Genomic DNA, 40,786 nt, shown 5'->3' on the forward strand with positions numbered 1-40,786 from the left:
AGCTACGTTTCATTGAACTGATGCAAACGGGTGAGATGGATGAGCTGTTTCAACGACATCATGTCTCCGGTGTGGCGATTCGCAATCAGCTTATCGCCAACGGCTGGCTGCTGAAGGCTCGAGCCAGTAACGATGGCCCCGCTCAGGTGTTTATTCACCCAGATTACCAAGGTGAAATTGGTTTGATCATGCCGTACGAGAAGGATTTTTGCCAAAGTTGCAATCGTCTACGAGTCTCGGCAATCGGAAAATTGCACTTATGTCTGTTTGGCGAAGAGGGGGTGGTTCTGCGAAATTTGCTCCAAAGTGATAGCCAACAAGCGGCGCTGACGTCGCGTATTCAGCAAGCACTTCAAACCAAATCCGTCAGTCACTTTCTTCATGATGGAAACTCAGGTGCTACACCTCATTTAGCCTCTATCGGTGGATAGCCACGTCAGAGTGACGAAAGCGAAATTGTGATCACGGGGGGACACTCGTGATGGAAAAAATAACAACGTAAATTATGTGAAAGGTGAACAAATGGGTCACGCAGAAAGCAAATTTCAACCGGCGACAATCGCGGTGTTAACCGTGTCGGATACCCGTAACGAAGAAAACGATACCTCGGGACGCTACTTGGTCGAGCAAGCTCAAGAGGCAGGACACCAAGTGGTTGATAAACAAATTGTGATTGATGACATGTATAAGATTCGTGCCATCGTCTCTCAGTGGATTGCGGATGAGTCAATCCAAGCGGTGATGATCACCGGCGGTACGGGGTTTACTTCTCGCGATAGTACGCCTGAAGCACTGAAGCCTCTGTTTGATAAAGAAGTGGAAGGGTTTGGCGAGCTATTTCGCATGGTCTCTTTTGAAGAAATCGGCACTTCAACGATTCAGTCACGTGCCATTGCTGGCTTTGCCAATCACACCGTGATTTTTGCCATGCCGGGTTCGACAGGCGCGTGTCGCACAGGCTGGACTAAGATCATCAAGCAGCAGTTGGATGCCAGCCATCGTCCTTGTAACTTTATGCCTCACTTATCGGTATAAGGGGATCGCATGAGTGAACTGACTCACATCAATGCTTCGGGTGAAGCGAATATGGTCGATGTGTCGAGCAAAGCAGACACAGTGCGCGAGGCGCGCGCTGAAGCTTTTGTTCACATGGCGCCAGAGACGCTGCAACTGATTCTCTCTGGAGAGCATCACAAAGGTGACGTGTTTGCCACCGCTCGTATTGCCGGTATTCAAGCCGCGAAAAAAACCTGGGACTTGATTCCGTTATGCCACCCGCTGCTCCTGTCCAAAGTGGAAGTACAGTTGGAAGCGCTGACCGAAAAGAGTCAGGTGCGCATCGAGTCGGTGTGCAAGCTCGCCGGCAAAACCGGTGTGGAGATGGAAGCATTGACCGCGGCTTCAGTGGCGGCGCTGACCATCTACGACATGTGTAAAGCGGTGCAAAAAGACATAGTGATCGGTTCGGTGCGGCTTTTGGAGAAAACGGGCGGAAAATCCGGGCATTTCAAGGTGGATTATGATTAACGTATTGTTTTTTGCGCAAACGCGCGAGTTGGTTGGCGTTGATACATTAACGCTCCCTGACCAATTTGACACCGTAGAGTCATTGCGTGCGCATCTTGCGCAGCAAGAGGGCAAATGGTCTCTCGCACTCGAAGCGGGTAAACTGCTCGCAGCGGTGAATCAAGCAATTGTGCCGCTTACCCATCCGCTGAAAGATGGCGATGAAGTGGCCTTTTTCCCGCCAGTAACAGGGGGCTAACGATGACGGTGCGTATCTCTGTTCAAGCGGATGATTTTGATGTCGGTGAGGAGTATGGTCAGTTGGCGCAAGACGCCAGTATTGGCGCAGTGGTGACCTTTGTCGGCAAGGTTAGGGACATGAACTTGGGCGACCAAGTGACCGGTCTTACCCTTGAACATTACCCAGGAATGACGGAGTCATCGCTGCAAAAGATTTGCGACAGCGCATTGGCGCGTTGGCCGCTGGATTGTGTGCGTGTGATCCATCGTATTGGCGATCTTGATATTGGCGATCAAATTGTGTTTGTCGGTGTAACGAGTGCGCATCGCAAAGCCGCGTTTGAAGCGTGCGAATTTGTGATGGACTACCTCAAGACACAAGCGCCGTTTTGGAAAAAAGAGCGCACGACAACCGATACGCGTTGGGTGGAATCGCGTGAGTCCGATGCGCAAGCCGCACAGCGCTGGCAACAACCTTAGTTGATGCCTTGCTCTACCACTGATTGATTTGATGAATCGTACCCCGGCGCTGTTTTTTGGCAAAGAACAGCGCTTTGTCAGCTGGAAGTACTTGGTACTGGTCCAGCCCGGCAATGATCTTGGTTCATGGTGACGCGTCGTATCGCGTCCACCCCACGCCTCCACATAGACGCCCGTTTTGCTGATTAAAAAGGTCGGCTCAGGCAAAGAGGCAAACACCGTATGCATCAACGCGGGGGTCACTTTCATCAATTCAGTCAACGTTGAGTTCACGGGCTCATACCTCTCCATCGCTATCACTAATTACAGTTTAGTCATTAAGTTGAGGGTCGGTGGAAAAATGCGCAGCGCCATTTGTGAAATCAAGAAATTAGACGACAATATATAGTATGACCCGCCCAGAGCACGGACAAGGAGACGCAGATGGAATCATTAAAGGTCAGAGACTATATGACGTTACAAGCGGTGACATTTACCCCCAATATGTCGTTGAGTGCGGCGCTTGAAAAGGTGATGAACTCAAATTATCTCGGTGGGCCCGTGATTGACGAGAGCAAAAAAGTGATTGGTTTTCTCTCGGGCCAAGACCTGTTGGATAAGCTCATCAAGGTGAGTTACTACTGCCAAGATACCCATATCGTATCGGACTGTATGAGCAAGGAGGTACTTTCAGTGACTCCTGAGACCTCTATTATCGAGTTAGCGGATATGATGAAGGTCGGTAAACCTAAGGTCTACCCTGTCATTGATAATGGTCGATTGGTTGGGATCATCACGAGAAGAGATGTATTACGCGCGATCGGTAAAACCATCAACGATTGCTTTAAGCATCCGGTTTAATTTACGTCTCGCCGTTTATTTCGCTCTCGGAGGCATCGCTGTCGACCTCGGGGTGATGGCCGTAGCGATGAGAAAACGTGAGATCAAACGGCGATTTTATGTGCAAAATTGACGATATTGCGCATTAAAGTGTGATGCAAAACGGTTTGTTGTGAAATTGAATGTTTTGTTGCTCTATTATATGTGATCTAAATCACTCTATATTGCTGCTGACTTGGTTAGAGTAGCCGGGTACCTAAACAAATGTAAGAACAGGCCGCCACCCATTCGATGAGCCTGTCACTATAAGGAGCCTCCCCTATGTCTCAAGCTGTTTTCCACCTTGGTGTTACGAAAGATGATCTTGCTGGTGCGACACTCGCGATCATCCCTGGCGATCCTGCACGTGTGCAAAAAATTGCTGAAGAGATGGATAATCCCGTCTTTCTCGCCAGTCACCGCGAATACACGCTGTACCGCGCTGAATTAGAGGGCAAGCCTGTTGTTGTGTGTTCAACCGGTATTGGTGGCCCATCGACTTCTATTGCGGTTGAAGAGTTAGCGCAGTGTGGTGTGCGTACCTTCCTACGTGTTGGTACCACTGGTGCAATCCAACCGCATGTGAATGTTGGCGATATGATTGTTTCAACCGGCTCTGTGCGTCTCGATGGTGCCAGTCTGCATTTCGCGCCTATGGAGTTCCCAGCGGTGGCTGATTTTGATGTGGCAACAGCGATGAAAGCGGCGGTAGAAGAGACAGGTGCAACGGTTCACATGGGTGTCACGGCTTCCAGTGATACCTTCTACCCTGGTCAAGAGCGTTACGATACCTTCTCAGGTCGCGTGGTGAAACGTTTCCAAGGCTCGATGAAAGAGTGGCAAGATATGGGCGTACTGAACTTCGAGATGGAGTCAGCGACCTTATTGACGATGTGTGCAAGCTCTGGCCTAAAAGCAGGTTGTGTGGCAGGTGTCATCATCAACCGAACTCAAAAAGAGATCCCTGATCACTCTACGCTAAAAGAAACCGAAGCACGCTCGATTAAAGTTGTCGTCGAAGCGGCGCGCAAAATGCTCTAAGTAACAATGTTCTAAGTTAAAATGATCTAAGTATCAGAGTCTTTAGCGCATATTCGCGTTAAGCAAACAATGATGAAAACGGCCAGGTCTTATCACCTGGCCGTTTTATTTATTTACAATAGATTGGCAACAATAGATTTTGCTAAAACGTGTATCGCTAGCAGTTCACGCTATCGCTACTCGAGGAAGTGGCAGATAGAGTGTTTCCGTCATGTCCGATAACACTTGGTCATAGACTTGCGAGATGACCGCAGACACGTCACTGGTCAGTTCATACAAGGCTTCTTCTGTCCAATCTAGCTCCTCGCTAATGGCGATTTCAGTCAGGTCACGCATCGCGGCACTGCTGGCTGGCGAGGCAACACTCAATGGACTGATAATCGACAGTTGGTTAAGTTTACGACGTGTTTTGTCGCAATAGTATTTAACGCGCAAGCGACCATCAATAGTATCGATTTCTGGAATGCACAAACGCAGTTGAGTCAGCACTTCCATACTGTCGAGGATTTGTTGCCAGTTCATGTGGTACTCATCACTGAGATCTTCACGCTCAGACTCAATCAACCATGCAATCGCGACTTCATCCATCAAGAACATGCAGTGACGAATGGTTTTACCGTGGATGACTTGGTTGCGAATCACGGTTCTGTCTTGCCACTCTTTATGCATGCCTTTGAGTTTTAATTGGAAAATTCGGTACATGGGTTTGTTGTCAAAGGGTGCATTGGCCACCAAGCCATTGGTGATATCGACCATTTGATCGTAGAGCGCTTCAATTTCTTCCAGCTCACTATCCGTCACCTCCTTGGTTAACGCCAAGTGGGTCGCGCTACGATGTTTGCGGCTAAGCAACATCACCTGTCGCAGCAAGATCAGTGTTTCAAACTTGCGCTCTAAAGTGCTTTGACGCTTTTTAGAGAAGTAAAGCATGACAGCCAATACGGCTATCGATAGAACCACTGAGATCAACACAAACATAACGTACTCCTTGTACTCGCCTACTACTAAGTGGGTAGAGCAGGAACAGTGCCAACTTATAAGTTGTTTAAATACAGTAGGTTACATTCTTGAGGGCGAAGGGGTTGAACGGTTTTGGTGCAAAGTAAGCCCTAATATTGTGATTGAGGGCACAAAAAATCCCCGCGGACGGTGTCACGCGGGGATGAGTGATACGAGCCTGGTGATTACATCACGCGCATACCTGGCTGTGCGCCTTCATGAGGCTCAAGAATCCATAGCTCGCTGCCACCAGGACCTGCTGCTAGGATCATGCCTTCCGACATACCAAATTTCATCTTACGCGGCTTAAGGTTCGCAACCATCACGGTGAGTTTGCCTTCAAGCTCTTCGGGTTTGTAAGCAGACTTAATACCAGAGAAGACTTGACGAGTTTCACCGCCGATATCGAGCTGGAACTTAAGCAGTTTGTTGGCTTTTGGCACTTCTTCGCAAGAGATGATACGAGCGATACGCATGTCCACTGCGGCGAATGCATCAAATTCAATCTCATCGGCGATAGGATCTTTATCCAGCTCAGTTTGGCTCGCTTGGTGCTTCGCCGCTTCTGCTGCTTCCTTCGCTGCCACTTCGGCTGCCGCGTCTTCTTTAGACGCTTCCACCATCGCTTCCACTTTCTTCGGATCAATGCGATTGAACAGCGCTTTGAACTTAGTGATTTCGTGATCGGTCAGCGGTGACGCGACCCCTTCCCATGTCAGCTCTTCGTTTAGGAAGGCTTCAGTGCGTGCAGCGAGCGCAGGCATCACAGGTTTTAGGTACGTCATCAATACGCGGAATAGGTTGATACCTACAGAGCAGATGTCTTGCAGCTCTTGGTCTTTACCTTCTTCTTTCGCAATCACCCACGGCGCTTTCTCATCGACGTATTGGTTTGCTTTGTCAGCAAGGGCCGTGATTTCGCGGATTGCGCGACCAAATTCACGACTCTCATAAAGCTCTGCGATGCGAGAAGCCGCTGCCGCGAACTCGTTGTATAGTTCTGGCTCTGCAAACTGTGCTGAAAGCTTGCCGTCAAAGCGCTTACTGATGAAGCCTGCGTTACGTGATGCTAGGTTAACAATCTTGTTCACGACGTCAGCGTTCACGCGCTGAGTGAAGTCGTCAAGGTTGAGGTCGAGGTCATCGATGCGGCTGTTGAGCTTCGCTGCGTAGTAGTAACGTAGGCACTCTGGATCTAGGTGATCTAGGTAAGTAGCTGCTTTGATGAAGGTGCCTTTAGACTTAGACATCTTCGCGCCGTTAACCGTTACGTAGCCGTGGACGAATACGTTGTCTGGTTTGCGGAAACCGCTGCCTTCAAGCATCGCTGGCCAAAACAGAGAGTGGAAGTAAACAATGTCTTTACCAATAAAGTGATAAAGCTCAGTTGTGCTGTCTTTTTTCCAGTACTCGTCGAAGTCGAGATCATCACGCTTGTCACACAGGTTTTTGAACGAGCCCATGTAGCCAATTGGCGCATCTAGCCAAACATAAAAGAACTTGTCTTTTTCACCTGGGATCTCGAAGCCAAAGTAAGGGGCGTCACGTGAAATATCCCACTGCTGCAGGCCTGACTCAAACCATTCTTGCATCTTGTTGGCGGTTTCAGCTTGAAGAGAACCAGAACGTGTCCACTCTTTCAGCATGCTTTCGAACTGAGGCAAGTCGAAGAAGAAGTGCTCAGAATCTTTCATGATGGGCGTCGCGCCTGAGACCGCTGATTTAGGATCAATCAGTTCCGTTGGGCTGTAGGTTTCGCCACAGTTGTCACAGTTATCACCGTACTGGTCTTCGGATTTACACTTCGGACAGGTCCCTTTTACGAAACGGTCCGGAAGGAACATCTCTTTCTCAGGGTCAAACAGTTGAGAAATGGTACGGCTAGAAATAAAGCCGTTTTTCTTTAGCTCTAAGTAGATGTGTGACGCTAGCTCACGGTTCTCTTCTGAGTGTGTGCTGTGGTAGTTATCAAAGCTAATATCGAAGCCAGCGAAGTCTTTTTGGTGCTCTTCACTTACGGCAGCGATCATCTCTTCTGGTGTCATCCCCATCTGTTGTGCTTTTAGCATGATTGGCGTGCCGTGAGCATCGTCAGCACAGATGAAGTTTACAGTGTTGCCACGTAGGCGTTGGTAGCGTACCCAGATATCGGCTTGAATGTGCTCAAGCATGTGACCTAGGTGAATCGAACCGTTAGCGTACGGAAGGGCACAAGTTACCAGCAGTTTCCTTGGATCAAGGGTTCTTGGATCGTTTGCCATACTTAATATTCGCTTCTTAAGGTGTAGGAAAAAATAGACGGTAATACTACCTTATCCCACCAGTGACTCCAAGGTATCTAGTTGCTCAAACACCCAGTTTTTTCAGGGTTCTGTCAGGACCTCGGGAGTGATAGCATGTGCGGTGCTATCCTTCTGTACAAAGAGCGTGTGTTTTCTGCGCGCCCTCTGCCAGTTCAGTGGGTCTTATAACAAGGAGCATTCATGCAGCAGTTTACTTCCAAGCAAGCGCTATGCGACTGGCTTAATCAGTTTCAACATCCACAGCTTGTGGCCGATTGGGCCTCAACGCCACATCTCGTTCATGTCGCCGCCGACCAATGTCAGATTCGACTGCCGTTTTCTTCGCGCTCTTTGCCTAGTGAACTCACTACTTGGATTGAAGGTCAGATAGAGCGCGGTCAAATCCAGCGTTTCCCGTATTCTATCCAAATCGATGTGAAACCGCTCAGCACTCATGTGAGCGCGGAAGTGAAAGGCGTGAAAAATATCCTTGCCGTAACCTCAGCCAAAGGCGGTGTGGGAAAATCAACAACGTCGGTCAACTTGGCGTTGGCGCTGGCCGCAACAGGTGCCAACGTCGGTTTGTTGGATGCGGATATTTATGGGCCATCGGTGCCGATGATGATTGGTCAGCAAGACGCTAAGCCACAAGTGAGAGACAACAAGTGGATGCAACCTATCAAGGCGCACGGCATCGTGACGCAATCTATCGGTTATCTGGTCTCCAAAGACGAAGCCGCGATTTGGCGTGGGCCGATGGCCTCTAAGGCGTTAGCTCAGCTGTTGAATGAGACCGAATGGCCAGATTTGGACTATTTAGTGGTCGATATGCCGCCGGGTACGGGGGATATTCAACTGACGCTGGCGCAGCAAATCCCTGTCACCAGTGCTTTGATTGTCACCACACCGCAAGATTTAGCGCTCGCCGATGCACGTAAAGGTGCGGCGATGTTCAATAAAGTAGAGGTGCCGGTTGTCGGCTTGGTCGAGAACATGAGCTACCATATCTGTTCTCATTGTGGTGAGCGTGAGCACATCTTTGGCGCAGGCGGCGCAGAGAAAATGGCACAAGAATATGGGTTGGATCTGCTCGCTCAAGTGCCGCTGCATATAGCGATGCGTGAAGACATCGATCAAGGCGTGCCTACGGTGGCGGCAAGGCTAGACTCAGAACACAGTCAAATCTACCTTACCCTTGCCGAAGCGATCACTGCGCGCATGTATTGGCAAGGTGAAGAGCGCCCTGCGGCAATCCAATTCACCATGGTCGAGTAACCCTCACTCGGTGTAATCGATTGCTTGCGTTTTTCTCCCTTCAAATGCGGTTTTGTTGCGAAGTGTGACTAGCAACAAACCGCGCTTCTCCCTATAATCAGGCGGTTTAACCAATTTACACTGATATGCATGCGTCTATTTGCACACTTGCTAATATTAGTGAATATGACACCAATTCAAACATCGAGTGCAAGAATAATGTCTGAGAATAATCAATGTGTGATCGTCGGTATTGCTGGCGCGTCTGCTTCTGGGAAAAGTTTAATCGCAAGTACGATTTACCGTGAGTTGCGTGAGAAGGTGGGCGATCATCAAATTGGTGTGATTACGGAAGATAGCTACTACAACGATCAAAGCCACCTTAGCATGGAAGAGCGTGTAAAAACCAATTATGACCACCCAAGTGCGCTAGATCATGACTTGCTTTGTGACCATCTAGAACAGTTGATCCGCGGTGAAGCGGTGGAAGTCCCTGAGTACAGTTACACTGAGCATACCCGCTTAGATAAAACCACCACGTTAACCCCAAAGAAAGTCATCATCCTTGAAGGCATTCTGCTCCTGACTGACCCGCGTCTGCGCGATTTGATGCATGCGACGGTCTTTATGGACACGCCGCTTGATATCTGTTTGCTGCGCCGCGTGAAGCGTGATGTGGAAGAGCGTGGTCGTACGATGGATTCCGTTTTGAAGCAATATCAGAAAACGGTTCGCCCGATGTTTATGCAGTTCATTGAGCCTTCTAAACAATATGCGGACATCATTGTGCCTCGTGGCGGTAAAAACCGTATCGCCATTGATGTGTTAAAAGCGCACATTGCAAAACTTTTGAAAGCATAATCCCAGCGGGGTTTATTTTTTTAGTGAGAAGTGGCACTTTAAGTGCCACTTTCTTTTTATGGCGACAAGTATTTGTTCAATCACGACTTATACTTGGGGAAGACCTAAAATTGTCTCTTACTTAGCAAGGATAATGCTGATGAAGAAGTTACTCATAGCCATAGCGGTCGTCGTTGTGGTCCTCCTTGGCGGGGTGGTTGCATTGGTAACCCTCGTCAATCCCAACCAATTTAAACCCCTGATTGTCGAACAGGCCAAAAAGCACACCGGCTTAGATCTGGTCATTGAGGGGGATATCAGTTGGCAGTTTTTCCCATCGATTGGTTTTGAGCTCGGTAAAACTGAACTGAGAAACCCAGCCGGGTTTGATAAACAAAATCTGTTTAAAGTCGATTCAGTGGGTATTGATGTCTCGGTCATGCCGCTATTTAGCCAGCAGCTCAACATTGGAAAACTTCGCCTCGATGGTGCAGAGTTCGCACTGATCACGCGCAAAGATGGCTCGACCAATTTGGATGCTTTGACTCAATCGTCATCTTCATCGCAACCGGCGACTCAAACCCAGAGTACGGCAGGGGACGTAGCAAGCTCAACCAGCAGCGAGCCGTCGTCCACCGAAACAGAAACTGGGGCCGCTTGGAGCATCAATCTCGCTGGCGTGAGCGTCAGTAATGCCGCTATTGAGATCCAAGACCTGCGCACAGGTAGTTTTACGAAACTGTTCGATGTGGCATTTAACTTGTCTGAGTTTGCCTTCGAACAATGGAGCTCGGTGACGTTTGCAGCGAAAGGTCAAAACAACCAGCAAGTGTTTGAAACCAAGGGTGACCTTGAGCTCAAATTAGCCCCCGGGTTGCGTGATTATGCGCTGCGCAATATCAACCTAGATAGCCGTTTTAGTGACCCAAGCACCCAAATGGAATCCATTAAGCTGGCGTTAGAGACGTTTCAGTTTGATGCGGTGAATCCGTTGACTTTCGAGATCAAAGGCCAAGCCGCTGATATGGACATCGATATGACGGGCGCGGCCAAACTGAGCGTTGATAAAGCGATGACGCTAGTGCAAGTGAATCAATTCACGCTCGACGGTCAGTTGCAAGGCGAGAGCCTACCTCAATCCCCTATGGCTATTGGCTTGTTATCGGACATACGTTTTGATCTCACTAAGAGTCATCTGAGCCTTGTGCTGAGTAAACTGACTGCCAATGCATTGCAATTTGATGGCAAAGCCGACGTCACCTTGGCCGAAATCGCGAAAGTGCGCTTTGCGCTTCACAGTCCAAACATCGACTTGGATGAATTTCTTGGACTAGGCGAAGCCAGCTCAAATCAAGGCGAACCTTCCGACTCATCTCAATCGACGTCAAGTTCTTCACCGCAATCAGGCACGTCACAAGCGGGGACGTCAGCTGCGAAACAACCGAGTGCAGAAGTAGAACCTGACTTGTCAGCGTTGGCCAATTTGGACGTGAAGGGTGACATCACCATCGATAAGTTCAAGGCCAACAACGCCAAGATGGAGAAGGTGAGCACAAGCTTCTCGATTGACCGAGGTGTGGTTGATTTGAGCGCTTTTACCGCCAACCTCTACCAGGGTAGCGTCACAGCTACAGGACGATTGGATGCGCGTAAGAGCCCTGCGACCTACAGTGCCAAAAAGCAGATTCGCGGCGTGAAAGTGCAGCCTTTGCTGGTGGATGTGGCCAACACTGATCAGTTGGAAGGCACAGGTAACATTGATGTTGACGTTAAAGGTAGCAGTTTGACTCCAAGTGGTATTCAGCAAAACCTTGTTGGCACGATAGGAATAAGTTTCACCGATGGTGCGGTCAATGGGATCAACGTTGCGCAGTTGATTCGTGAAAACTACGCCAAGATCAAAGGTCAAAAAGTGGAAGCCGCAACGGGTGTTAAGAAAACCGACTTTAGTGCGATGAAAGCTACGTTAGTCCTTAACAAAGGCAATGTTTCGACCAACGATCTCACCATGCAATCCCCTCTGCTACGAATCCGTGGTCAAGGCGGAGCGAACTACATCAAGCAGACAGTGAACTTTACCGTGAGCACCTCAGTGGTTGGTTCTTTGGAAGGCCAAGGTGGTAAAGATATCGATGAGCTGAAGGATGTCACGATTCCAATTAACATCTCCGGTTCGTGGGATGCGCCTAAGTTCAAGTTAGTTTTTGATGATGTACTGAAGCAAAAAGCGCAGAAAGAGATTGACCGTGGCTTAGAGAAGTTAGACGGGAAAATCAAAGACGAAAAAACCAAGGAAGCCGTTAACAGTTTGATCAAAGGTTTGTTCAACTAACCTCACAGCGCACCACAGCAACAAACAAAAAGCCTAGCTCGCGATTGTCGCTATGAGCTAGGCTTTTTTAAATCCCAGTAATGGGAAAATCGTGTTACCAATCCACCCCTTTGAGGGCTTTGACACCGGATTCAAAGGCGTGCTTGATGTTTTTCACTTCTGAGACGGTATCGGCCATCTCAATCAAACTGCGATGGGCACCACGCCCGGTGATGATCACCGATTGCATTGCTGGGCGTTGCTCGAGTGCCTCGATCACTTCATCGAGTTCAATATACCCATAGCTCACCATGTAGGTGAGTTCGTCAAACAGAATCACATCCAGTGATTCGTCTTTGAGCATGCGCTGGCACTCTTTCCACACCACTTGAGCCGCTTCGGTATCAGTAGTTTTGTTTTGCGTTTCCCATGTAAAGCCTGTCGCCATCACTTGAAACTCGACGCCGAGTTTTTCCAGCAGGTTGCGTTCGCCGTTCTCCCAGGTTCCCTTGATAAACTGCGCGACAGCACACTGTTTACCATGACCGACCGCGCGAGCAATTGTGCCAAACCCTGAGGTGGATTTGCCTTTGCCGTTGCCCGTGATGATGAGCAACAAGCCTTTCTCTTCTTGTGCCGCTGCAATTTTCTTATCAACTTGTTCTTTGACTTTCTGTTGACGCTGTTGGTGTTTTTGCTCTTTGTGAGAAGGTGCTTGGTCTGACATATCGTTACCTTGTGATCATTCCTTTGCTCGCCATCATAGCGGACAACGCAAAGGGAAAAAACCGTCATCGACTGTGGTTACTCTCTCGCGTGATATCACATTTTGAGAGGGAGAAGTTTCATCCTGCTGGGATAGATTTCATGCCGCCAATCTAAAAAGTGTCGCTGTTCAAGATATGGATAACAAATTGAATTTACGAATGTTGTACCCCTTAGCCACGGTGTATAACCAAAATGTGTTTTGAGAAGGAGGCACAGAGATGATACACCCGACTTGGCAACGATACGCGATGGCCGCAGCCCTGAGTTTTATCGCACTTAACACACAAGCTGACGTGTCCAATCAAGATACCTTGGTTCAGTCTGGGCGGTTAAATACGACGTCTGTTCCACTCTATGGCGCAGAAGTATACAGCCATGACAAGGTCACCTTTGGCAAGTTCGTAATGAGGTTGAAGTTGGTCTCTGCGACCGGCGTCGTCTCGTCTTTTTTCACCTATGATAATGAATCTTGGCAAGGCGGCATTCCTTGGCGTGAGATAGATATCGAGGCGATCGGCAAAGCGCCCAACCAACTGCAAACCAATCTCATCACAGGCGCCCTTGGCGAGCGGATTCACTCCGAACATCTCCATCCCGTGCCACTGAATACCTTTCAGGAATATACGCTCATCTGGACTCCAGATGAAATCACTTGGTTGGTCAATGGTGAGGTGTTGCATCGCGTATTAGCCAAGGACTCGCAACAGGTGATAGACATGCGAGACAGCCCGCAAAGTTACCGCATGAACCTTTGGGTCTCTGAAGCGGCGGATTGGGTGGGTAAGTTTCAGCCTGAGCAACTGCCACTCACCCAGCAAGTGGACTGGATGGAGTACTACCGCTATCAAGATGGGCAATTTGAGAAGGTGTGGCGTGATGATTTTGATCGTTTCGATCACACGCGCTGGGGAGCAGGGGATTGGTCCTTTGAATCGAATCTGGTTACCTTTCATCCCGATAACGCGTTTGTCGACAATGGTCTGTTGCACCTTCGCTTATCCAGTGGCGAGTAGTTGAGGCGCCGACAAGCGGTATTCTTACCCTTTGTCTTGATGTGAGAGTTGAACCCGCCTAGCGTCTCAACTAGAATCCACGTTTTGATTACTACTATTAGGTCACAAGTATGAGCGATACCAACGCCAAACCTGAGTTACCGGATCACCTATCAGGCAACCCACGCAGCCCACATCACATCGCTGAGTGTTTTGAACACCAAATCGGCATTCGCCTAAATGGCAAAGAGCGCACCGATGTGGAAGAGTACTGCATCAGCGAAGGCTGGGTAAAAATCCCATCACCGAAAGCAAAAGATCGCTGGGGTCAACCGATGCTGATTAAACTCAAAGGCGAGGTTGAGGCTTACTACAAGTAAACCGCCCCTATGAGAATTCGAAAGAGTGAAGCCCGTGCTTCACTCTTTTTTTATCTGCGCGTATGGTTTTGGAATCGACGGCGTGTTTTCCTAATGAGAGAAAACGCCGGCACATTGGTCAACTGAAAAGGAAATCCATCATGAACAGTACTCAGTGTTCCTCCATCCTTGTCGTCTGCATGGGCAATATCTGTCGCTCTCCGACGGGCGAAGCGGTGCTCAGAGCGAAAGCAAAAGAGCTAGGCGTTGAAGTGGAGATAGACTCGGCAGGAACCATCGGTTACCACCAAGGTCATGCGCCGGACCCACGTGCCCAGGCGGCAGGAAAAAAGCGGGGATATTCGTTTAAAGGGATTCGAGCACGGCAAGTAGAGCCCAATGATTTTGCTCGCTTTGATCTCATTTTGGCGGCAGATAGGGACAACTTAGCCGATCTTCAAGCGCAGTGCCCACGTGAGCATCAACATAAGCTCAAACTGTTTCTCAGTGACATTGATGCAGACGTGGATGAAATACCTGACCCATATTATGGCGGAGATGAAGGGTTCGAGAATGTGCTCGATCTGATTGAGCAGGCGAGCGAGGCCATTTTGCAACGCTAAGCGGCCATTACGCGTCCACTGAAGTAATCATTGGCGACGATATACTCGGTATTGCGGATCAGCTCGTCGTGAATCTCCGACCAATGAACATCGTCAACATCATAGCTGGGCACGACACCGCCAACGCGAATGTTGAAAGGCGTTAGCTCTTTAGCCCAGCTTTGGGTAAATCCGGCCACCATGGAGGTGGCGTTGTCGAAGCCAGATAAATCTCGATAATCCGCATGGGCGATAACGTTGACGATTACCCCGTTTTTCTTTTCCGTCCTCATTCGCTCTGCGGTAGCTTGGCCGAAGCTAAATAGCGTCGCTGCCATGTGGGAAAGCTGCTGAGTAAAAATCTCGCGGCCACTCTGTTCAAGAATGGTCGGCATCGCATGGCTAGTGATGGCGTTGATCAACACATCGGGTGAATGCCCTAGCGTGTCGTCCATGTAGTGAAACAGATCGTGAATGGCATCGACACTGTAATCGACAATCGCACAGGAGTAGATTTTAGTGGAGATCTGCTGACAGCTTTGCACTGTTTGTTGCAAGCGAGCGGAGTTTTTGTCGCACAGAACCAAGGTGGCACCTAGCGATGCGAAATGAGACGCGAGCGTACCACCAAGCTGAGAGCCTGCAGAAGTAATTAATATTACTGCATTTTTTATATCCATCGCTCGCCTTCCTTCTCGTCACACTTGACTACTTTGTTCATATAGCATGGTAGATTAACTGTTACTTATATGTGAATAACTTCAAATAAGTTGTGCGCATCTTTGAGCAGAGCGTGTTTCTTTGCGGTGTTTCACACTCTCTAGTTGAACGGGTGAATATGTATACAAAATGAGACAACGAGAATGTGATCCTGCGTCAATAGCAAAGATGTTAACCCATTAAGTTTGTAGGGAAATTTGGAACTGACGTTGAGCGTGGATCAGCTGATTGTAGAGATCGGCCGGTATTAGCTCACGCGGTGTTTGTTCTGCCAGTTGACGCCTCTGGTGACCAGAAAGGTTGTGATAGACCTCTTCAGGAAGGTCATGTGTCTCTTCGGGTAAATACGTCAAGGTTTCCGGTGTTAGGTAGTGGGACAACTTAGCACTGGCGAGACTACTGGAGTGAAACAGCGCCGCTTGTTGCGCGGAAACTGCGTATGAGCTTTGATCCGAACGCAGAGTTTGCGGAGACGGCAACTCAAATCGACGGCGCAGGGCCGCTTGACTGCTGTCAATCGTATCGATTTTTTCCACTGGTGTTGTGTCGCGGACATCGTCAGAGAACAAAGAGAGAATCAGCGCAAAATCGGCACGGCGACCTTCGTGCACCGCATGATTAATGCCAGTGCCAAACTGAAGCTCGTTGATGACGCTCGCTTTGTCTAAGGTATGAATCGGGGTGTGCATATGTCCTCGCTTGATGTCTATGTAGCGGCGAGGGGACAAAAAGCTTGAGAGCAGGTATGAAAAAAGCCAGCTGACTGCTGGCTTTTTAGGCGACTAAATTCCAATCCTTTCGGGGGAAGGGATTATTTTGCTAGGTTTTCTGCAACGAAGTCCCAGTTAACCAGTGCCCAGAAACCGTTCATGTAATCTGGACGAACGTTACGGTAGTCGATGTAGTACGCGTGTTCCCATAGGTCAACCGTCAGTAGTGGCGTGGTGCCTTCTTCTGTTAGTGGCGTCGCTGCGTTTGACGTGTTCACGATATCTAGTGAGCCGTCAGCTTTTTTCACAAGCCATGTCCAAGAAGAACCGAAGTTGTTGATTGCCGCATCAGTAAACTTCGCTTTGAATGCGTCGAACGAACCAAAGGCTGCGTTGATGGCATCGGCTACTGCGCCTGTTGGTTCACCACCCGCGTTTGGAGCAAGACAGTGCCAGTAGAAGGTGTGGTTCCAGATCTGTGCAGCGTTGTTAAAGATGCCGCCAGAAGATGTCTTGATGATCTCTTCGAGTGTTTTGCCTTCGAACTCAGTACCTGGGATTAGGCCGTTGAGCTTAACCACGTAAGTGTTGTGGTGCTTGCCGTGGTGGAAATCTAGGGTTTCTGCTGAGATGTGTGGTTCTAGTGCGTCTTTCGCGTAAGGAAGAGCGGGTAGTTCAAATGCCATTGCTCGATTCTCCATTGATTTGAAAGGGTTAGCCCTTTCGATTGCTTCCAGTGTTATTTATTATTCACAGCTTGCACGCGGCTTGCTGTGGTCAATGTGCTGACTTGCGTTCTAGTTTAGCAAGTTTTTACTTTATTAAAAGAGTTATTCGGATCCGATCACTGCAAAATTCTCGTCAAGCGCCCGTCGGATTTTGCAAGACACCGCATTGTGCAAACAGTGTCGCATTCAAGCCCAAATTTGTGCAAGGATTAAATCCCTTCTTATTGTAGGCTTTTTATTCTGCGCTAATGGTTTAGAATGTCCAGAATATTTGCAGTAACTCCATTAAGAGGAAGCAATGGAAACTATCGATAAAATCAAACAGCAAATCGCAGAAAACACGATCCTTCTTTACATGAAAGGTTCCCCGAAACTACCAAGCTGCGGTTTCTCATCTCAAGCAGCGCAAGCTTTGATGGCTTGTGGCGAAAAATTCGCTTACGTAGACATTCTACAAAATCCAGACATCCGTGCAGAACTGCCAGCGTATGCGCAGTGGCCAACGTTCCCACAATTGTGGGTAGAAGGTGAGCTGATCGGTGGATGTGACATCATCATTGAGATGTTCCAAAAAGGCGAATTGCAGCCACTGATTAAAGAAGCCGCGGCGCGAGCAGGCAGCGACGAAGAATAATACTGGTTATATTTACAGTTTTTCTTGATTTGTAAGGGCGACATTGGTTAATGTTGCCCTTATTTTTTGCCATTTGACTCGCGTCTAAACTCCCTATGTCCCGTCTGTTTATTGCTGAAAAACCCAGTCTAGGCCGAGCGATCGCGGCCGCGCTGCCTGGCCCAAAGAAAAATGAGTCAGGCTATATTCGTTGCGGCAATGGCGATGTAGTGACCTGGTGTATTGGCCACCTGTTAGAGCAGGTCGAGCCAGACAGTTATGACGAGCGCTACAAAAAGTGGAATCTCGCTGACTTGCCTATTGTCCCGTCACAGTGGCAACTCAGACCGAGAAAGTCCGCCAGCAAGCAGCTCACAGTGGTCCGTAAGTTACTGAAAGAGGCGCAGCAGATCGTCCACGCTGGGGATCCAGACAGAGAAGGCCAATTACTGGTGGATGAAGTGATTGAATACTGTCGCGTCCCCCAAGGTAAGAGGACGTCGATGCAACGTCTGCTGATCAGTGACTTGAACTTACCAGCCGTTAAACGTGCGCTTAGCCAAATGCGCAGCAACCGTGACTTTATCCCCCTTTCTGTTTCCGCGCTGGCGCGTTCACGCGCCGACTGGTTGTATGGAATGAATATGTCGCGGGCCTACACCTTGTTGGGGCAAAAAGCGGGCTATCAGGGCGTTTTATCCGTTGGGCGCGTTCAGACTCCGGTACTCGGCCTAGTGGTGCGCCGAGATGAAGAGATTGAGCAGTTTGTACCTAAAGATTATTTTACGTTGCATGCGTTGATTCCCTATCAGCAGGGGGATCAGGCGTTTGATATTCGCGCGAGATGGAAGCCGAGTGAAGCCTGTCAGCCTTGGCTCGATGAAGAAGGCCGAGTATTGAGCCGCAAGCTGGTTGAGAACGTTGCAAGCCGTATTGCCAATCAGCCCGCGACAGTGGTGGAGTCCGAACAAAAGCAGACTAAACAGTCGGCGCCGCTTCCTTATTCGCTCTCTGCCCTGCAAATTGACGCCGCCAAGCGTTTTGGTATGAGCGCACAACAAGTGCTTGATACCTGCCAATCTTTGTACGAAAAACATAAGCTCATCACCTACCCACGCTCAGATTGCCGCTACCTGCCGCTTGAGCACTACTCGCAGGCGCGTTCGGTCTCTGATGCGATTGCCAATAACGCCAAGGATCTGTCCACGGCGGTGGAGGAGGCGAATCTCTCCTTGAAGTCCAAAGCATGGAATGACAGCAAGGTGGATGCGCACCACGCGATTATTCCGACGCCTAAAAAAGCGTCAGTCAATGCGCTCTCTGCAAGTGAAATGAAAATCTATCAGCAGATTGCTCGCCAATATCTGATGCAGTTTTACCCTGCAGCCGTGTATGCCGAAGCCAAGTTGGTGTTTGAGATCGCCGGAGGTGCGTTTGTCGCCAAAGGTCGACAATTGGTCTTAGCGGGGTGGAAGGCACTGATGGGTAAAGTGGATGATGACGATCAAGGCGTTGAGACGGTGCCACCGCTGGCGAAAGGAGAAGTGCTGACCTGCCGAGAGGGAGAGATCAAGGAGAGAAAAACAGAGCCGCCGAAACATTTTACCGAAGCCACGCTCCTGCAAGCGATGACAGGCATCGGCCGATTCGTTGAAGACAAAGCATTAAAAGCCATCTTAAAAGAGACCGACGGGTTAGGTACCGAAGCCACTCGAGCCGGTATTTTGGATACGCTATTTAAGCGTCAACTCCTCACCCGCCAAGGCAAAGCCATATTGAGCTCCGCCGCCGGGCGCGGGCTAATTCACGCCTTACCAAGCGAATCCACCTACCCTGACATGACCGCCCATTGGGAGCACCAGTTGCAAGGTATGGCCGAGCGAAATCAAGCCTACCAACCTTTCATGCAAGCACTCCAACAGAGCATCGACGGATTGATGCAGCAGGTCAAATTTGGTGACGTGCCGCCATCGCTGCGTCATTTACCTAAGGTTGAGCGTCCGGCCTACAAAAAGAGACGTTCTTTTAAAGGCAAATCACCAAGAGCGAAGAAAAGCCGTTGAGCGAGAATGAAATCTTTCATAATGTCGAAAGTTTTCATTCGAGTTGTTTTTTGTTCGCCTGTTTGTCGACTCGTTTTCGTGACAAATTTCGCCAAATCTCATGAAATGAAACCGATTTCATCCTCGCCTAACCTGAAAAACAACGTCATAACTCTATGAAAGTCTTGTTTTAATTTTTAAATCTCTTGAATAGAACAGTTTCATGACGCTTATTTCAATAATCGGATGTGAAGTCGGCAAATATTTTCAAAGGTTTCATTGCTTATTATTTCCCTGAATTAAAACAAACCTAAATTAAATAGGGATATAACATGAAACATTTTAGAGTTTTACCAATAACTTTAGCGGTGGCTTCCACTCTCGCTTCTGCCTCTGTCCTTGCTGCGGAAACCGATATTTCGGCATTAGAGCAACGTATTCAAGAATTAGAGTCTAAGCTGGTTGAAATTGACTACGTCAATGACCAACAACAAGCTGTGTTGACCCCAGATACGCAAGTGCCTCAAGGCATTATCTTCTCAGGTTACGCACGTTATGGCGCGCACCACTCGTCAGGCGACAACCGTTATGTCGAAGTGGGCAGCAGTGGTCGCTCTCTTGGCCGTTTGGGTAACGAAGCGAACGGTGGTGAAGTTCAATTAGCCAAAATCTTCCAAGCAGACAATGGTGCCAAATGGGATTTGGTTTTCATGGTGGATGATTGGAACAACGACCAATGGGGTTCATCAGGCGGCGTGAATTTGAAGAAAATGTATGCCGGTGTTACCAACATTTTTGAAAGCCAACCAGAGCTCTACATGTGGGCGGGTCGTGACTTCCATCAGCGTCCACAACAAGGTCTGAATGATTACTTCTGGATGTCTCATGATGGCCAAGGCGCGGGCTTCAACAACCTAAACTTGGGTGGCGTGAAGCTGGATATGGGCTTTGTTGGTGCAGTGGACAGCTCCGACGGGGCATTAGGCAACGATGCGGGCCGCTATGCTATTACGTCAAAGTTACATGGAATCAATTTGGGTTTCGGCAATCTAGACCTTTACGCGAACTATGGTTTTGCTTCTAGTGAAGCCAACAGCTCAGCGAGTGAGGAAATCGTGATTGACGAAGATGGCGACATTGTTGTGAAGAAAAATCCTGCAGTAAACGTTGAAGATGAAACCGCTTGGCAAGTCGGTGCCGTACTTGGCGTAGGTAGCTCTAATAAGTTAGTGATGAAATACGCCGATGGCGCTGACAACTCAGTATTCGAGCTAGCAGGTGACAAGCAGGTCTTCTACGCAAGTGTCGAAGGGGGCTACAAAGCGTCTGAGCAATTTATTATCGATTACTTAGTGTCGTACAAAGATATTTCAGGTGCTGATACCGATGAGAAAAGCGAATACGCCGGTATCGTTCGTCCACAGTATCAATGGGATGACGTTCACTCAACATGGCTAGAAGCTGGCTATGCGATGGAAGATTGGGACGATGGCAGTGAGAAAACCGGTTGGAAAGTGACATTATCTCAAAACGTGTCACTGGGAGGCTTGCCTTGGAGCCGTCCGATGCTGCGCTTCTACACAACCGTTGGCGATGTAGAAACGACAGGCTCAGCGGGTGATAAAACAACCGCAGACACCGTGGCTGTCGGTGCCATGTTCGAAGCGTGGTGGTAAGCCTAGGGTAATTTACTGTCCAACTTATTGGTCCCACAAGGCAGATTGGTGGGAACGGGTCGACTAGCCAATTTAACTCCAGTTTGGGCACAGTTTTGTGCCCATTTTTTATCCTTGTCAAACACCGAAGTGTTTTAGATTCGGTCAAGAACGGGTGAACCTATGCCATTTCAAACCCTTGTGTCACGCCTCTATTTGGGCTTTATCTGCTTGATTGCGATTATGGTCGGATCGGCGTGGCTCTCTGTACACAGTAGCCAAGATGTCACAGATAAGATGGAGTCGATTACTCGTGATACGACGCCATTGATGTTGCGCTCTGCGCAGTTGACCATCGATTTTCTTAATATCAATCGTAGTCTTACGCCCTTTTTATCGGCTCAGTATTTGGATGAGTTGCCCCCTTTTGAAGAGCGGATAGCCGTCAATCGCGATGTTTATCTTAGTCAGTTGGAGTGGTTTGAATCGGCAGCGCAGCATCAACCTCAGCTCATGCCATTCCTCACACCCGTCAGAGAACAAGGGCAATTGGCGCTCGGTGGTTTGGAAGCGGTGATGAGCGCCTATACCGATGTGCTTGATGCGCAAGATCGCAGTGACTATCTTCAATCTCAATTCCAACAACTGATGACGCAGTTGAGTAACTCGCTTCAACGTGCGCGTACAAATGCACAATCAGAGTCAGCTCAGCGAGCGTTGGATGGATTGACCAGTCAAGTGTCGTTGCTGGGCAATGAAGCGAATGAGGTCTACAAGCAGAAAGACATGACAGAGCTGCGCTCAGTGGCGCGACGTTTTACGACGCGTCAACGTTATTTGGAGGAGAGCGAACAAGCCTTAACCGCGGTTGCGCCAAAGGTCTATCAAACGCTAGAAGGTACCTTACAGCGCCTAAAGCTACATGCGTTTTCTCAAGAGGGTGCGGTGCATTGGCACCTGCAAACCGTAGAGCAGGCAGAACAATTGCGACAACTACGTCAGGAGTTGGAACAAGCCATTGATCGTCAGCTCGAGCATATCGATGGCTTGTCACGCTTTGCCAATCAGGTCGCCAATGACCTGTATGAAGAGGCAAAATCGGCCACCGAGGCAACACAAACCTTGTTTATCGGCATCTCGTTTGGCTCTATTGTTGTCGCGCTTGTGTTGGGTTTGAGTTTTGCCAGTATGGTGCGCCGACCGACACGGCTCTTACTGGGGGCACTCGATGCCATCGCGCAGAAAGATCTTACGTCTGATGTCGATTATTCAGCGCGCAACGAGTTTGGCCAGGTGGCGCAAAAGGTCAATGTCGTGGTGCGTCATCTGTCGGAGATGATTGAGCGTATTCGTCAATCCAGTGCGCAGGTCAATGAGGCCTCACTTTCCAACCAAACCATTAGCGCAGAGCTCAATCAAGCGATCAGTCAACAGACGGAGCAAACGCTACTGGTAGCGACGGCGATGGAGCAAATCGAGTGCTCGGTGACAGACATCGCGAGCTCAGCAGAGCAGACGCTCTCCCTAGTCACAGGCGCCGTTGAGCACTCCCAGCACGCGCAGACAGAGATGAATAGCAATGTGGCGATGTTGGAATCGCTTTCTGAAGAGCTTAACCAAGTCACGGAAACTATTGGAGTACTGGAGGCTGAAAGTGCCAGCATTGAGTCGATATTGGAGGCCATTTCCGGTATTTCAGAGCAGACCAATTTACTTGCACTGAATGCGGCGATTGAAGCCGCGCGCGCCGGTGAGCATGGCCGAGGATTCTCTGTAGTGGCCGATGAAGTGCGAATCTTAGCAGCGCAGACCACCAGCAGTGCGAAAGAGATTCAAAGTAAAATTGAGCGATTGCAACAGCGCTCGGATCTCGCTAGCCAACAAATTGCCAGTTGTTTGAATGGGATGGGGCAGAGCATGCAGCAAACCGAGCGAGTCAATGCGCGACTGCATGAAGTGCATAGCCGATTGGATCAGGTCTCTCAGCGTAGCCATCAAATCGCGTGTGCGACAACGGAGCACCAGTCGGTGGCCAGTGATGTCACTAAGAACGTCAGTCACATTCACTCCTTAGCAGAGCAGAATTTAGATCGCTCACACCAACTCGCGACTCAAGGAAAAGAGTTGGAACAACTGGCGCAAGTGCAATTTGAATTAACGGCCAGCTTTATATTGCGCCAATAATTTCACTATTAAGTATTATATTAGAGAGGTATTTGCCTCTCTTTTTTTTATTTTATGCCCCATAAAAACACATGCTATTAGGCTATTTTTTGGCCTGATAAATAAAAGGTGTGTGGTTATTTCATGAAACTGTTTCATGGCGACGATTGAAACTGTAGCGGCTCTCTATTTTTCCAAAACCGCCATTTTTTTCCAAAAATTAGTGTGATGACACTCACTCATTCCTCCCTTCAACTACGGAATACTCAGCCTGTAAGCGGTTTCAAGTCAAAGCAGTATTGAGGTTTCAGTGGCAACAATTAAACACGTTTCCGAGCATGCGGGGGTTTCTCAGGCGACGGTATCTCGAGTCATTAACGGTACCAGTCGCGTGAGTCACGACAAGAAGCTCAAGGTGGAAAAAGCGATCAAAGAGCTGGGCTATCGTCCCAATTCGATTGCTCAAGCCTTAGCGTCGAGTCGTACCGGTAGCGTTGGGATTGTTGTACCGGAGCTAGGTGGGCCTTTCTTCTCGGGCATTCTCCATTGTCTAGAGGAAAACCTGCGCCGCTTTGGTTATCACGCAGTGGTGACAGCTGGCTCAAACACGGAGCAGGGGCAACGTGAGTCAGTGGAGTTTTTGCTAGGACGTAGGGTCGATGCATTAATTCTTCATGTTCAACACCTGTGTGATGACTATCTGATCGCTCTGGAAGAACAAGGGATTCCTGTTGTGTTAGTGAACCGTTTTATTCCAGAGATGTATCAGAGCTGCATCGATATTGACAACGAGTTGGGGGGCAAACTGGCGACTCAATATCTTTTGCAGCAGGGGCACACCGAGATTGCTTGTATCACAGGGCCTTTGGATAAGTCAGACGCACGGGGGCGTTTGCAGGGTTACCGAAGTGCACTGGAGGAAGCAGACTTGGAGTACAACGAAGCGCTGGTCTCGGAGGCAGGGTTTACCGAAGAGACCGGTGTTATCGCCACCAAAAAACTGCTCAAGCGTCGGTGCCGATTCAGCGCGATTTTTGCGTCGAACGATCACATGGCTTTTGGTGCATTTGAGGTGCTACGCAGCGCAGGTTTCTCTATCCCGGAGGAGGTGTCGCTGGTGGGATTTGACGATAACATTTTCGCTCGTTACCTCACCCCATCGTTAACCACAATCAACTTCCCCATTGAGCAAATGAGCATTGAGGCCGTACAGCTCACCTTGCAAAAACTGAACAAAAACAAGCGTGATGTGAATTTCAAACTCAACCCCGCGTTGGTAGTGCGAGATTCAGTCAAGGACCTAAACAGTACCCTATAGCACTCGTTTAAACACCAATAACAAGATTAAGGATAAGACATGAAATTTAAGACCTTAGCGCTTTCGAGCGCGGTTGCACTCGGGCTTGCTGCCACAGCGACAGCAGCAGACAGTCAAATTCGCTTTGATGGATTTCCAGATTTTGACAGCAGCTTAAAAGTGCTTCTGCCTGAATTTGAAAAAGAGTCTGGCATCAAGGTCGACTACCTGATGAACAACCATGGTGACCACCACACCAAGTTGACTACCAACTTGGCAACAGGGTCGGGCGCAGGTGATGTGATCGTAGTCGATGTCGAAAAAATCGGTCCGTTTGTTGCCTCTGGCGGTTTGGTGAACTTATCTGAGCAATATGGGGCAGACAAATACGCCGATCGCTTTGCGCCTTATGCATGGACACAAGGCAAGGGCGGTGATGGTGATGTCTACGGTATCCCTGTCGACCTAGGCCCAGGTGTGATGTACTACCGTACCGACATTTTTGAAAACGCCGGTATTGATGTCAATGAAGCCATTAAAGATTGGGATTCTTACATCGCGGCGGGTGAAAAGCTTAAAGCACAAAATGTCCAGTTGATTGCCTCTGCGGCGGACGTTGCGCAAGCGATTATCTTTACGACTGTGCCGGAAGGCGAAGGTCTGTACTTTGATGCCAACGGCGAGCCTGTTGTGACGTCTGAGCGCTTTGTTCATGCGTTCGAAGTGGCGAAGCAGATCCGTGACAAAGGCTTAGATGGTCGTATCTTGGCTTGGTCAAACGAGTGGTACGAAGGTTTCCGTAATGGCACATTCGCCACGCAGTTGTCAGGTGCTTGGCTATTGGGTCACCTAAATAACTGGATCGCACCAGACACCGCCGGTAAGTGGGGTGTATCGAACTTACCAGATGGCATCTACGGCAGCTGGGGCGGTTCATTCCTTTCTATTCCGACACAATCGACTAAGCAAGACGAAGCGTGGAAGTTGATTGAATACATGACGACTAACCGTGATGTGCAGCTCAAGCACTTTGAAACTATTGCTGCGTTCCCAGCGAACGTGACGACCTACGATGACGATCTGTTCCAAGAAGAAGTGGTCTTCCTCGGTGGACAGAAAGCGCGTTTGTTGTTTGCTGAAGTGGCGAAGAACATCAAGCCAGTGGCGCCAGCAAAAGGTGACCACGTCGCGCGCTCTATCATCTTAGAAAACGCGTTGATGGAAGTGCTGGATGAAGGCAAAGACATCAAAACCGCACTGCAAGAAGCAGAGCGTTTGATCAAGCGTCGTACGCGCAACCTGTAAGTCAACGTTTGTTTTAAGTTTGGGAGACGCAACTCTGCGTCTCCCTAGGTAAGAGGTCGTTACTATGAATCAAGCAGCGAGCAGCGCCATGGAAACTTCAACCGGTCAGAGTCTTTTTTCTCGCCTAAATTTGAAAGCGCTTACACCGTACGGATTCCTATTGCCGTTTTTGATTATTTTTTCTGTATTTGGGATTTTCCCGTTACTTTTTTCTGTTTATCTCTCGTTCCATGAGTGGAACCCAGTCGAAGGACTCGGCGCGATGCAATATGTGGGGTATGAGAACTACTACATTGCATTGACCGACCCGTGGCTTTGGCGCTCATTGAAAAATACGTTGTGGTTAGCCATCACATCCGGTGTGGCTCAGCACCTTGTCGCCATTCCTGTGGCGTACATTTTGGTGTCAATGGGTGACCGTCTTCGTCATTGGTTAACGTCAGCGTATTTTCTGCCGTTTATTACCTCAACCGTTGCGGCATCGCTGATCTTCTTCAACATGTACTCGCCAAACTCCGGCATCATCAACCAAACCTTGATGGCGTTGGCTGACAGTTCTCTGTTTGGATGGGCGTTCAGTTGGGTGAATGAGTACCAGCCGATTCGTTGGTTAGATGATGCGACTATGGTGAAACCATCGATTGCCATCATGGTGTTTTGGAAATACACCGGTTTCAACATCGTGCTCTACACCACAGGCTTGATGACCATACCCAAAGACATCCTAGAAGCTGCCCGTATGGATGGCGCCAACGCACTGCGCCGTTTTTGGAACATTTCACTGCCGATGATTCGTCCGTTTGTCTTCTTCGCGGTCACCATGACCATCATCGGTAACCTACAGCTATTTGAAGAACCGTTCGTTCTGACACGTGGTACTGGCGGTACGGGTCAATCGGGCCTCACTATCTCCATGTACCTCTACAAAGTGGGTTGGGAATGGCTAGAGATGGGCACCGCTTCAGCGATTTCTTGGTTGCTGTTTGCCTTGATCGCTGCGTGTACCACGATTCAATTCTTCTTCTTCGGTAAAAAAGGCTTAGGGGAGCAATAACCATGACGACTCACTCTGCGACTTCGCCAGTGTCGATTTGGGCAGCCATCAAGCCCAGCGACCGAGCAATTGAAATTTTCACTAAGGTGCTGATGGTCGTATTGGGCATCATTCTGATTGTCTCTGCGATTGTGACGGTGTTTCCGTTTGTTTGGTCGGCGCTGTTATCCACACGCGACCGCACCGAAATCTTTGGTTCGGGTATCAGCTTTGCCATTGGTGACAGCTTGGCGATCAACTACGCCAAACTGCAAGAGATCATGCCTTTTTGGCAAGCGATGTTTAACTCGATTTATGTTGCCTTCCTAGGCACCACGATTTCGCTGCTGTTTTGTAGCATGGGGGGCTATGCCTTCGCTGTGTTCAAGTTCCGCGGCAAAAATATCCTGTTCGGCATGTTGGTTGGGTCCATGATGATCCCGCCCGTGCTGAGCTTGATTCCCTACTTTATGATCGTCAAGTTCCTTGGCTTACTTGATAACCACATGGCGGTTTGGCTGCCGTTTACTACGACGCCGTTTGGTATTTTCTTGATGCGTCAGCACGTTGTGGCCTCGATTCCGAAAGAGTTGCTTGAAGCGGCTAAACTGGATGGAGCGGGGGAGTTTAGAACTTACTGGAGCGTGGTTTTGCCATTGATGAAACCAGCGTTGGCAACATTGGCTATCGTTCAGTTCGTCTTCTTCTGGAATATGTTCATGCAGCCGTTAGTTGTACTGACGACGCCAGAAAACTACGTGATTACTCAAGCCCTGCGCAGTGTGCAAGGGATTCCTAATACGCCATGGGGCGCGGTGATGCTGGGGACCACCATTTCCATTTTGCCTTTGGTGGTGACGTATCTCTTCGCGTCAAAACAGATGATCAGCGGCTTAACGTCGGGTGCAGTAAAAGGTTAGATAAGGTAAGAAAATGAATAAATATCAACTTCCAAGTGACTCAAAATTACGCAGTAAGGAATTTGTCTTTGGTGTGGCGACCTCGTCTTACCAAATCGAAGGTGGCATCCATGAAGGCGGTCGTACGCCCTCTATTTGGGATACCTTTTGCGCCGTGCCTGGCAAAGTCGACAATGGCGACACCGGCGCTGTAGCTTGCGATCACTACCATTTATGGAAACAAGACATTGAGATGATTCATAGTCTCGGTGTGGATGCTTACCGCTTATCCATGGCGTGGCCGCGCATTTTGCCACAAGACGGCGTGGTTAATGAACAAGGATTGGCGTTCTACGAGCAGATCATCGATGAGTGTCATGCTCGTGGTTTAAAGGTCTATGTCACGCTCTATCATTGGGATCTGCCTCAATACCTTGAAGACAAGGGCGGTTGGTTAAATCGTGAAACAGCTTACAAGTTTGCTGAGTATGCTCAAGTTGTCAGTGAGTATTTTGGCAACAAAATTGATGTTTACACTACGCTTAACGAACCGTTTGTTGCCGCTTTTCTCGGCTACCGCTGGGGAATTCATGCACCGGGTATCGAAGGGGACAAAGAGGGCTTTTTAGCGTCTCATCACTTGATGCTTGGCCACGGCTTGGCGATGCCAATCCTGCGCGCCAATGCACCAGCCTCTTTGCATGGCATTGTATTTAACGCGACGCCGTCTTACCCACTAACGCCAGAAGACCAAGGCGCGGCGGATTACTGTGAAGCGGAGAGTTATCACTGGTTCATGGATCCGGTACTTAAAGGGGAGTACCCAGCGGTGGTGATGGAAAAACACGCCGCCAATATGCCGATGATCCTAGAAGGTGATTTGGCAGTGATTTCAGCGCCGGTGGATTATGTTGGCCTGAACTACTACAGCCGCAGCGTTGCCCGTTACAACGAGCAAGGTGAGATTGAGACCATCAAACCGCAAGAGTCGGAGTACACCCACATTGGCTGGGAAATTTATCCACAAGGTCTGACGGATCTCTTGGTGCGCTTTAAAGAGCGCTACGCCAATCTACCGCCTGTCTATATCACAGAAAACGGCGCTGCCGGTGATGATGACGTCTGCGAGGGCCGCGTTGACGACACGCAACGTGTGGCGTACTTCCAATCGCATTTAGAAGCGGTCGACAACGCTATCAAAGCGGGCGTTCGCGTCGATGGTTATTTTGCGTGGAGCCTGATGGATAACTTCGAATGGTCATTTGGCTACCACCAACGTTTCGGCATCGTCCATGTCGATTACCAAACTCAACAAAGAACTTTGAAACAGAGCGCCATTGCCTATCGCAATATGTTGCTAGAGCGCGCTGAGGAGAACAACTAATGGCTAAAGTAGAATTTCGTAACATTAAAAAATCGTTTGGTGATGTGGACGTCGTAAAGCACTTCGATTTTACCGTCAATGATGGTGAGTTTGTGGTGTTCCTTGGCCCTTCTGGCTGCGGTAAATCGACCACGCTGCGCATGCTCGCGGGGTTGGAGAGCATCTCGTCTGGCGATATTTTTGTCGGCGACAAGCTGATGAACAAAATCGATGCCAAAGATCGTGATTTGGCGATGGTGTTTCAAAGCTACGCGCTCTACCCGCACATGACGGTGTACGAGAACATCGCGTTTGCCCTCAAACTAAAAGGGATGAAAAAGCCAGATATCGACGTTGAAGTGCGCAAAGCCGCCAAAATGCTTGAGCTCGAACCTTTGCTTGAGCGTAAACCGAGAGAGTTATCGGGCGGTCAGCGCCAGCGAGTGGCCATGGGGCGCGCTATGGTTCGTACACCTAAGGTATTCTTGTTTGATGAACCTTTATCGAACCTTGATGCGAAGCTGCGCGGTGTGATGCGTGAAGAAATCAAGCAACTGCATCGTGAGCTGAAAACCACCACGATTTACGTGACCCACGATCAGATTGAGGCGATGACGCTCGCCGATCGCATCGTCATTCTTAAAGATGGCTATGTGGCGCAGGTCGGTACGCCAACCGAAGTCTTTAAACGCCCTGCCAACAAATTTGTTGCGCAGTTCATCGGAAACCCGTCGATGAACATGTTGGATGCGAAGTTGATTGAAAAGCAAGGGGCGTTCTTTGTTGCCCTTGGCGACGTCGAGATCCCATTGCCAGAGCGTTTTAAAGCGCACGCGTCGAAAAACCTCGCACTGCACTTTGGCGTGCGCCCAACCGATATCCATTTGCGTGCAGAGCAAGTGGACCATGACCGCGTGCTGCCGATTCCTGTCACCATTAAAGACAAAGAGCTGCTCGGCGCCAGCATTTTGCTGAAAACCGAGGTCAGTGGTCAGCCGTTGATGGTTGAAACCCAAGCGGCAGAAGTCGATGTGAAGGATTTGACTTTATACCTCGATCTCGACGCGATTCATCTGTTTGACGCGCTGAGCGAAAACTCGCTCGCGAGCTAAGGCTGCCACTCACGGCGAATCTCATTCGCTTTATTACACGATTTAATGAATTGCTCCCTCGGTTTGGGGGAGCCAGGGATAGTGACATGAATTTCGGATATTTTGACGATAACAACAAAGAATACGTCGCCACCACACCATGTACGCCAATCAAGTGGTGTAACTACGTGGGCACACTCGAGTTTGGCGGCTTGGTCGACAGCAATGGCGGCGTGGTATTGTGTAAAGGTGACCCAGCCCTCAACCGCATCACCAAATACATCGCTCAGTTGCCCAACTCAGAGTTTAAAGGGTCGACCTTATACCTAAAGGTGAAAAACCGCCAAGGCGATGTTCAGGTGTTTTCACCCTTCTATACACCGACGCTTAAACCTCTCGATAAGTTTGAGAACCATACCGGGCTGTCATACACCACCATCATCGCCGAAGGGTATGGGGTGCGCTGTGAGGCGACCTTCTTTGTACCTAAAGATGCCCCCGTCTTGCTCGAAGACATCCGAATCACCAACATCAGTGACGAGGCGTTGCACGTAGATGTTGTGCCAGTGTTCGAATTTACCCATTTTGATGCCCTTAAGCAGCTCGTCAACGCGGACTGGGTGCCGCAAACGATGACGCTCAACGCGCATCAACAGGCGAGCGGTCATACCGTCTTAGAGCAATACGCATTTATGAAGCGCGATTATGCCGTCAACTTGATGACCGCTGACAGAGTAGCGACCTCATTCGATGGCGACCGCCAAGTGTTTCTCGGTAATCACGGTTATGGCAGTTGGGCCGCGCCAGAGAAGTTGTTTGCAGAGGAACTGGGCAACAGCGAGTGTTTACGTGGCGACAACATCGGCGCGCTCAATTTGCGTTTGGGTTGGATTGAGCCTCAAGCGAGTGAGCGCACAGTCGTGCAACTGACGCAAATGTCGAGTTTGGCTGAGGCCGCGCCCATGCTGGAGAAATACCGCGATCACGCCCAAGTGGATAAAGCCTTTGCTGAGCTAGCCGATCATTGGCAAGCTTACCTGGCGACCGTTCAGGTAGAAACGCCCGATCCGGCGATGAACTCGATGCTGAACATCCACAACCCACGTCAGTGTCATACCACTAAGAACTGGTCACGTTACTTGTCTTTGTATCAGCTTGGCTACGGTGCGCGTGGTATTGGTTTTCGTGACTCATCACAAGATACGTTGGGCGTGATTACCCATATGCCGGAAGAGGCGCGTGAGTTTATTGAGCGTCTTTTATCGGTCCAAAACCAAGATGGCTCCGCGATGCACCAGTTCTTCCCTTCTACGATGGAAGCCAATGCCGGTGACTCGCGAGAAGAAGAAGACCGACCGGATTACTATGGCGATGATCACTTGTGGATCATTTATGCCGTCACCCAATACGTCAAAGAGACTGGCAACGGTGCGTTTCTCGACAAATCGATTCCGTTTTATCAAAAAGATAAACAGGGTCAACCGCTTGAATCTGCCTCAGTGTGGGAGCATTTATGCCGAGCGATAGAGTTCACGCGCAGCAACACCGGTCAACACGGATTGCCGCTACTGGGTTTTGCGGATTGGAATGACACGGTTAACTTACCCACTGGCGCCGAGTCGATGATGGTCGCCAACATGTACGGTAAAGCGCTGTTGGATATGCTTGATTTGTGTCGCTTACGGGGTGACGAGCAACGTGCGCAGCAATACCAAGCGCAGTATGAGCAGATGAAATCCACCGTCAACGAATGCGGCTGGGATGGCGAATGGTTTATCCGTTATTTTGATGAGCAAGGTCAGCCGATTGGCTCACACATCAACGCGCAAGGGCAAATCTACACCAATGGTCAAAGCTGGCCAGTGATCTCTGGGTTTGCTGATGGCGAGCGTGCCACCACGGCGCTGAATTCTGTCTACTCGAAACTCAATACCGCCAATGGGATTAAGCTGTCAACACCAGGCTATAACGGCTTTGATCCTAACTTAGGTGGCGTCTCGACGTATCCACCTGGGGCGAAAGAAAATGGCGGCATCTTCCTGCACGCGAACCCTTGGGTGATGATTGCTGAGGCGAAGATGGGCAATGGTGATCGAGCGTATCAGTACTATCGTCAAATCAATCCTGCCTCGAAAAATGATGTGATTGAGACATTCGAATCGGAGCCATACTGTTACCCACAAAACATTCTGGGTGATGAGCATCCGCAGTTTGGATTGGGACGCAATGCTTGGCTATCGGGCACCTCGTCTTGGACTTACGTCGCGGGCACACAGTGGATTTTGGGCGTAAGACCGGACATCGATGGATTGATCATCGACCCCTGCATTCCCAAAGCGTGGCCAGAATTTCGTGTGACTCGACAATTTCGCGGCGCCACGTACCACATCCATGTCGATAACCCTAACCGGGTGAGTAAGGGTGTGGCTGAGTTACGTGTCAATGGTGAACGTATCGAGGGCAATAAAGTGCCCGTATTGGCGGCGGGTGACCACCGCATTGAGGTGACGCTAGGCTAACCAACGCTCGGGGAGGTTAGCCTCCCCGACGATCAGTGCATCAGCGCCGTGGCTGATAGTGCGCGTGGCATTGCCACTCAAACTGCGCGGTTTGCTCGGGGTTAAGTTCCAATAAACCGATGTGATTGTTAAACGCATCAGCAGGGCATGACATAGGTTCAATTGCAATACTCGGCTCCGACGCTGGCGTGTAGAGCTGAATAAAAGGGTAATTTGCCCCTTGCTGGTAGTCGAGACGGGCTTGTTGATCCGCTCGGGTTAGGGTTAGCGATTGATCACTGCTTTGATGAAATCGATAGCAATGATTGAGTGTGACATCGGCGAGCGTCGTTGGGCTACTGAGGGCGGTGTTGCTCGTGTATTCGCCGGTGGGTAAATCATCGCGGTGTACGACCTCTTGATGAGGGCTTAGGCTCAGTTGGCACTGCGCCAGTGAATCACCGAGCGAAAAATAAGGATGCCAAGCATCGCCATAAGGGAAAGGGGATTCGCCGGTGTTGGTGATCTCGGTATAACAGCGAAGGCGGCCAGTCTCATCAATGTGATAGCAGACGTCGAGCCGGAAAGCGAACGGAAAACCGTCGGCAAGATGGTCGGTCTCATAGCGAAAACGCGCCGTGGCAAAGTGCTCTTGTGCATCGGCCTCAACGACTTGAAACGGTTGATTGTAAAGTAGGCCATGTACGGCATGTTCAGACCAAGGAAAGTTCGCCGGTAATCTATAGTCATGCCCTCGGTAGTGATATTGACCGTTTTTTAGGCGGTTAGGGAAGGGAAACAGTTTGGCACTACGAGAGAAAAAAGGGTGAGATTGAATCACATTTTGACTGTCTTGATAGCCAACAATAAATGAGAAAGGACTATGATTGACCCGATATTGGTTAATAATGGCACCAAAGTCTTGAATGATTTCGACGCAGATGCCGAGTTTTGAATTTAAGAGTGTTGTGGAGTGAAAATCTCCAAATTTCCCTTTAACGATTTTAAACATATTAATATCTCCTTTGAAGAGGATATTAATTGATGAATATAAATATTCAATGTTGGTTTTCACATTATGATAAATAAAATTCCATACACTTCATATTTTGGTCCATCGGACGTTCTGTGCAGTAAAGGCAACGCCGTTGAATTTATCCAGCCTTGGTATACGCCTATCTCAACCACCCCTGAAAATACGGGGATGGCGGTGGGTGGTATTGGCAACACTTTCACCTTAACGCCGCAAGGTAAAACGCCAAACTTTAGTTTCACTCCTGGTATATTTATTGATTGCCAAGAGGATGATGTCTATTTCAACGATTTCTATATTTCTGTGATGGATGAACATCACGTTGAGAATTTGGACATATCAGATTTTTCTGAAGCGAAACTGTATTTAAATTACTATCCGGCGATATTTTTACGTGAGATATCACAATGTAATAATAAAGATGAGCTACTATCCTTAATTAGGGAAACCATTTTGTCTGGTCAGTTCTACTTGATCAACAAAGAGTACTTCCTACGCTGGAATATTGAATTTAGCGCCGCAACGCACCAGGCAATTCAGGCTGACGAGACAAGCGTTGAGACTCAGCTACTGGTCGCGATCGACTTTTTTAATGGTTTGTTGGTCAATGGGTCGACCCACGCGTGGTCATTGACACCGCAGCGTGGTGCAGTGGTGCCCTCTGTTGACGCCAGTCGAGTGCATTATCGGGCGCTGTATCCGTTGGCGGAGTATGACTATCATGGACTCGGTGATATTGAGTTAACTCGCCAAGTGGTCTCTCCTGTGGTCAAAGATGCCCCAGAACTTTGCAGTCTACCTGTGCACTGGAACCAACTTCAGCTCACCAACCGCAGCAATAAAGCTCAGTGGGTTACAGTGGTCCAGCCGCTGAATAACTTGATGGGAGCGACCTACCAAAAGGCACGAGATGGCGTACAAGATTCCTGTTGTCACTTGGTGCAAAACCCGATTGGGCATCAGCATCAACCGATTGTGCTTGATCAAGGTGAGACGCAGTTCAGTGGTGTGCGCTTGGCGTCCAACTCACCGTATGCCAGTGATATTGAAGGCGAAGTGATTTACGGCGTTCAAGCGTCAGCGAGCACAGTTCAAGCGGGCAAGATAACCGTGTCGCTTAAGTCACAGGTTTACGCCAGCAAGGCGCAGCAACAAGTGTGGCGTGCACTGCATACAGGGCGAACCAATGATCATTTTGACCGCGGTATCTACAGTGGCCGTGAGCCACTCAGTGCTCTAGTTTGTGTTCAGGTGAAGCTTGAGCCGGGTGAAACGCAATCGCTGCGTTTCGCGCAAGTGATGGATCACAGCAAAATCCTTCTCGACGGTTGGCAAAGTCACAAAGCGTACGCTCGCTACTTCCCTGAGCCATCGCGCGCTGAAACGATATTAACCCAGACCTTGCCTAAGCTTTCAGAGATAGAGCAGCGTATTGTCACCCAGCAACAAGACTTTTATGACCAGGCAGTGGCCAAGTTTAGTGGCCAAGAGAGTGCCCTGCGTTACGCGACGATGGCGATGAATAGCCTCTCGTTTCTAGCGGAATCAACCGTGTGGGACGTCGAAGATACCTTGCTGGTCAAAGAGTGTGTCGATTATCCCTTCTTTAACTCACTGGATGTTTATTTTTACGGTTCGTTCTCACTGCTGTATTTGTTGCCACAACTCGATGGGGCGGTGATGAAGCATTTTGCGCGGGCAATTTTAGCCAGTGACAATACTCTGCGGCGCTATTGGGAGTATGAAGACAAACCTTACGCTGAGCTGGTTGACGAAAAATACCAAGGGACACGTGCCGAGCGCGGCGCGGTGATCCACGATCTTGGCAGCCCTTACGATATTCAGCCAGATGCCTACAGTTGGCATAACGTCAAAGAGTGGAAGGATCTCGCACCTAAATACATCCTGATGGTCTACCGCCACTGGCAGAAAACCGGCGATCAGGCGGTGGTGGAACAGTGCTGGCCGGCGGTGAAAGAGAGCATCGAGTACCTCAGTCAACTGATTGGCCCCGGTGAGGATCTACCTTTGACACGTGGCACGGACGATACGTTTGATAACCTGTCGTCTCATGGCATCTCTATCTACTGTGGTAGCTTATGGGCCGCAGGGTTGCGCGCGGCAGCTGAGTTAGCTCAATGTGTTGGTGAGATGGCGCTGAGCGAGGGGTACAATGAACGTAGCGAGCGCGCTTTGGCAACCCTCGAACGTGCCTTATGGGATGAGAAGCAAGGCTATTACCACTTTTTCGTTACGCCGGTCCAAGCCAAGCACCTGACAGGAGAAGGTTTGGCTGAGCTACAAGGATTGGGGTTAGCGGTGAGTGGTGACGCAGTGAGCGATGCCGCGGTGTTGAACGCGTATCTTGATGAGATCGATGAGGCGAGTGACGATGGCCAAAGGGCGCAGCGTAAAGTGAAGAAGCAGCAGTTATTGAGCCGCGCACCCGCCGCCTTTACGCCTCAGTTTGCTGAGCTGGTGGAGGATTCAGATAACAGTTTTGGTGATGCGTTACTGGCTGACAGCTACCTGCAATTGGTGGGGCTACCTCGCTTGTTTGCGCCGCAGCGGACTGAGCGAACTTTGGATTTTATCTACCAAACTAACTTTGTTGCCAACAGTCCTGAGCTTGGGGTGGCGAATATGACCTTAGCAGACGGGCGTCCTCACGAGGCATTCCAAGCGCAAGATGTCTGGATTGGTGTGCAATTCAGTGTTGCCACCGCGCTGCGTTTGGCGGGAAAGCAAACGCAAGCGGAAACCTTGATGGATACCGTCTATCAGGCGCTGTACCAAATGGCGAAGATTCCTTTCGCCGCGCCGGAGGGTTTCAATTGCTCGGTCGTGGTGACGCCAGAGTCGATGGCGCAGCGATTTGACATCGATAAGACTCGCGCTCAGCAGTGGGTATCGTATTTGCAACACTTAGGTCATCTTCTTAGCGATGGGCGTGTTAATCCAAATCTGACGGATGATACCGATGAGTTTATTTGCTCTCTCGCGTCTGACGAGTTTGCTGCTAAGGATAATTGGCCGGATCACGCTGAGTTGCATAAGTGGTTACTCAGCACGGGGTTAAAGTACACCGCAGGGCGATACTTCAGACCGGGAATGATTTTCGCTTATCTGTACCAATAATGAGGGACGCGCATACGTGGGCGCAGGCAGAGCGATGTCATATCTGGTTGCCATTGAGTTTTGCCTGAACCTCACAAAGCCGCAATCGTTGGGATTGAGTACACGACTCAGTCCCATTATAGTTCAGCCACTTACGGTGAGTGACTCATGATGAGCCGAGCAACCTTATGACAAATAAGAAGAAAAAATCCCCCACGGTGTACGATGTCGCGACGTTGGCTGGCGTCTCGCCTAGTACGGTGTCGCGTTTTTTAAATCGCACCACCTATGTGTCTGATGACAAGAGCCACAAGATCGAGCAGGCGATCACCACGTTGGGCTACAAGCCCAATTTTCATATGCAGCAAAGCACGACTCGTCGCTCGATGACGATTGGTGTGCTGATTCAGCATCCAGACAGTCCTTACACCAGTCGTATTCTCAATGACATGGAGAACGTATTGCTGGCGCAAGGCTACTCCTTGGTTTTAGCGACTGGACATTGGCAAAATAAGCTTGAGATTCATGCGCTTGAATACCTGATGAAAAGCAACGTCGATGGCATCATCGTTGTGACGGGCAACTTGAGTGAGCAGTCGATTCTCACCACGGCGAAATCCATTCCGGTTGTGGCGGTAGGCTATGACATTCAAGGGGAGAATGTTCGCTCCTTGAATCTAGATAATGTACTGGGCGGATATATTGCAACGCTGCACCTGTTGCAACTTGGCCATGTGAATATTGCCCACATTAAAGGGCTCTCCAGTCAACCAGATTCGGGGGCACGCTTTGCCGGTTACAAGAAAGCGTTAACTGAAGCGCAAATCAAACCCAATCCAAAATTGATCAAACAGGGCGATTTCAGCTCTGAAACAGGGTATGAGAAAACGGTTGAGCTGATTGAATCTAAAGTGCATTTCTCTGCGTTGTTTGCCGCTAATGATCAAACGGCGTATGGCGCAATGAAAGCCCTAACTGACCACGGTTTTAGAGTGCCAGAGGATGTCTCCATCGTCGGTTTTGATGATTTGCCCACCTCTCAATACTTTACGCCCGCTTTAACAACATTGCGTCAGCCGATTGAAGAGATTGGCGCCGTCTCTGCGCGTTCGATGTTGAACTTGTTGTCAGGCGAACGACATGAGGCTCGTTTACCACCGATAGACTTGATGATTCGACAATCCACCAAGTCCATCTATCGATAGTCGTTTTCCCTGCGCCCGTGAGCTGCTAGCATGGGCGTTATGGTTACGTGTTTGTTGTCCTCATGATCCCCCTGATATACCACCCGATCTACTCCGATTTACCCTTGCCTGACGGGCATCGCTACCCGATCAACAAATATCGCTATCTGTATGAGGCGATACGCAAGCAAACGCCTTGGCAACACCGTGTCGATTGGGTGACGCCCAGTGCCATCACGATGGAGGAAGCCGCGCGTACCCATTGCGACCAATATCTTGATCTCTTGTGTCGCGGCGCACTGCCTGCTGCCCAAATGCGCCGTATTGGTTTTCCTTGGAGTGAGCAACTGATCACTCGCACCCTCACTTCGGCAGGGGGTACCTGTGCAACGGTGGACGCGGCGCTAGAGCGAGGCGTGGCGATTCATTTGAGCGGCGGCTACCATCACGCGCATTATGATTTTGGTAGTGGGTTTTGTCTGATCAACGATTTGGTGATCGCGGCCAAAAGAGCCTTGACCAATGAGCATGTGGATACTGTGCTTATTGTTGATAGCGATGTGCATCACGGCGATGGCACGGCGACCTTGTGTCGAGATGAGGCGGAGATCATTACCCTATCGTTTCATTGCGACAAGAACTTTCCGGCGCGCAAACCGGATTCTAATCTCGATGTGGCGCTTTCAAAGGGCACAGACGATGCGACATTTTTAAGTCACTTTACTAGCGTGGTTGAGATGGCTGTGAATCTGCATCAGCCTGATTTTATTCTCTATGATGCCGGTGTGGATATTCACCAAGAGGATGAACTGGGGTATTTTAATGTCTCAACACAGGCGATATATCAACGAGATAGAGCTATGTTTGAAGTAGCGACGAGGCGAGGTGTGCCGATTGCCTGCGTCGTCGGTGGTGGTTATCGCACTCGTCATGAGGATTTAGTGCCGATACACATGCAGCTGATTCAAGCTGCAATGGATGTTTACAAGGATTAGTCATGGAACACAGGATACGTGCCGCGGGCATACTGGTCGATCAAGGCGCCGTGTTGTTGCTCAGAGTCAACGATTTTACCGGTGAGTACTGGATACCGCCGGGTGGCGGCATGGAATCGGTTGATCGCAGCACGAAGGCGTGTGTTGAACGTGAATTCGTTGAAGAGACAGGGCTGAGCGTGAAAGTGGGTGAGCTAGTGTGCGTGCGCGAGTTTCTTGAAACGGAAAATCATCGCTACCATGCCGAGTTCTTTTATCACATCACCCATTATCAAGGCACACCGAACTTAGAGAACCTTAAAGGGCTGAATGACGAGCAGTTTATTCAAAGCGTCGAGTGGGTGCCGATTGAACAGTTGGCAGAGAAACGTCTCTATCCAGTGGAGCTTAAACACAAGTTGTTAGCGCTGATTGAAAGTGGACACTACGCCACGCATCTCGGCTCTTACATTCAAGGATCGTTTGAAGACATTAACCAGCTTTAACTGAGCAGATTTATGAAAAAGGCGCAGGCAAGTGATTGCTCTGCGCCTTTTTTTTCGCTCATTGCTTGAGTGAGCGAGCCTTAGCCCTCGTCAGAGAAAACCGGCATGGCCTCCAGTTCATCATGGCTAAATGGCGCGTCACCAAACAGCAGCGGGTAGTAGAAGTGTCTCAGCGATTGGTGGAAATCGCGCACACGTTGCTCGTAGCGCATGCTCGCTTTAACATCGGTATTCGCCAGCGATGTCATCCAACGTTGGGTGAGCGTTGAAGGCGAAAGCCACGCTGCATAGCCAGCGGCGGCATCACGTTCGCGTAGTGTTTGGCGATACGCTTGTGACAGTGGCGCGGCTTTTTGATCGCCCACTTGCTGAAACGCGTAGTACCATTTCCATTCGAACAGTGATTGCATATCGGTTGCTTGCGCCCATTCTGGGTGGGTAGTTAAGAATGACGCCCAAGTATCAGAAAAGGGTTTGTCCCACGCACCGTTTACCTCTTCGCGTTGCAGCAGTACGATGTCGCCGCCACTTGGACCTGTGATGGTGTGGTTAATCACGCTATCACTGACCACGGGCACCACCACCGTCGAGGCTAACCAAATACCAAGTAAAGCTGAGGCAATGCGCGCCGAGCGCTGACCTTTCTGGGTGAGTGTTTTTCCGATGAGTAAGGTCAACCATGCCCAAAACGCGAGGTGGACAAGTACGATGGCCATCACCGCGAGGACTTGGGTGATGGGCACTGCCATCGTCCATGCACCAAGACCAAAGGGGATCAACAGTGCCAGTGCGAGCCCCGTGCAGAGAATCAACGCACGTGCCGCCCATAGCGAGCCTTGACGTTTAGCGCTCACCAACAGCAGATCGTAGCGACCCGCTTCGCGCTCACCCGCCCGTAAATCATGGAGTAACAGAATCACAAACAGAGGCAGTAGTATACTGACAATAAACGCAAAATCGAAAAAGCCTGCCAAGGAGAGTTCCGGGTTTTGTGCGTCGGTTTCGTAGATCTGCCCTTCGAGCGCTAGCATGCGGATGCGGTGCTTCCAAGACGTCACATCACGCTGGCCCATGGCAGCAAAGGCAAGCGGCTGAGGCTCAGAGTAGGTGAGGTGGAAGCTGTAGTAAGCGGCGCTGCCGTAGTCGTGCTGCTCGGCGAGAATGTGTTCGCGCTCTGTGGCATCCTTCGCCTGCAAGCGAACTAAGGTCTCTTGCTGCTCACGAATTTCATTTACGCCGCTAACGACGGCAAAGCTCGTCAGGGCAAACACAACCAGAAAAAAGCCGACAACGTAACCTTGTTTAGCGAGAAAACGGGTTTCA

Annotated in this window: 35 protein-coding genes and 1 pseudogene; 28 read left to right on the forward strand and 8 right to left on the reverse strand. The window is 49.6% G+C overall.

Going from position 1 to position 40,786, the window contains the following annotated elements:
- From moaA to udp, 7 genes and pseudogenes are all read left to right on the forward strand, one after another.
- Nucleotides 1-431 (forward strand): annotated as a pseudogene (gene moaA, locus AC6R1O_RS08600) (GTP 3',8-cyclase MoaA); the annotation flags it as partial.
- Between the two features lie 91 nt (nucleotides 432-522).
- On the forward strand, nucleotides 523-1,035 hold the full coding sequence (moaB, locus tag AC6R1O_RS08605; RefSeq protein ID WP_487903400.1) for a molybdenum cofactor biosynthesis protein B: 513 nt from the start codon (nucleotides 523-525) through the stop codon (nucleotides 1,033-1,035).
- Nucleotides 1,036-1,044: 9 nt separating this feature from the next.
- Entirely contained in the window at nucleotides 1,045-1,527 is a 483-nt protein-coding gene (gene moaC, locus AC6R1O_RS08610) for a cyclic pyranopterin monophosphate synthase MoaC (RefSeq protein ID WP_334552727.1), read from the forward strand.
- Complete coding sequence (gene moaD, locus AC6R1O_RS08615; RefSeq protein WP_334552725.1) at nucleotides 1,520-1,765, forward strand: molybdopterin synthase sulfur carrier subunit; 246 nt, start codon at nucleotides 1,520-1,522, stop codon at nucleotides 1,763-1,765. The genes moaC and moaD overlap by 8 nt, the downstream gene beginning before the upstream one ends.
- Before the next feature lie 2 nt (nucleotides 1,766-1,767).
- Nucleotides 1,768-2,226, forward strand: coding sequence for a molybdopterin synthase catalytic subunit MoaE (gene moaE, locus AC6R1O_RS08620; protein ID WP_500632938.1), 459 nt, complete (start codon nucleotides 1,768-1,770; stop codon nucleotides 2,224-2,226).
- A gap of 423 nt (nucleotides 2,227-2,649) precedes the next feature.
- On the forward strand, nucleotides 2,650-3,066 hold the full coding sequence (locus tag AC6R1O_RS08625; protein ID WP_334552721.1) for a CBS domain-containing protein: 417 nt from the start codon (nucleotides 2,650-2,652) through the stop codon (nucleotides 3,064-3,066).
- 300 nt (nucleotides 3,067-3,366) lie between these two features.
- Nucleotides 3,367-4,125, forward strand: a complete 759-nt coding sequence (gene udp / locus AC6R1O_RS08630; RefSeq protein WP_334552719.1) for a uridine phosphorylase — start codon at nucleotides 3,367-3,369, stop codon at nucleotides 4,123-4,125.
- Nucleotides 4,126-4,290: 165 nt separating this feature from the next.
- Here the strand turns inward: udp and AC6R1O_RS08635 are convergent, their stop codons facing one another.
- Nucleotides 4,291-5,103 (reverse strand): hypothetical protein, encoded by an 813-nt coding sequence (locus AC6R1O_RS08635; RefSeq protein WP_500656863.1) that lies wholly within the window; start codon nucleotides 5,101-5,103, stop codon nucleotides 4,291-4,293.
- 206 nt (nucleotides 5,104-5,309) lie between these two features.
- Complete coding sequence (gene metG, locus AC6R1O_RS08640) at nucleotides 5,310-7,385, reverse strand: methionine--tRNA ligase (RefSeq protein ID WP_500656864.1); 2,076 nt, start codon at nucleotides 7,383-7,385, stop codon at nucleotides 5,310-5,312.
- Nucleotides 7,386-7,607: 222 nt separating this feature from the next.
- Here metG and apbC point away from each other — a divergent pair, with 222 nt between their 5' ends.
- The 3 genes from apbC (at nucleotide 7,608) to AC6R1O_RS08655 (ending at nucleotide 11,832) form a co-directional block, all read left to right on the forward strand.
- A complete protein-coding gene (apbC, locus tag AC6R1O_RS08645; RefSeq protein WP_500656865.1) occupies nucleotides 7,608-8,681 on the forward strand; it encodes an iron-sulfur cluster carrier protein ApbC in 1,074 nt (357 codons plus the stop codon).
- A 198-nt stretch (nucleotides 8,682-8,879) separates the two neighbouring features.
- Nucleotides 8,880-9,521 (forward strand): uridine kinase, encoded by a 642-nt coding sequence (gene udk, locus AC6R1O_RS08650; RefSeq protein ID WP_334552711.1) that lies wholly within the window; start codon nucleotides 8,880-8,882, stop codon nucleotides 9,519-9,521.
- A gap of 139 nt (nucleotides 9,522-9,660) precedes the next feature.
- Entirely contained in the window at nucleotides 9,661-11,832 is a 2,172-nt protein-coding gene (locus AC6R1O_RS08655; protein ID WP_500656866.1) for an AsmA family protein, read from the forward strand.
- A 94-nt stretch (nucleotides 11,833-11,926) separates the two neighbouring features.
- On the opposite strand, the gene cobO is transcribed toward AC6R1O_RS08655, so the two are convergent.
- On the reverse strand, nucleotides 11,927-12,538 hold the full coding sequence (gene cobO, locus AC6R1O_RS08660; protein ID WP_500632267.1) for a cob(I)yrinic acid a,c-diamide adenosyltransferase: 612 nt from the start codon (nucleotides 12,536-12,538) through the stop codon (nucleotides 11,927-11,929).
- Nucleotides 12,539-12,797: 259 nt separating this feature from the next.
- On the opposite strand from cobO, the gene AC6R1O_RS08665 reads away from it, so the two are divergent.
- From AC6R1O_RS08665 to AC6R1O_RS08675, 3 genes are all read left to right on the forward strand, one after another.
- On the forward strand, nucleotides 12,798-13,592 hold the full coding sequence (locus AC6R1O_RS08665) for a family 16 glycosylhydrolase (RefSeq protein WP_500656867.1): 795 nt from the start codon (nucleotides 12,798-12,800) through the stop codon (nucleotides 13,590-13,592).
- 110 nt (nucleotides 13,593-13,702) lie between these two features.
- Complete coding sequence (locus AC6R1O_RS08670) at nucleotides 13,703-13,951, forward strand: DUF3297 family protein (protein ID WP_334552704.1); 249 nt, start codon at nucleotides 13,703-13,705, stop codon at nucleotides 13,949-13,951.
- Nucleotides 13,952-14,091: 140 nt separating this feature from the next.
- The gene (locus AC6R1O_RS08675; protein WP_500632265.1) at nucleotides 14,092-14,553 is read left to right on the forward strand and encodes a low molecular weight protein-tyrosine-phosphatase; all 462 of its coding nucleotides are present in this window, start codon (nucleotides 14,092-14,094) and stop codon (nucleotides 14,551-14,553) included.
- Here AC6R1O_RS08675 and AC6R1O_RS08680 read toward each other — a convergent pair.
- The 3 genes from AC6R1O_RS08680 to sodB all read right to left on the reverse strand — a co-directional run bounded on the left by AC6R1O_RS08680 (nucleotide 14,550) and on the right by sodB (nucleotide 16,648).
- Entirely contained in the window at nucleotides 14,550-15,212 is a 663-nt protein-coding gene (locus tag AC6R1O_RS08680; protein WP_500632264.1) for an SDR family oxidoreductase, read from the reverse strand. The two genes, AC6R1O_RS08675 and AC6R1O_RS08680, sit on opposite strands and share 4 nt — an antisense overlap.
- A gap of 219 nt (nucleotides 15,213-15,431) precedes the next feature.
- Nucleotides 15,432-15,941 (reverse strand): VC2046/SO_2500 family protein, encoded by a 510-nt coding sequence (locus AC6R1O_RS08685; RefSeq protein WP_500656868.1) that lies wholly within the window; start codon nucleotides 15,939-15,941, stop codon nucleotides 15,432-15,434.
- 122 nt (nucleotides 15,942-16,063) lie between these two features.
- Nucleotides 16,064-16,648: a superoxide dismutase [Fe] gene (gene sodB / locus AC6R1O_RS08690; protein WP_334552697.1), complete on the reverse strand. Its 585-nt coding sequence runs from the start codon at nucleotides 16,646-16,648 to the stop codon at nucleotides 16,064-16,066.
- A 340-nt stretch (nucleotides 16,649-16,988) separates the two neighbouring features.
- On the opposite strand from sodB, the gene AC6R1O_RS08695 reads away from it, so the two are divergent.
- From AC6R1O_RS08695 to AC6R1O_RS08745, 11 genes are all read left to right on the forward strand, one after another.
- The gene (locus AC6R1O_RS08695) at nucleotides 16,989-17,324 is read left to right on the forward strand and encodes a Grx4 family monothiol glutaredoxin (protein WP_334552696.1); all 336 of its coding nucleotides are present in this window, start codon (nucleotides 16,989-16,991) and stop codon (nucleotides 17,322-17,324) included.
- 95 nt (nucleotides 17,325-17,419) lie between these two features.
- Complete coding sequence (locus AC6R1O_RS08700) at nucleotides 17,420-19,366, forward strand: DNA topoisomerase III (RefSeq protein ID WP_500656869.1); 1,947 nt, start codon at nucleotides 17,420-17,422, stop codon at nucleotides 19,364-19,366.
- A 311-nt stretch (nucleotides 19,367-19,677) separates the two neighbouring features.
- Entirely contained in the window at nucleotides 19,678-21,021 is a 1,344-nt protein-coding gene (locus AC6R1O_RS08705; RefSeq protein WP_500656870.1) for a carbohydrate porin, read from the forward strand.
- Nucleotides 21,022-21,183: 162 nt separating this feature from the next.
- Complete coding sequence (locus AC6R1O_RS08710) at nucleotides 21,184-23,184, forward strand: methyl-accepting chemotaxis protein (RefSeq protein WP_500656871.1); 2,001 nt, start codon at nucleotides 21,184-21,186, stop codon at nucleotides 23,182-23,184.
- A 289-nt stretch (nucleotides 23,185-23,473) separates the two neighbouring features.
- Nucleotides 23,474-24,481 carry a LacI family DNA-binding transcriptional regulator gene (locus AC6R1O_RS08715; protein WP_500656872.1) on the forward strand — a complete coding sequence of 336 codons (1,008 nt, stop codon included), beginning with the start codon at nucleotides 23,474-23,476 and terminating at the stop codon, nucleotides 24,479-24,481.
- Between the two features lie 39 nt (nucleotides 24,482-24,520).
- On the forward strand, nucleotides 24,521-25,765 hold the full coding sequence (locus tag AC6R1O_RS08720; RefSeq protein ID WP_500656873.1) for an extracellular solute-binding protein: 1,245 nt from the start codon (nucleotides 24,521-24,523) through the stop codon (nucleotides 25,763-25,765).
- An 88-nt stretch (nucleotides 25,766-25,853) separates the two neighbouring features.
- Nucleotides 25,854-26,819, forward strand: a complete 966-nt coding sequence (locus AC6R1O_RS08725; RefSeq protein WP_420378211.1) for a carbohydrate ABC transporter permease — start codon at nucleotides 25,854-25,856, stop codon at nucleotides 26,817-26,819.
- A 2-nt stretch (nucleotides 26,820-26,821) separates the two neighbouring features.
- Entirely contained in the window at nucleotides 26,822-27,718 is an 897-nt protein-coding gene (locus tag AC6R1O_RS08730; protein WP_334552683.1) for a carbohydrate ABC transporter permease, read from the forward strand.
- 13 nt (nucleotides 27,719-27,731) lie between these two features.
- Complete coding sequence (locus AC6R1O_RS08735; protein ID WP_500632259.1) at nucleotides 27,732-29,081, forward strand: GH1 family beta-glucosidase; 1,350 nt, start codon at nucleotides 27,732-27,734, stop codon at nucleotides 29,079-29,081.
- Nucleotides 29,081-30,172 (forward strand): ABC transporter ATP-binding protein, encoded by a 1,092-nt coding sequence (locus tag AC6R1O_RS08740; RefSeq protein WP_500656874.1) that lies wholly within the window; start codon nucleotides 29,081-29,083, stop codon nucleotides 30,170-30,172. The genes AC6R1O_RS08735 and AC6R1O_RS08740 overlap by 1 nt, the downstream gene beginning before the upstream one ends.
- An 86-nt stretch (nucleotides 30,173-30,258) precedes the next feature.
- On the forward strand, nucleotides 30,259-32,670 hold the full coding sequence (locus tag AC6R1O_RS08745; protein WP_500656875.1) for a glycoside hydrolase family 94 protein: 2,412 nt from the start codon (nucleotides 30,259-30,261) through the stop codon (nucleotides 32,668-32,670).
- Nucleotides 32,671-32,710: 40 nt separating this feature from the next.
- Here AC6R1O_RS08745 and AC6R1O_RS08750 read toward each other — a convergent pair whose 3' ends face one another.
- Nucleotides 32,711-33,661: an aldose 1-epimerase gene (locus tag AC6R1O_RS08750; protein WP_500656876.1), complete on the reverse strand. Its 951-nt coding sequence runs from the start codon at nucleotides 33,659-33,661 to the stop codon at nucleotides 32,711-32,713.
- Nucleotides 33,662-33,727: 66 nt separating this feature from the next.
- Here AC6R1O_RS08750 and AC6R1O_RS08755 point away from each other — a divergent pair, with 66 nt between their 5' ends.
- The 4 genes from AC6R1O_RS08755 (at nucleotide 33,728) to AC6R1O_RS08770 (ending at nucleotide 39,463) form a co-directional block, all read left to right on the forward strand.
- On the forward strand, nucleotides 33,728-36,820 hold the full coding sequence (locus AC6R1O_RS08755) for a GH116 family glycosyl hydrolase (RefSeq protein WP_500656877.1): 3,093 nt from the start codon (nucleotides 33,728-33,730) through the stop codon (nucleotides 36,818-36,820).
- A 167-nt stretch (nucleotides 36,821-36,987) separates the two neighbouring features.
- Nucleotides 36,988-38,004: a LacI family DNA-binding transcriptional regulator gene (locus AC6R1O_RS08760; RefSeq protein WP_500632255.1), complete on the forward strand. Its 1,017-nt coding sequence runs from the start codon at nucleotides 36,988-36,990 to the stop codon at nucleotides 38,002-38,004.
- Nucleotides 38,005-38,066: 62 nt separating this feature from the next.
- The gene (locus AC6R1O_RS08765) at nucleotides 38,067-38,978 is read left to right on the forward strand and encodes a histone deacetylase family protein (protein ID WP_500656878.1); all 912 of its coding nucleotides are present in this window, start codon (nucleotides 38,067-38,069) and stop codon (nucleotides 38,976-38,978) included.
- Between the two features lie 2 nt (nucleotides 38,979-38,980).
- Nucleotides 38,981-39,463 carry an NUDIX domain-containing protein gene (locus AC6R1O_RS08770; RefSeq protein ID WP_500632253.1) on the forward strand — a complete coding sequence of 161 codons (483 nt, stop codon included), beginning with the start codon at nucleotides 38,981-38,983 and terminating at the stop codon, nucleotides 39,461-39,463.
- 80 nt (nucleotides 39,464-39,543) lie between these two features.
- On the opposite strand, the gene AC6R1O_RS08775 is transcribed toward AC6R1O_RS08770, so the two are convergent.
- Nucleotides 39,544-40,786 (reverse strand): DUF3526 domain-containing protein (locus tag AC6R1O_RS08775; protein WP_500656879.1); only part of this gene is annotated, 1,243 nt, incomplete at its 5' end.

The sequence above is a fragment of the Vibrio sp. R11-SG3-ISO3-SZ genome (genome assembly GCF_059834345.1).

Excerpts from the sequence above, each read along its gene's own strand:
- moaB (WP_487903400.1), top strand. The coding sequence starts at position 523 with ATGGGTCACGCAGAAAGCAAATTTCAACCGGCGACAATCGCGGTGTTA.
- moaC (WP_334552727.1), top strand. The coding sequence starts at position 1,045 with ATGAGTGAACTGACTCACATCAATGCTTCGGGTGAAGCGAATATGGTC.
- moaD (WP_334552725.1), top strand. The coding sequence starts at position 1,520 with ATGATTAACGTATTGTTTTTTGCGCAAACGCGCGAGTTGGTTGGCGTT.
- moaE (WP_500632938.1), top strand. The coding sequence starts at position 1,768 with ATGACGGTGCGTATCTCTGTTCAAGCGGATGATTTTGATGTCGGTGAG.
- AC6R1O_RS08625 (WP_334552721.1), top strand. The coding sequence starts at position 2,650 with ATGGAATCATTAAAGGTCAGAGACTATATGACGTTACAAGCGGTGACA.
- udp (WP_334552719.1), top strand. The coding sequence starts at position 3,367 with ATGTCTCAAGCTGTTTTCCACCTTGGTGTTACGAAAGATGATCTTGCT.
- AC6R1O_RS08635 (WP_500656863.1), bottom strand. The coding sequence starts at position 5,103 with ATGTTTGTGTTGATCTCAGTGGTTCTATCGATAGCCGTATTGGCTGTC.
- metG (WP_500656864.1), bottom strand. The coding sequence starts at position 7,385 with ATGGCAAACGATCCAAGAACCCTTGATCCAAGGAAACTGCTGGTAACT.
- apbC (WP_500656865.1), top strand. The coding sequence starts at position 7,608 with ATGCAGCAGTTTACTTCCAAGCAAGCGCTATGCGACTGGCTTAATCAG.
- udk (WP_334552711.1), top strand. The coding sequence starts at position 8,880 with ATGTCTGAGAATAATCAATGTGTGATCGTCGGTATTGCTGGCGCGTCT.
- AC6R1O_RS08655 (WP_500656866.1), top strand. The coding sequence starts at position 9,661 with ATGAAGAAGTTACTCATAGCCATAGCGGTCGTCGTTGTGGTCCTCCTT.
- cobO (WP_500632267.1), bottom strand. The coding sequence starts at position 12,538 with ATGTCAGACCAAGCACCTTCTCACAAAGAGCAAAAACACCAACAGCGT.
- AC6R1O_RS08665 (WP_500656867.1), top strand. The coding sequence starts at position 12,798 with ATGATACACCCGACTTGGCAACGATACGCGATGGCCGCAGCCCTGAGT.
- AC6R1O_RS08670 (WP_334552704.1), top strand. The coding sequence starts at position 13,703 with ATGAGCGATACCAACGCCAAACCTGAGTTACCGGATCACCTATCAGGC.
- AC6R1O_RS08675 (WP_500632265.1), top strand. The coding sequence starts at position 14,092 with ATGAACAGTACTCAGTGTTCCTCCATCCTTGTCGTCTGCATGGGCAAT.
- AC6R1O_RS08680 (WP_500632264.1), bottom strand. The coding sequence starts at position 15,212 with ATGGATATAAAAAATGCAGTAATATTAATTACTTCTGCAGGCTCTCAG.
- AC6R1O_RS08685 (WP_500656868.1), bottom strand. The coding sequence starts at position 15,941 with ATGCACACCCCGATTCATACCTTAGACAAAGCGAGCGTCATCAACGAG.
- sodB (WP_334552697.1), bottom strand. The coding sequence starts at position 16,648 with ATGGCATTTGAACTACCCGCTCTTCCTTACGCGAAAGACGCACTAGAA.
- AC6R1O_RS08695 (WP_334552696.1), top strand. The coding sequence starts at position 16,989 with ATGGAAACTATCGATAAAATCAAACAGCAAATCGCAGAAAACACGATC.
- AC6R1O_RS08700 (WP_500656869.1), top strand. The coding sequence starts at position 17,420 with ATGTCCCGTCTGTTTATTGCTGAAAAACCCAGTCTAGGCCGAGCGATC.
- AC6R1O_RS08705 (WP_500656870.1), top strand. The coding sequence starts at position 19,678 with ATGAAACATTTTAGAGTTTTACCAATAACTTTAGCGGTGGCTTCCACT.
- AC6R1O_RS08710 (WP_500656871.1), top strand. The coding sequence starts at position 21,184 with ATGCCATTTCAAACCCTTGTGTCACGCCTCTATTTGGGCTTTATCTGC.
- AC6R1O_RS08720 (WP_500656873.1), top strand. The coding sequence starts at position 24,521 with ATGAAATTTAAGACCTTAGCGCTTTCGAGCGCGGTTGCACTCGGGCTT.
- AC6R1O_RS08725 (WP_420378211.1), top strand. The coding sequence starts at position 25,854 with ATGGAAACTTCAACCGGTCAGAGTCTTTTTTCTCGCCTAAATTTGAAA.
- AC6R1O_RS08730 (WP_334552683.1), top strand. The coding sequence starts at position 26,822 with ATGACGACTCACTCTGCGACTTCGCCAGTGTCGATTTGGGCAGCCATC.
- AC6R1O_RS08735 (WP_500632259.1), top strand. The coding sequence starts at position 27,732 with ATGAATAAATATCAACTTCCAAGTGACTCAAAATTACGCAGTAAGGAA.
- AC6R1O_RS08740 (WP_500656874.1), top strand. The coding sequence starts at position 29,081 with ATGGCTAAAGTAGAATTTCGTAACATTAAAAAATCGTTTGGTGATGTG.
- AC6R1O_RS08745 (WP_500656875.1), top strand. The coding sequence starts at position 30,259 with ATGAATTTCGGATATTTTGACGATAACAACAAAGAATACGTCGCCACC.
- AC6R1O_RS08750 (WP_500656876.1), bottom strand. The coding sequence starts at position 33,661 with ATGTTTAAAATCGTTAAAGGGAAATTTGGAGATTTTCACTCCACAACA.
- AC6R1O_RS08755 (WP_500656877.1), top strand. The coding sequence starts at position 33,728 with ATGATAAATAAAATTCCATACACTTCATATTTTGGTCCATCGGACGTT.
- AC6R1O_RS08760 (WP_500632255.1), top strand. The coding sequence starts at position 36,988 with ATGACAAATAAGAAGAAAAAATCCCCCACGGTGTACGATGTCGCGACG.
- AC6R1O_RS08765 (WP_500656878.1), top strand. The coding sequence starts at position 38,067 with ATGATCCCCCTGATATACCACCCGATCTACTCCGATTTACCCTTGCCT.
- AC6R1O_RS08770 (WP_500632253.1), top strand. The coding sequence starts at position 38,981 with ATGGAACACAGGATACGTGCCGCGGGCATACTGGTCGATCAAGGCGCC.